The sequence below is a fragment of the Streptomyces sp. NPDC057877 genome, assembly GCF_042796855.1.
GTDB lineage: Bacteria > Actinomycetota > Actinomycetes > Streptomycetales > Streptomycetaceae > Streptomyces.
In genome coordinates, this window is sequence record NZ_JBHVMS010000003.1 from 620,997 (window position 1) to 676,723 (window position 55,727).

The window sequence follows — 55,727 nt, forward strand, 5'->3', positions numbered from 1 at the left end:
ACCGCGACGGTGCTGCTGGTGGCGGTGACCGCGCTGGCCACCTGGTACGCGGGGCAGAAGCTGCGGACCCTGAAGCTCGCCGGGGAGGAGTAATCCGGTGGCGGCCCGGCGTTGTCGAGCGGCACAGTGGTGGTGTTCACGACGCCGGGCCGGACCGGTGCGGTGTTCCCGATGTCTGGGAGAGGAGCGGGGCGTTGTCGATGCACGACAGTACGTCCGGCTCCCTTCAGGGCAGCCCGCGGTGGGCTCCGGAGTAGTCACCTCCCTCCGTTGAGCCCGCTCCGCATGGGGAGCTGCCCGGGGCGGTCGCTTCGAGCACGCGGGGGCGTTGCGCTCGCGTGGACCGCCCTTCCCAGCCGTCGCCTCTTGGGGGAGGCGACCTGTGCCGGGGCGGGCCACGGGCGGGTGCGGAGGCACCTCGTAGCGCCGAGGTGCGCACCCCCCGGGGCCGCCCCGGCGCAGTGGGGCGTCAGCGACCGCTCGGCGGCTGTGCCGACAACAGCCGCTCCACCACGACCGCGATCCCGTCCTCCTCATGGGAGGACGTCACCTCGTCCGCCACCGCCCGCAGTTCCTCGTGGGCGTTGGCCATGGCCACCCCGTGGGCGGACCAGGCGAACATGGGGATGTCGTTGGGCATGTCGCCGAAGGCGATGGTGTCGGCGGCCTTGACGCCGAGGCGGCGGGCCGCGAGGGACAGGCCGGTGGCCTTCGAGAGGCCGAGGGGGAGGAGTTCGACGATGCCCTCGCCCGCCATGGTGACGGTGACGAAGCCGCCCGCGACGCGGTCCGCGGCCTTGGCCAGCTCGTCGTCGGTGAGGGTCGGGTGCTGGATGTAGAGCTTGTTCAGGGGGGCGGCCCACAGGTCCGCCGCGTCCGTGAAGGGGATGGCGGGGAGGTGGCCCGAGACCGCGTAGCCGGGCCCCACCAGCACATCGCCGTCCAGACCGTCGCGGCTCGCCGCCAGGAACAGCGGGCCGACCTCCGCCTCGATCTTGGCGAGCGCCACCCCGGCGAGCTGCCGGTCGAGCGTGACGGAGGTCAGCAGGCGGTGCTCACCGGCGTGGTAGACCTGCGCGCCCTGGCCGCACACGGCGAGGCCCTCGTAGCCGAGGTCGTCGAGGATGTGCCGGGTCCAGGGCACCGCGCGTCCGGTGACGACGATGTGCGCGGCGCCCACCGCGGTGGCCGCGGCGAGCGCGTCACGGGTGCGCCGGGACACCGACTCGTCGGAGCGCAGCAGCGTCCCGTCGAGGTCGGTGGCGATCAGCTGGTACGGGAAGTTCCCGGCGGAACCGGCGGCGCTCACTTGGCCACCGGCTCCAGGACCTCCCGGCCCCCGAGGTACGGCCGCAGCACCTCCGGCACCCGCACGGAGCCGTCGGCCTGCTGGTGGTTCTCCAGGATGGCGACGATCGTGCGGGGAACGGCGCACAGCGTGCCGTTGAGCGTGGCGAGCGGACGCACCTTCTTGTCCTCACGGACCCGGATGGACAGCCGGCGCGCCTGGAACTCGGTGCAGTCCGAGGTCGAGGTCAGCTCGCGGTACTTGCCCTGCGTCGGGATCCACGCCTCGCAGTCGAACTTGCGCGAGGCCGAGGAGCCCAGGTCGCCCGAGGCCACGTCGATGACCCGGAACGGCAGCTCAAGGGAGGTCAGCCACTGCTTCTCCCAGTCGAGCAGGCGCTGGTGCTCGGCCTGCGAGTCCTCGGGAGCGACGTACGAGAACATCTCGACCTTGTCGAACTGGTGCACGCGGAAGATGCCCCGGGTGTCCTTGCCGTGCGAACCGGCCTCGCGGCGGAAGCAGGGCGAGAAGCCCGCGTAGCGCAGCGGGAGGCGGTCGGCGTCGATGATCTCGTCCATGTGGTAGCCCGCGAGCGCCACCTCGGAGGTGCCGACCAGGTACAGGTCGTCCTTGTCGAGGTGGTAGACGTCCTGCGAGGCCTGGCCGAGGAAGCCGGTGCCGCCCATGGCCTGCGGCCGGACCAGCGCCGGAGTCAGCATGGGCGTGAAGCCCGCCGCGGTGGCCTGCGCGATCGCGGCGTTCACCAGGGCCAGCTCCAGCAGCGCGCCGACACCGGTGAGGAAGTAGAAGCGCGAGCCCGAGACCTTGGCGCCGCGCTCGACGTCGATGGCGCCGAGCAGCTGGCCCAGCTCCAGGTGGTCCTTGGGCGCGAAGCCCTCGGCGTCGAAGTCGCGGATGGTGCCGTGCGTCTCCAGCGTGGCGAAGTCCTCCTCGCCGCCCACGGGGACGTCGGGGTGGACGAGGTTGCCGAGCTGGAGCAGCAACTGCTGGGTCTCGGCGTCGGCGGCGTCACGGTCGGCGTCGGCGGCCTTGACGTCGGCGGCGAGCTGGCTCGCCTTCTTCAGCAGCTCCGCCTTCTCGTCCCCGGCGGCCTTGGGGATCAGCTTGCCGAGCGCCTTCTGCTCGGCGCGCAGCTCGTCGAAGCGGACGCCGGACGACCTGCGCCGCTCGTCGGCAGACAGGAGGGAGTCGACGAGCGCGACGTCCTCTCCACGGGCGCGCTGGGAGGCGCGCACACGGTCGGGGTCCTCACGGAGCAGGCGAAGGTCAATCACGCGGACAAGGCTACCGGTGCGGGATGAGGGCCCACGACTCACTATTCCAGGATGCGGCTTATGTTCAGTTCTGGGAGAATTGCCGACCTTGGTCAATAGGAAGTGTCCCATTCCCCGAGACGGGTCCGTCAACGAGCGCGCTGTTGACTGGATTCCCTTGTGGAGAACGGGACTTGGCGCTATCGGACGGCCCCGTTGTCCACAGCTCCACACGCGTCCCCAGGAGTTATCCACAGGCTGTGTGGAAGATCTGTGGATGCCGGAATTGATCACTCCACTCTTCGTGATCAAGCCTCGGGTTTCTCGGCGCAAACCCCTTTTACCCCCACTTTCGAGTGGAAAGAGGTCCCCCCAAAGGATTGATCAAAGGAAAAGAGTGGACGAAGGGTGACCTGCGCGGCGAGAGGCGCCAGGGTGGTCCGTAGGGCGATTTGTCGACTGACTCATGCTTCGCTGTCGACTTGTCCCCAGGTCGAGAAGCGGACCTGTGGATAACTTCTGTGGATAACGAAGATATGCAGGTAGGACCGGCCGAATCGGCGGTCCTGGCTAGAAACGGCCGTCCTGGCAGCGCGCCACCCAGTCGGCCGCCGACACGAACGCCTCGTCCGTCGTCCCCGGCAGCGGAGCCCGTACGTCCGCCACCGCCACGTCCGCACGCGGGTACGAACCGAGGAACCGCACCTCCCGGCAGATCCGCTTCAGCCCGCGCAGCGCGTCGGCGACCCTGCGGTCCGAGATATGGCCCTCGGCGTCGATGCAGAAGCAGTAGTTGCCGATACCGGCGCCGGTGGGCCGGGACTGGAGCAGCATCAGGTTGATGCCCCGGGTGGCGAACTCACCCAGCAGATCGCGCAGCCCACCGGGGTGGTCGTCGCGCTGCCACAGCACCACGGACGTCTTGTCCGCGCCGGTCGGCGCGGCGGGCCGGGCGGGCCTGCCCACCAGGACGAACCTGGTCTGCGCGTTCTCGGCGTCGTGGATGTTGGTCTCCAGGGGCGCCAGGCCGTACCGCGCGGCGGCGAACTCACCCGCGAAGGCGGCGTCGTAGCGGCCCTCCTGCACCAGGCGGGCGCCGTCCGCGTTCGAGGCGGCCGACTCCCAGGTGACGTCCGGCAGGTTCGCCTTGAGCCAGTTGCGCACCTGCGGCTGCGCGGCCGGGTGCGCGGTGACCGTCTTGATGTCCGACAGCTTGGTGCCGGGCCGGGCCAGCAGCGCGAAGGTGATCGACAGCAGCACCTCGCGGTAGATCATCAGCGGGCTGCCCGCCACCAGCTCGTCGAGCGTGGTGGTGATCCCGCCCTCGACGGAGTTCTCGATCGGCACGAACGCGGCCTCGGCCTCGCCGCCCCGCACCGCGTCCAGCGCGGACTGCACGGACACATACGGGATCAGCTCCCGGGTCGCCGCCTCGGGAAGCGTCCGCAGGGCGACTTCGGTGAAGGTGCCCTCGGGACCGAGATACGCATAGCTCGCTGGCATGACCTCACCCTAATGGGGCCACCGGCCCCGCACCGCCGGGAACCGACCCGGTGCTCACCCCTCCAGCAACGCCTGCCCCACGTACTCGCCCTCGGCCGCCCCACCCGGCACCGCGAACAGCCCGCTGGCCTCGTGCCGGATGAACGGCGACAGCGCGTCCCCCCGGTCGAGCTTGCGCTGCACCGGCACGAAACCGCGCAGCGGATCGGCCTGCCAGCAGACGAACAGCAGCCCGGCGTCGGGCACCCCGTCCGCGTCGATGCCGTCATGGAAGGAGAACGGCCGCCGCAGCATCGCCGCACCGCCGTTCTGGTCGGGCCGCGTGATCCGCGCGTGCGCGTTGATCGGCACCACCAGGCCGCCCTCGGCGTCGGTCTTCTCCAGGTCCATCTCGGTGGTCTCACCGCCCCCGGACAGTGGCGCCCCATCGGCCTTGCGGCGCCCGATGACGTCCTCCTGCGCCGTGACCGACAGCTTCTCCCAGTCGTCGAGGAGCATGCGGATACGGCGTACGACGGCATAGGAGCCGTTCGCCATCCACGCGGGCTCCCCGCTGCCGGGGACGAAGATCCGCTGATCGAAGTCGGGCTCGCTCGGCTTCGGATTGCGCGTGCCGTCGACCTGGCCCATCAGATTGCGTGCCGTCATCGGGTGCGCCGTGGCCCCCGGCGACCGGTTGAAGCCGTTCATCTGCCAGCGGACCCGGGCCGCGCTGCCCGCGTCCTTCTGCAGGGCGCGCAGCGCGTGAAAGGCCACCAGGGCGTCGTCCGCGCCGATCTGCACCCACAGGTCGCCGTCGCCGCGCGCCTTGTCGAGCTGGTCGGACGAGAAGTCGGGCAGCGGATCGAGGGCGACCGGCCGCTGCTTCTCCAGACCGGTCCGCGCGAAGAAGCTGTGCCCGAACCCGAAGGTGACGGTGAGCGACGACGGCCCGGCGTCGGTGGCCACATCCGTGTCGTCCTGCGCCGCCGGTTCGCCCGCCATCAGCCGCCGGGCCGTCTCCGACCAGCGGCGCAGCAGCGCGGCGGCCTCCTTGCGGCCCGCACCGGGCGCCAGATCGAAGGCGACGAGATGGCCGCGGGCCTGCGTCGGGGAGGTGATGCCGGGCTGATGTTTCCCGTGAAACATCGCCTGCCCGGCACCCAGCGAGGTCAGCGGGGTGGCCTCGGCGGGCCGCGCGGCATACCCCGCGGCCCCGCCCGCCGCACCGAGCACCAGCCCGCTGGCACCCGCCGTACCGAGGAGCCGCCGCCGGGAGATGTCCCGCCCGGTACTGCCGCTGTCCGAAGGGGCCCTCTGGTCCAGGGGGACCCGGGCCTCCGGAATGGACTGGTCAGCCATGTCGATGTTCAGCCGATCTGCGCGTTCTTGGAGACGGTCACCTGGTCGATGTCGGAGGTCCGCACGGTCACGGCGACCTCCCAGTCGCCCGCCATCGGAATCTGCACTCCGCTCGCCGACCAGTGTCCGGTGGTGATGTGGTCCGGGACGACGGGCAGCGGCCCGAGGTCCTTGGACTCCAGGGTGAAGGCGACCTTCACCTCGGGGATGTCGAAGGCGCGGCCGTTGGGCCGCTCCACATAGACGTGCATGTCGTTGCCGCCGACCCGCGCGGGGTCGATGTCGAGGCGTACGACGCCCTTGCCGTCCGCCCCGCCCGTGTCGAAGGGGATCTCCAGGGTCAGCGCCCCGGTGTCGGAGTCCGGAGCGGAGGCGGCCGAGGTGGCGGCCTTGGCCTCCTCCACCGTGCGCCCGGGCTCGGCGGCCGTCAGCACGGTGGTCACGGCCAGCAGGACGACCGCGACACTCGCCTCGGCCAGCACCGAGCGGCGCAGCCCGGAGCGGAGCGGATCGGCGTCCCGCAGCCGCTTGCGCCGCGCGGCGTCCACGGCGGCCCGCTGCCGGGCGAGCTGAGCGGCGCGCCGCTCGTCACCATCGGAAGCGGCGCCCTTGGCGCCCTGGTCGGAGTGGCTCTCGTCCGCCCGGCCCTCGGACACGGCGGCGACCGGCTCCGGCTCCCGCACGACGTCCACCCCAGGGGTGACCGTCGTCTCCCCCAACCGCCTGGTCCACCGCCGAGAGATCCACGCCACCCCCACCAGCAGTGTCACCAGCCCCAGCTTCACCAGCAGCCACTGCCCGTACCGCGTCCCGGTGAGGGCCGACCAGTAACCGACCTGCCGCCAGGCCTGATAGGTACCGGTCGCCACCAGCGTCAGCACGCTGTAGAAGGCGACGTTCGAGAAGCGCCGTACGGCCGACGCGTCGACGGGAGTGTCCGCGGGCGCCCGGAACAGGGAGACCAGCAGGGTGCTCAGCCCGCCGAGCCAGGCGGCGACGGCCAGCAGGTGCACGATGTCGACGGGCATCGCGATCCCCGGCTGGAGCCCGCTGGAGGCGTGCTCGGCCATGGCCCAGCTCGCGGCCAGCCCGGCGGCGACGACCGTCCCGCCGACGGCGAGCCCGAAGGTGAGGTCCCGCTTCTCCTCGTCCTCCCTCGCATCGGGCTGTCGGCGCGCAGCGCCGTCGTTCAGGGTGGTGGGGGACGACGGGCGGGCGTACGCCCCGAACAGCACGGCGATGAACAGCGCCGCCGCCGCGAGGAGCAGCAGCCGCGAGACCAGCGCGGCGCCGGTCTTGGTCTGCAGGACCTCGCCGAGCAGGTCCAGATCGAAGATGTCGCCGACCTCGCCGGACCGGGTGTACGAGCCGCGCAGCAGCAACAGCGACAGGGTCGCCGCGGTCAGCGCGACCCACCCGGAGACGACGAGCCGCTGCACGGCCCGCACCCCCGAACCGCGCGGCCAGCAGGCCACCACGAAGGCGGCACCGCCCGCGAGCACGATGAACCCGGCATACGACACATAGCGCCCGAACCCGTACAGCCAGCCGACGACCCCGCCGCCCGCCGTCGCCCCGGACACCGACACGGAGGTCGCGGAGGGGGCGCCGATGGAGAAGGTGAAGGCGCCGGAGACGGGATGGCTGTCGGCGGAGACCACCTGGTAGGCGACGGTGTACGTCCCGTCGGGCAGCCCCGGGAGCAGCCGCACGGAGTACGTCGTCCCGCCGATGCCGCCCGCCTCGCCGCTGTCGGCCCGCTCACCCTTGGGGCCGAGGACGCGCAGCGAGTCGTCGGACAGGGAGACCGGTTCGGAGAAGGTGAGCGCGATCTGGGCCGGAGCCTTCTCGACCACCGACCCCTGCCGGGGATCGCTGCCGGTCAGCGCGGCATGCGCGGAGGCCGGTGCGGCGCTGGCGAACAGCACGCCGACGACGGCCAGGAGCAGCAGCACCAGGGGCCGGACGCGCGGGGCGACGGTCGCTGTCAAGGTGGTCCCTCCCTCAGTTCCCCGAAGCGGGGCGGTACGTCATCGACTTGACCGGCATCTCGACGGTGACGGCGTCGGCCTGGGCGAAGTGCAGCACCAGCGACACCGTCTCGCCTTCCTTCGGCTTGCGCTTGAGTCGCTCGAACATCAGATGGTTTCCGCCGCTCTCCAGTACGAGCTTCCCGTGTGCGGGCACATCCAGCCCATCCACCTCACGCATCGACTGACCCTCGGTCTCGTGGACGGTGACCTCGCCCGCGATGTCGCTGGTGACGGACTCGAGGGTGTCGTCGGTGCCGCCGTCGTTGGAGACGGTCAGGAAACCGGCCGCCATGTCGGAGACCGGCTGCGGCATGTAGGCGCCGCCGACGGACAGCCCGGCGCCCGCCTCGCCGGAGCCGCAGCCCGCGAGGGTGAGCGCCAGCGCCCCGGCGGTGAGGACGGCGACCGCCCCGCCCCGCGGTCGGCTCACGGGTTCTGTCCCTTGATGAGCCTGGGCAGGTCGGCGGTGTAGTCGTCGACGGTGGCGTCCTCGCCGTAGAGCACGTACCCGGCGTCCGTCTTCGGCGAGAAGGCGATGACCTGGGTGCCGTGCATGGAGACGACCTTGCCGTCCTTGTCCTTCTCCGGCGGGTCGATGGTGATGCCGACGGTACGGGCACCGGCCTGGATGGTGTCGAAGTCACCGGTCAGCCCGACGACCTGCGAGTCGATGCCCTTGAGCCACTTGCCGAGGGCCTCCGGGGTGTCCCGCTCCGGGTCGGTCGTGACGAACACGATCCGCAGCTCGTCCTGCTCCGCCTTGGACAGCTGCTTCTTGGCCACGGCGATGTTGCTCATGGTCAGCGGGCAGACGTCAGGGCAGTTGGTGTACCCGAAGTAGATCAGCGTCGGCTTGCCCGCGGTCTCCTTGCGGAGGTCGTACGCGTCGCCGTTGGTGTCGGTCAGCACGAGGTCCGGCTTCTCGAACGGCTTGTCGAGCACGGTGGCGGCCTTCTCGGTGCCGGACTCCTCCGACACCACGGAGACCGGCGAGCCGCCGTCGTCGTCACCGCTGCCGCAGGCGGACAGGGTCAGGGAGGCGGCAGCGAGGAGCGCGGCCGCGGCGAACGTCTTCTTGCGCATAGAAAAATGTCCCAGATGTGATGGCTCCGGCACGCGCCGGGGTCGTACGAGGGGCACGGACCGGCCCCGCGCACGCCCCCGGCGCGCACCGCTGATCAGGTCGGCCGTCAGGCCTCGCTGCCGCGCCGACGGCCCGCGAGCACGCCGTACGCGACGCCCGCCGCACCGACGACGATCCCGGCGATGCCGAGGACGCGCGCGGTGGTGTCGGTGCTGTCGGAGTCACCGGAGTCGGCGGTGGAGTTGGCGGAGGTGGCCGACGCGTCGTCGGAGGCGCCCTCGGCGTCCCCGGCCTTGTCCTCGGTCTTGTCCTCGGCCTCGTCCTCGGACCCGGAGGCCCCGTGGTGGTCGTCCTCGGCGGCGGACAGTTCGAGCACCGGAGCCGGGTGCTCCGGCTCCTCCGCGCCCTCCTGCGGCACCTCGATCCAGCGGACGACCTCGTCGTTGTCGTACGTCTGGACGGCCTTGAAGACCAGTTCGTCGGCGTCCTCGGGCAGGGCGCCCACGGAGACCGGGAACTTCTGGAAGAAGCCGGGCTCGACGCCCTTGCCGGTGGCGGTCCAGGTGATCTTCGAGACGGCCTCGGTGACCTTGTTGCCGTGCACCTCGAGCGGCTTGTCCAGCGTGGACTTGGTGACCTTGGCCTCCCAGCCCGGAACCGGCGCGGGCATCGCGGAGGACAGCGGGTGGTCGGCCGGGAGGGTGACCTCCAGCTTGATGGTCGAGGCGTTGTCGCGCTCGTTGGGGACCTTGAAGTTCACGGTCGCGTACCCGCCCTTGGCGGCCGTGCCCTCCGGCTGCACGCTGACGTGCGCGAGGGCGGGCGAGGACAGGACGACGACGGCCGAGGCGGCGACGGCACCGACGGCGGCGATACGGGATGCCTTCATGGCGATCATGAGGATGAGCACTCCACTTCGAGACTTTGAGGACTCGGGACTTCGAGGACTCGGGACTCCGAGCCTTCGAGACTTCGAGGACTCGGGTTTCCGAGCCTTCGGGACTTCGAGCCTTCGGGACTTCGGCTGAGATTCCGGCGAGGAGAGGAGTACGCGCGCGTGCCACACGACGCGCGTACTCCCGCCCGGACCCTCAGGAAGGGAGTGCGGGTGGTCGCGTGGTGTCAGGCGGCGAGCGTGAACGCGGCGACGGGCGGCCCCCGCCGGATCACCGAGTGCTCAAGCGCGGTGGTACGGGGCTCAGGTGGCGCGTCCGAGGCGGCGCACGGGACGCGCGGTCCCGTCGACGGGACGGTGGGCAGCCCGGCGTACAGGGCGCGCGCCAGCGCCAGCGCCCCACGCAGGGAGCGGATGAGCACGCCCTGCGCCGACAGTTCGACGAGGCGCCGCAGGGCGAGGTCCCCGTGGCGCAGCAGCCATCCGGCGGCGATCGCGGCGAGGACGTGCCCCAGCAGCATCGGCAGGGACGGCAGCAGTGAGGCGAACGAGTCCGAGGCGGTGGAGAGCGCGTCCGCCGGATGATGACTGGCCCCGGCGCCCGAGGACCCCGAGGCGGCCGGAGCGACCCGCGCCTCGACCAGGATCCGGTGGGCCTGCGTAGGGCTCAGCGCCGCCGCGGTCGTCCCGCACACCAGCCGCGCGGCCTGCTCGACCAGCGAGGCGTCGCCGAGAGGGGCCGCCCCCGACGTCGTACCGGACGTCGTACCGGACGTCGTACCGGAGGCCGCCCGCGCGGCACCGGCGTGCTGCCCGAGCCCGAACAGCGTGTGCAGCACGATCTGCCCCACCGCGAGCAGCCCCGCGATCCCCGGCAGGGAACGCTCCCGCCCGGCCAGCGGCGCCGCCACGACGAGCGCCCCCAGGAACCCGGCGACCAGCGTCCACCACGGCAGCGACACACAGGAGGCGATCGCGTGAGAGGCCCCGGACAGCACGACACAGACCGCGGCGAACACCGCGGCCCGCAGGAGCCGGACCTCGCGTCCGGAGTGCGCCGTGCGCGCGTGGGGGGCAGTCATGGCCGGGTCATCATCGCACTGGCCCCACCGCCGCCACATGGCAGGTCCACAAGATGCCGTACGAACCGGAAGATCACCGTCTGGTGTGGCTGGTGACCGTGGGCCCGAGTGGTCCCCCCTGCCCCCACATACACCGCTTCCCACCCTCGCCACATCGCCCATATGGGCGGCATCACGTCAAATCCACGCTTACGCGGGAGCCGCCGCGGCAATACGTAACGGTATGTCGAGCCGCGGCCAGGAGGCTGGAGCATGAGCATCTGGTGGTCACTCCATCTGCGCCGCGACGCCGCGAGCGTGCCGCTGGCCCGCCGCCTCCTCCTCGGCACGATGGAGACCGCGGGCGTCGACCCCGACATCTCCTACGACCTCTCCGTGGCCCTCACCGAGGCCTGCGCCAACGCCGTCGAGCACGGCGGCGACGGCACGCCGGGCGGCCCGTCGGAGGCGTACCGCGTCACCGCGTACCTGGACGGCGAGAAGTGCCGTATCGAGGTGGCCGACGCGGGGCCGGGGTTCGCCCCGGTCGCCGGACGCCAGCCGTTCCGGCTCCCCGCGCGCCCCGACGCCGAACACGGCCGGGGCCTCTGTCTGATCAGGGAACTCGCCGACCACGTCCACATCGGCCTGGGCCCGGGCCGGGGCGGCACGGTGGTGAGCTTCGACAAGATCCTCAAGTGGCGCGAGAACGCCCCAATCGCCCCGCTGGTGACGGCTTCCTGACGGCTTGTTGACGGCTTCCTGACGGCAGGGAAAGGGCCGGGTGCCATGACTTGCTCACCCGGCCCTCACCGCCGTACCCGAAGACCGTTGGCTCAGCCCTTCAGGGCCGCCATCCACGCCTCGACCTCGTCGGAGCGGCGCGGCAGTCCGGCCGACAGGTTCCGGTTGCCGTCCTCCGTGACGAGGATGTCGTCCTCGATGCGGACGCCGATGCCGCGGTACTCCTCCGGCACGGTCAGGTCGTCGGCCTGGAAGTACAGACCGGGCTCGACCGTCAGGCACATGCCGGGCTCCAGCACCCCGTCGACGTACGTCTCGGTGCGGGCGGCGGCGCAGTCGTGGACGTCCATGCCGAGCATGTGTCCGGTGCCGTGCAGGGTCCAGCGGCGCTGGAGGCCCAGCTCCAGGACGCGCTCGACCGGTCCCTCGACCAGACCCCACTCGACGAGCTTCTCGGCGAGCACGCGCTGCGAGGCGTCGTGGAAGTCGCGGTACTTGGCGCCCGGCTTGACGGCCGCGATACCGGCCTCCTGGGCCTCGTACACGGCGTCGTAGATCTTCTTCTGGACCTCGCTGTAGCGGCCGTTGATCGGCAGCGTGCGCGTGACGTCGGCGGTGTAGTACGTGTGCGTCTCCACGCCCGCGTCGAGCAGCAGCAGGTCGCCGGAGCGGACCGGGCCGTCGTTGCGGACCCAGTGGAGGGTGCAGGCGTGCGGACCGGCGGCGCAGATGGAGCCGTAGCCGACGTCGTTGCCCTCGACGCGCGCGCGGAGGAAGAAGGTGCCCTCGATGTAGCGCTCGCTGGTGGCCTCGGCCTTGTCGAGGACCTTCACGACGTCCTCGAAGCCGCGCACGGTGGAGTCGACGGCCTTCTGGAGTTCGCCGATCTCGAACTCGTCCTTGACCAGGCGCGCCTCGGAGAGGAAGACCCGCAGCTCCTCGTCGCGTTCGGCGGTGACCTTGTCGGTCAGCGCGGCCTCGATCCCGGCGTCGTACCCGCGCAGGACGCGCACCGGGCCGGTGGCCTCGCGCAGCTTGTCGGCCAGCTGGCGCACGTCGGAGGCGGGGATGCCGTACAGCTTCTCGGCCTCGGTGAGGGAGTGGCGGCGGCCGACCCACAGCTCGCCCTGGCCGTCGAGCCAGAACTCGCCGTTCTCGCGGTCGGAGCGCGGCAGGAGGTAGATCGTCGCGTCGTGGCCGTCGGCCTTCGGCTCCATGACGAGGACGCCGTCCTCGGTCTGGTTGCCGGTGAGGTAGGCGTACTCGACGGAGGCGCGGAAGGGGTACTCCGTGTCGTTCGAGCGGGTCTTCAGGTTGCCCGCGGGGATCACCAGACGGTCACCGGGGAAGCGCGCGGAGAGCGCGGCGCGCCGGGCGGCGGTCTCGGCGGCCTGGGCGACCGGCTCCAGGCCGTGCAGCTCGGTGTCGGCCCAGCCGGACTTCATGCTCTCGGCCAGCTCGTCCGACACGCCCGGGTACAGGCCGTTCTTGCGCTGCTTGATGGGCTCCTCGGACTCGGTTTCCGAGGTCTCCGGGGTCACCGGGTTCCGCTCGTCCGCCACGGTCATCCTCCTAGATACGGCACTGGACCCCGTCCATCGTACGTTCGCACGTCCGCACGGAAGGGGGCCCAGGGCCGTAGGACCTGTTACCGGCTCACCGGCCGGGGAGACGGCCCGGCGAGCTGTCACCGGCTCATCGGCCGGGGAGACGGCCCGGCGATCTGATGTTCGACCGGGCGCACCGGCCGCACCGGCCGCACCGGGCGCACCGGCGGCACCGGCCGCACCCTCCGCCACCCGGCGCCGCTACTCGAACCGCACCGCCAGCAGCACCACGTCCTCCGCGCTGTCCGCCGTGTCCAGCCCGTCCGGCAGGACCGTGCGCAGGACGTGGTCGGCGACCGCCTCGGGGTCGCGGCGGGTCGCGCGGGGGAGGGCGGCCGCCGCGGCGTGGAGGCGGGCGAAGGCGCGGTCGACGGGCTCGCCGGTGCGCTGCAGGAGGCCGTCGGTGTAGAGCAGAACCGTCTCTCCTGGTGCCGCCTGGACTTCCACGCTGGGCGCCTCCCAGCAGGCGAGCATGCCGAGCGGCGCGGAGACGGAGGTCTCCACGTACGCGGTGCGCCGCTCCCCGATCAGCAGCGGCGGGCTGTGTCCGGCCCCCGCCAGGGTGATCCGCTGCAGCGCGGGCTCGCAGTAGGCGAACAGCGCGGTGGCCGGGCGGGCGGGCTCGGTCAGCCGCAACAGCAGCTCCAGGTCGGACAGGACGGCGACCGGGTCCTCGCCCTCCATCACGGCGTACGCGCGCAGGGAGGCCCGCAGCCGCCCCGCCGCCGCGACCGCGCTGGGCCCCGTCCCGGTGACGGACCCGACGGTGAGACCGAGCGCCGCGTCCGGCAGCGGCAGCGCGTCGTACCAGTCGCCGCCCCCGCGCGGGCTGGTGCGGTGCCGCACGGCCAGCTCGACGCCGGAGACCCGCGGCAGTCGGGACGGCAGCAGTTCCTCGGCCATCGTCGCCATGCACGCGCGCGTGCGCTCGACCTCGAGCAGCCGCGCGAGGTGCTCGGTGGCGTAGCGGGTGTACAGCCCGACCAGGTGGCGCTGGCGTTCGACCGGCTCGGCGGGCTCGTCGTACAGCCAGACGACGGCGCCCAGTCGTCCGGCCGTCTCGGTGGACAGCGGGCGCGTGTAGCTCGCGGCGAAGCCGAGGCGCGCGGCCACGTCGCGGTGGCGCGGATGCAGCCCCTGCTCGGCGAAGAGGTCGGCGCGGACGACCTCGGCGACGCCGCCCGGCAGTCCGGCCCGGGTGTCGAGCAGCGTGCCGTGCGGCAGGGCCGCGCGCGGGACGGTTTCCAGATGGCCGAGATCGGACCGCGTGAGCCCCAGGCCGACGGTGGTGGCGGGGCCGAGACCGTCGCCCGGTTCCAGGACGACGAGGCCGCGGCGGGCGCCCACGAGGGCGGCTCCGGCGCGCAGCAGCTCCGTCAGGGCGTCGGGGAGTGTGGTCGTCAGGACGAGGCGTTCGGTGAGTTCGTGCAGCGTGGTGAGGTCGGAGACCCAGCCCGCGAGGCGGTCCTGGAGGAGGGCGCCGGGGTCGGTGAGGACCGCGGGGGCGTCCGGGGCGGCGGGTGCGGGCGCGACAGTGTGTGCGGGTGCGGGAACCGTTGAATCGATTCCGGCCACTTTCGGAGGGTGCGGGGCGTTCATGGTGTACGGCTTTCCGACCGGTGCGTATTGCTCAAAAGCATCGCAAACCCCCATGTCAATCTGCGCCGCTGGCAGTGTCTCCACATGTACACGCACTCGTGAGGGGATGTCCAGCATTGTCCTGCTGGGATTGCTGGTGTCAATGGGCCCAGTGGGGTTGAAGGGGGTCTTCTCGCGGTCTTCGCTCGACTCCTTGCGAAAAAGCAAAATTGGCTTAAAACTGACTCGGGCAACGGCTTATTGAGGTCGACTGGCCTTGCTCGACGGAGCGTCACAGCGGTCGTGATGGGTACGTACTCGGTGAAGGCCAGGGGTGGTTGGGAACCACCCGGGAACCTGGCGACGGACCCGGGCGTCCTATCCACCGACGACCGTGCCCCATCCTCCCGTGGCGGAGGCGGAGAGAAATACGCGGGACGGCAAAACGCCAGACTTCGCCACCCCCACGCCACGCCCATGCTTTTGATAGACGCAGTATGGACGCAACGGCCGCGGACGCAGCCGACGCTCGGCCCAGAGGGGTTCCCCGTGCCCAACGCCGGGGTGTGATGCGCCAACAGGTACGCACAGTGAAGTGATCGACACATGGTGTGATGTGGACCACGGTGTTGCCAGGCGTGCAACGGAAAGGAACGAGCGCTCATGCGCGAGATCCTCGGAAGGCTCGGAAGGCGACGCAGGCTCCTGTCCCGGCGTGACGACAGGGGGCCTGAGCTGCTCAGCGCGGCCGTGACCTTCGCGACGGAGTGGCAGTGGCCCGTACTCCCGGGCGTGGCGGCCGACCCTCAGGGCCGGGCCCGCTGCGGCTGCCCCGACCCGGAGTGCACGGTGCCCGGCGCCCATCCCTTCGATCCCGGCCTGCTCGCGGCCACCACCGACGAACGCATGGTGCGCTGGTGGTGGAGCAACCGGCCCACGGCCCCGATCATCCTCGCCACCGGGGGCACCGCCCCCTGTGCCGTCAGCCTCCCCGCCGCCGCGGCGGCCCGCGCCCTCACCGCGCTGGACCGCTCCGGTATGCGGCTCGGCCCGGTCGTCGCCTCGCCCACCCGCTGGGCGGTGCTCGTCAGGCCGTACACCATGGAGCAGTTGGGCGAGCTGCTCTACGCCAAGGACTTCGTGCCCGGCTCCCTGCGCTTCCACGGCGAGGGCGGCTACATCGCGCTGCCGCCCTCCGAGACCGGCCAGGGCGCCATCCGCTGGGAGCGCGCGCCGCTGCCCGGCTCCGCCTCGCCGTGGGTGCCCGATGTGGAGGCGGTGGTGGACGCCGTGGTCGAGGCGCTCACTCGTACGGGTGTGAGCGCGCCCGAGATCTAGGGGTGTCCGGCGCGCGGGCGACCGGGCGCCCCCGCCGCCTCGTTATCTTCCAGCCCATGAACGTCCGTCTGCTCGCCCTCGCGGCCGTCGTCGCCTGCGTGGTGGCACTGCCCCTGGCCATGGCGTCCGCGGGACCGGTGGGCGACCGGGGGCATCCGGCCGCGCGGCCGGGCCATGTCACCGTCCGGCCGGACCACACGGTGGTACGGCCGTATGAAGCCGAGGCCCAAGTCGCGGGTGGCGGCGGCGCCGAACGCGGTGCTGGCGGCGGCGCCGAACGCGGTGCTGGCGCTGACGCCGAACGCGGTGCTGACGCCGACGCCGACGCCGACGCCAAGGGCGCCGGGTCTGCGGACCCCGCGGACCCCGCGGACCCCGCCACCTCCCCGCTGACCCTCGGCCTCGGTCTGGCCACCGCCGCCCGCTGCGGGCCGGAACTCACCTCCCCCGAGGGCATCGAGGCGCAGACCTGTGTCCTGATGCAGGGCGAGGACGCCTGGGGGCGGACCTACTACCGCAACGCGACCGGCGGCGCCCTGGACGCCGTACTGACCCTCATGGGCCCGGACGGCCGTACGGTGCAGATGCGCTGCGGGGTGGGGGCCGAGGACGGACCCGGCACCTGTGACACGCCCCCGGACCGGGGACCGGGCCAACCCGGCGACTACTCGGCCGTGGCGGAGTTCGCGGCGCGTGACGGACGGGGGCCGCTGTTGCTGCGTTCCGGAAGCAATTCCACCAACTCCGAACACCTCGTCAACTCCACTGCCTCTACGGGGAGTTGACACGTGGCAGCATTCTGTGAGCGCGGCCCGGCATGGAAAGACCCGGTTGCTGGCGACGGGGGATGCACCAGCAACCGGGCTACTGGAACGGTAACAAGAGATCGGCAGTTAGCAAATTCGATCTCGGTTTTTGCTCGGCTATTTGGACACCGACTGGCTTGTCACTGAGGCAAGTTGCCAAGGGAGTCAGTCATTCCGGACGGTTTTCGTCACCGCCGGTCCGGCTGACCGGTCGGTCAGCCGGACGTCGTGCCTCCGCTGTGCGTCAGCTGAGCGTGACCTGCCGGTTGGTCAGGCCGCCGCGCGCGCGGCGCTCCTCCGCGGTGAGCGGGGCGTCCGTGGCGAGGGCGGTGGCGAGCCGCTCGGCGAACTCGGCGGCGGGCTTCTCGACGTCGTCCGCGGTGACACCGCTCGGCAGGTCCCAGACCGGCACGGTCAGGCCGTGCGCCCGGAAGGAGCCCACCAGGCGGGTGCCCTCACCGAGGCTGGAGCGACCCGCCGCGTGCAGCCGCGCGAGGGCGTCCAGAAGTCGCTCCTCGGCGTGCGGCATGACCCAGCGCAGGTGGTTCTTGTCCGGGGTCTCGCACCAGTAGGCGGCGTCCACGCCCTGGAGCCGGACGGTCGGGATGGCCGCGGCGTTGGCCCGCTCCAGCGAGGCGGCCACATCCGGAGTGGCGTTCTCCGGATCCGGCACCCAGAACTCGAAGCCCGGGTGCACAACTGGCTCGAACGCGCCTTCCGGGTCGAGCAGGTCCTGGAGCCGCGGACCGTCGGCGGGGGCGCGTCGGCCCTGGACCGGAGTGCCGGGTTCGGCCTCCAGCGCGCGCCGGAGCGTGTCGGCCAGGTCGCGGCTGATGTCACCCGACGCCGTGTCGTTCTGCAGGCCCAGCAGGACCGAGCCGTCGTCGCGGCGCAGGGCGGGCCAGGCCATCGGCAGGACGGTGGCGAGCGTGACCGACGGGACGCCCTCGGGGAGGCCGTCCTTGAGGGTGAGCGCGACGGTGGCGGCCGGTACCAGTTCGCGCAGGGCGACCCAGTCGCACTCGCCCGGCAGCCCTTCGAACGGGCGCTGCACCAGCTCGGTCTCGGCCTGCGCGGCGGCCCGGCCGTGACAGGCCTTGTAACGCCGTCCACTGCCACACGGGCAGGGCTCACGGGCGCCGACAACCGGGATCTCTCCATCCGTGAGCTGCGGGCGCTTGGCCTTCGTCTGGGGTCGCTTCTTGGCCATGGTGGGTGTCTCCCGGAAACGGCTCGTCTCGTACGGCGGGAGCCTAGCCGTTCGCGCCATGGGGGGCGGGACACTGTGGATGACGGTGGGCGTCGGTGGACGGCGGCCCGCGTCGGTCCGAGGGCTCGCAATGAGCCCGCCGACAGGGTCGGCCCGGCAGCCGAGGCCGTCGGACCAGCCCAAGCCGCCGGACGGGCAGCCCAGGCCCCCGGACGGGCAGCCCAGCCCCCTGGACCGGCAACCGAGGCTCCCGGACCGGTAACCGAGGCCCCCGGACCAGCAACCGAGGCCGTTGGCTCAGCTCAACCCAACGCATCAGTCCAGATCGTCGAACGCGTCCGCGAAGTCCAGATCCGGCATGGCCGATATCGGCGGCGCGGTGATACGCGTGGCGAAGTCGTCCCGGCGTCGCCCGGCGTCGGGATCGTGTACGTCCTCGTGGACGATGACCCAGACCGTGACCTCGCCGCGGGCGTCGTCCCGTACGCCCCAGTCGTCGGCGAGTGCCGTGATGATGTTCAGCCCCCGGCCGCCGTGCGCGGTGACCGACGGGGTCGCCGGGGCCGGACGGGTCGGGCCGCCGCCGTCCGTGACCTCGACGACGAGCCGTCCGCTCGGGTCGACACGCCACGCGGCGCGGACGTCACCGTCGCCGGAGAGGGCGCCACCCAGGGGCCGCCCGTGCTTGCAGGCGTTGCTCAGCAGTTCGGAAAGGATCAGTACGGCGTCGTCGATGACCGATTCCGCCACACCACCGTTCCGCAGCTGAGCCCGCATCCGATGTCTTGCTTCCCCCACGCCCGCAGGGCCATGGGGTACGGCCATGCTCGACGACGTGGGCACCTCCTGTGCCACCACCAACGCCACCCCCGAGACCTCCTTCGCCCCACGCCACGGAGTGGATGCCCCATTGGCCTGTACCGGAAACCGGCCAATCCCCTTCCGGTGACGCATTCGCAACGATCGAATACGGAACGAACGCGCCGGAGCACTCCTCGTAATGGACATCGTCATGGACACACGTCGACGGGTGTTCGCTCCGTATACACGGGCCGGGCGCCGGACGGGTTCAGCGGCCGAGGCGGCGCAGCACCTCGCGCGGGCGGTTGGTGATGATGGCGTCGATGCCCAGGTCAGCGCAGAGATCGACGTCCTCGGGCTCGTTCACCGTCCAGACGTGCACCTGGTGCCCGGCGCGCTTCAGCCGCTCCACGTACACCGGGTGGTTGCGCACCAGCCGGATCGAGGGGCCCGCGATCCCGACGCCGTCCGGCAGACGGCCGTCGCGCAGCCGCGGTGTGACGAATTGCATGAGGTAGACCGTCGGCAGCGTCGGCGACGCGGCCCGCACCCGGTACAGGGAACGCGCCGAGAAGCTCATCACGCGCACCGGCGACTCGGCGGCCGAGGGCGGCGCGTCCAGTCCGAACCGCTTCAGGAGCAGCAGCAGCCGCTCCTCGACCTGACCGGCCCACCGCGTGGGGTGCTTGGTCTCGATGGCCAGCTCCACCGGACGCCCGGCGTCGGCGACGAGTTCGAGCAGCCGTTCCAGGGTGAGGACGGAGGTCTCGGCCGGGTCCTCCGGGCGGTGCTCCCAGTCGGGCTCCTCGTCCCGGCCACGCCAGGCGTCGCGGTTCTTCCAGGAGCCGAAGTCCAGGGCGGCCAGGTCCGCGAGTTCCAGGGCGGAGACGGCTCCGCGGCCGTTGGACGTACGGTTGACGCGGCGGTCGTGGACGCAGACGAGATGGCCGTCCGCGGTCAGCCGTACATCGCACTCCAGGACGTCGGCGCCGTCCTCGATGGCCTTCTTGTAGGCGGCGAGGGTGTGCTCGGGGGCCTCTTCGGAGGCGCCGCGGTGGGCGACGACTTGAATCCGGTGCTGCCGTGCGTGGGTCACCGCGTCATGGTGCCACCGGCACGGGGTAGGCGTCGGGGCGGGTGGTCGGCGGAGGCGTTGGCGCGGGCCTCTGAGGTTGGCCACCGACGTCGGCCACCGACGTCGGCCGCTGACGTTGCAGTTGACGTTGCAGCTGACCGAATACCCTGCAGATGCACATTCTTGCTCGAAAATGTCTTATATAAAGGATGGCCGTGAACCCACAGGGACCGCTTACGGTGCCCTGATGGCCTGTGGGAAAAGCTGACGGCATACAAGAACACACATGGCCACCTAGCCGTGGATCGAGGAGAAAAGCTGTGAGCACCGAGAACGAGGGCACTGAGGTACCCCCGGCCCCGTCTGCACCCCCCGTGCCGGTGGACACTCCCGCAGCCTCCCCGCAGGCAGGCTCCGCCCCCGACGCCAACTGGCCGCCGCCCCCCGCGCCCTACCCCGCGGCGGCGCCCCAGCAGGCGGACGACGCGACGCAGCCGGCGATGGACGGCACCCAGCCCGCGATAGGCGCGATGGGCGAGACCCAGCCGACGACCGGTACCGATGCCACCCAGCCGGTCTGGGGCGCGCCCTACCAACAGCCCCCGGCCCCCGCCGCACCGAAGCCGCCCCGCAGCGGGCGCGGCGGACTGATGGCCGCGGTCCTGGTGGCCGCGCTGGTCGCGGGCGGCCTGGGCGGCGGACTCGGCTACACCCTCGCCCAGAACGACGACGACACCAGCTCGACGACGGTCTCCGCCCCCGACAGCGGCGGCGACTTCAAGCGCGACCCGGGCACCATCGCGGCCGTCACCGCCAAGGCGCTGCCCAGCACGGTCACCATCGAGGCGGAGAGCAGCAACGGCGAGGGCGGCACCGGCACCGGCTTCGTCTTCGACACCGAGGGCCACATCGTCACCAACAACCACGTGGTGGCGGACGCCGTCGACGGCGGCAAGGTCTCGGCCACCTTCCCGGACGGCAAGAAGTACGACGCCGAGGTGGTCGGCAACGCCCAGGGCTACGACGTGGCGGTCATCAAGCTGGAGAACGCCCCGTCGAACCTGAAGCCGCTGACGCTGGGCGACTCGGACAAGGTGGCGGTCGGCGACTCGACGATCGCGATCGGCGCCCCGTTCGGCCTCTCCAACACGGTCACCACGGGCATCATCAGCGCCAAGAACCGCCCGGTCGCCTCCAGCGACGGCTCCGGCAGCCAGGCGTCGTACATGAGCGCCCTCCAGACCGACGCCTCCATCAACCCCGGCAACTCCGGCGGCCCGCTGCTGGACGCCAAGGGCAACGTGATCGGCATCAACTCCGCGATCCAGTCCAGCGGCAACGGCGGCTTCGGCACCGGCCAGTCCGGCTCCATCGGCCTGGGCTTCGCGATCCCGATCAACCAGGCCGAGTACGTCGCCCAGGAACTGATCGAGACCGGCAAGCCGGTGTACGCCCGGATCGGCGCCTCGGTCTCCCTGGAGGACACCACGGACGGCGCGAAGATCACCGACACGGGCGCGGGAGGCTCCGAGCCGGTGGAGCCGGGTGGCCCCGCCGACCGGGCGGGCCTGAAGCCCGGCGACGTGATCACCAAGCTGGACGACCGGGTCATCGACTCCGGCCCGACCCTGATCGGCGAGATCTGGACCCACAAGCCGGGCGACAAGGTCACGCTCACCTATGAGCGCAACGGCAAGACGAACACCGTGGAGGTCACTCTGGACTCGCGCGTGGGCGACAGCTGACGACACTGATTCGGGGGCCCGGGGCGGGCCCCCGATGCGTGTGTCACTCAGCTGGTGACGGCGGCGACCTCGGACGCCCCCGACTCGGTGCCGTCGGCGTACCGCACCGTGACGCGGTAGTACACGGTCGTACCGGACGGCTGGGCGAGGTCCCACCAGGAGCGGCTGTCCGCGGGCTCGGTGCCGACCAGGTCGAACACCCCGGTCTGCGGGTTCCAGCGCCGGACGGCGAAGCCGGAAACGGCACTTCCGTTCTCGTTGCGGTCGCTGGACAGGGCCCAGTGGAGGTCCCGGTGCGGCCCGGCACTCAGATAGGTGAGCGGAGCGCCGGTCGCGGGCGGCGCGCTCGGCCGCAGATCCAGCTCGACGACATCGACGACGCTCGCGCCGGTCTCGACGCTGAGCTGGTTGCCGTACTGGTCGACCGCGATGACGCCGTAGCGCACCCGCTCGCCGTCGGCGGGCACGGAGTCGTGGAAGGACGTCTCGGTGATCCGCCACGGCTTGAAGTCCGCGGGATGCGGCACGGGCGCGTAGCTCCACTCCCCGTCCCCGTCGGGAGTACCGCGCAACACGAGGTAGTGGTCGAGCCCGGCCCCGCTCGCGTCCCAGGCCAGCGAGACACCGTTCTCCTCGGCCACCGCCGCAAGCCCGCTGACCGCTGCGGGAGCGGTGGTGTTCCCCACGACATCTACGGCGACCTCGGCGGACGGCTGCCCTCCGTTCCCCTCGTGGTCGACGGCGATCACGGAGTAGTAGTACGTCACACCGGGCGGCGGCGCGGCATCGGTGAAGGACGTCCCCCACACGCGCTGGCCGACGAGACTCCCCGTGACCCCTCCGACACGCGGCTTGGTCGACCGGTAGACGGCGTACCCCGCGAAGTCGTCGCTGCTGACGGTGGAGGCGTCCCAGGCGAGGGTGACCCCGGCCTCGCTCTCCTCGGCCCGCAGACCGTGGGCGGTGTTCACCGGCCCGGTGAGGTCGTCGCTGTAGTACATCGCCGCCCCGGAGGCCACCGACTCGTTGCCGTGGGTGTCGACGGCGGTGACGACGTAGTAGTACACGTCACCGGTCTGCGGCAGCGGCGATTGGTGGTAGCTGCTCGTCAGCCGCTCGCCGGTCAGCCGGTTCCCCTCGCTGAGGGCGACCGGCGAGGAGGTGGAGCGGTACACGTGGTACCCGGCGAGGTCGGGTTCGGTGTTGCCGTCCCAGTAGAGGGTGACCTTCTCCGGGCTGCCCATGGCCCAGTTGTCCTCGACGCCCTTGGGGGCGGCGGGGGCGGTGCGGTCGACGGTGGTGACGGGCAGATCGGCGGTACCGGCGGAGACGTTCCCGGCCCGGTCGTAGGCGCGGACCTCGTAGTAGTACACGTTCCCGTCCTTTGGGACGGTGGTGTCGGTGTACGAGGTGGAGGTGGTCGTCGCGAGCGGCTGCGCGGGGTACGACGTGCCCTTGAGCCGCCGGTACACCTTGTACCCGGCGAGGTCCATCTCCTTGTTCTTCGCCCAGCTGACCTTGGTGGCCGCGGTGGTGGTGCTGTAGCTGACGCTCGTCCCCGTCGGGGTGAGGGGCTTGACCTTGTCCACGGTCGCCGAGGTGCGGGGGGTGTAGTCGAACTTGACGTTGGCGGCGCCGGTCCAGTTGACGAAGTCGACACGGAGGCTGTGCTTGCCCGGCGGGATGGTCACGTTGACCGTCGTTGACACGGTCGTAGCGACGTTCTTCCACAGATCGACCTTGCGGACGCCGTCGACGTACACCCGGATGCCGTCACGGGAGGAGGCGGTGAACTTGAACGGCCCCCCGGAACCGAAGTCCCGCGTCATGGCCCACCGCACCCCGAAGTAGTTGGCGGGCATCCCCTTGTACCCGGGCGCCCCCGTCCCCCAGTCCTGGTCGATCACCGAGTCACAGTCGGTGCCCTTGGGGGTCCCGGAGAAGGTGGTGTTCGCATAGAACGTCCGCTTGAACACGGGCGATACGCAGGTCACGGCGGCGGACGCGGGTCCGGCGGCGGCGAGCAGGCCGCCCGCGGTGGCTAGCACGACGGTGGCGGCGGTCGCGACGGTGGCCGCCGCGGTGCGTCTGGGTCGGTTCATGGATTCCTGTCGGTGCTGATCGGCGACGGCGTCCGGTTGCCACCGTCGCCGATCAGGACTCGCCAGCATGCCGACAGGTTGTACGCCCACCTCGACCATTCCGCTTCCCCCCTCCCATCCCACCCCCCGAATCCACCCGCCACGCCCCCGCCCTCGCCCGGTACTCTGTACCCGCCCCGCCCCTGGTGGGCCGGGCGCGGGTGGGTTGCCCGAGCGGCCTAAGGGAACGGTCTTGAAAACCGTCGTGGCGCGAGTCACCGTGGGTTCAAATCCCACACCCACCGCATCCGCAGGTCAGAGACTTGCAGGTCAGAAGGGGTGCCACTCTCCGGAGCGGCACCCCTTCGGCAGGATCGTGTCTCACCTTGCTCCGGCCGTGTCCCACTGCTGACCAGCGCGTGCGGCCAACCTGCGGCCAAGAATTATGGCGCCTCGACCCCGTCGGCTAGGGCGGCGTAGGTGAGGTGCACTGAGCGATCGTCAAGTTACGAGTGCCTTCCCTGCTCTTACTGGTCAGGGGGCCCTCATCGGTTGCGGAAGCACCTCATCGAGGCTATACAGCTGACAAATGCTCCGAAACCTCGTAGGATCTCCTGTATGCCTGAACGTCCAATCCAGCAGCCTCATCTCTCGGACAGCATCGACGTCGTAGACGAAGCGCTTAGCGAGGTGGTCCCCAGCAGGATTCCCTCAACTTCCCCCTTCCATCAGCCTCGGCAACTGACCGAAGCTGAGCGAGAGCGTTTCAGGAAGATGTCTCGTGATTCGCGGGAGGCTCGGCGTTCGGCACTGGCAGGTGAGGGCCCGGCACCTTTGCACGAGATCAATCGCCCGAACTTGAATCCAATTGACCTAATGCCGCAACGGCAGGCGGAGGGTAAAACGTCCCTGTCCTTGTTCAGTGGCGGTGGTGGTTTGGATCTCGGGGTGGAGCGTGCAGGTTTCGAACACAAAGCATCGTTCGAAATTATGCAAGAAGCGGGTGACACCCTACGGAAAGCGCGAAGCGAGTGGGACGTTTACAGCGGGGCGGACGGCGACGTTCGCGATGTGGACTTTAAGCGTTGGCGCGGAGATATTGATCTCTTGCACGGAGGTCCTCCCTGCCAGCCCTTCTCTAATGCGGGTCGACAGCGTGGCCACCTTGATGAGCGTGACATGTGGCCGCAATTCGTGCGAGCAGTCAAGGAGATCCGTCCAACCGCATTTATAGGTGAGAATGTTCCGGCTCTGGCTAGTCCGAAGTTCTCCCAATATGTATCCGAAAGTATTATCGAGCCGCTTTCGGGGAGTTACCACATTCAGCGAGTGATCCTGCAAGCCAGTGACTTCGGCGTGCCGCAAGTTCGAAAGCGAGTATTTTTTGTCGGTTTTCGTTTGAAGCGGATGGCGAATGCGTGGGTCCAGCCTCAACCCACGCACTACTGGGGAGAGCAGAACCTTACTGGTGTCGAGAAGCGATGCATGGGCTTGCGGGAAGCACTAGGGCTGCCTGACCTGGGCTTCGACGACTTGTCGCCTACTATCCGGAGCAGCCTCACAGGGCCGCGTCACACCACCTCAATTCTCAACAGCGTTGCCGCACAACGGAAGTTTGACAGCTTGCAAGTTTGGCCCAACGGTGTAGCTGCTGATCGCCCATCCGCCCGGGCGTTCGTCGCCAAGAACGGCCACTTCCGGCTCTCGGTGCCCGATGTGGCGCTTATCCAAGGGTTCCCAGAAGATTGGCCGTTCGTTGGCGCGACCTACATGGCGCTAGGTCAGATCGGTAACGCCGTACCTCCGCCCTTGGCCTATGCGGTGGCCTCATCCGTAATGGATGTGCTGGAGAAGTAAGTGCGTACCAGCTCCCGAAGAGTGGCCGCTGGTTCAGAGGAAATCTTCGGGAGCTTCTCAACATAACTCATGGGGATATGAGGATTGTTGAGAGTGGCGCCACGGGCCATGACGTAGCGACAGCGTGCCCTCATTATGTCGACCATACGAATCAGGGAGTATCCGGCGCCATCGGAGCCGGATACGTCCATTTCAGCGGCGTATCTTTCTGCGGTCCATTGGCTTTTCATAATCCACTTGGCCTCTTGGCGAGTGTAGAATTTTTTCTCGCCCAGCAGCTCGATCACTGCTGCTTCGTTGATGCCGGATGTGGCGTGCTCAATCAGTGAGAGATCCGGGCGGACATACTCGCTCTTACTGGAAATCCACTCCACCATGGCGTCCGGGGAGGCATAATATGCGTGGAGGAGTTTCTCCCCTTTCGTGTCGTATACGCCGAAAAGCCAATGAATGTTCACCCACTTGGCGAAATGGCCCGGACCCAGGTCTCGGACGGTCGAAATGCCTTTACCGGTAGTCGATTTGAGTTCGAATGGCACCTTTTTTCCATCGATCACCAGATATGCGTCGATGTCGGACCTTTTGCGATCTCCCGGCACCTCCAGATTGAATCGATCGACCATTTGGATTTCGCGCTTATCGTCTTGCACGGCCATGTGCTGCATAATGGCATAAATTTCGGAAGCCTTGCGAGCAATCCGACCAAGTGGGCGGCCCGCTATGGCTTGCTGGCAGCACTGCATTGGCCAAAGGCATGAGGGCGGGTTGGAGGGGCGAGACGCGGCGCCCCCCCAACCCGTGGACTTGTGACCAGCCCGGGCCCTGCGGCTTACCCCTCGTGCTCGGCCAGCCCTTTTTCGATCAGGGCGTTCATCCTCTCCTCTTCCCCGTCCAGCACCTTGGCGTAGTAGCGCTGGAGTACCGCGACGCTCTGCCCGGCGCGACGGGCCGTCTCGGCAAGGCTGACCCCGGAACGGAGCCAGAAGGAGACGCAGGCGTGCCGTAGGTCGTACGGTATGGCCGCGAGCGGAGAGGCGACCTGCGCGGGAGTGAGCGCCTTACGCCGGGCTTCCTTCCACACGGCGCCGTACTCCTGCGACCGGACCGGCCCACCGCGGACCGCGCTGAACAGCCGACCGTCAGCCGTCGTCCCGAACGCCTTCAGGTGCTCGCGCAGGATGGCGACCAGTACCGGCGGGATGGGCACCGGCCGCACCGCCCGGCGGGCCCGGTGCTTCAGTTGCCGTTCTTCGTACGGCTTGCCGTCGTCGGTCCACGCGGAACCCACCTGCGGCCGTGCCCCGGCGAGCATGAGCCGACCCCACCCCTTGTCGGGTAGGTCGCACTGGTCGGCGCTGAGCATGGAGACCTCTTCGGGCCGCATCGCGGCGTAGTAGATGCATGCGAAGAAGGCGACCAGGTGGTGACCCCGTTCCCCTTGCGCCCGTACTGCGTCCAGCAGCGCTCCCGCTTGGGCGGGCGTGGCGACGCTGCGCACGTCCAGTTCCTCGACGGCTTTGGGCGTCTCCCAATGGACCCGAAGGAGGGGGTTGCCCGGCAGTAGCTCATGTTCCACGGCCAGGCGCAGGCAGTTGCTCAGCACCGCGCGGCGGCGCCGGAAGGTGTTGGCGGCGGCAGGCTTTCCGTCTTGGCGCTTGGCCAGCTGCTCCAGGACGATTCGGATGCGCTTGGCGCTGTCCAGGTCGACCACGGCGGGCGAATGCCGCTCCACCCACGCGAGCGCCCTCGCTTCCTCTTCCGGCGGCTCCTGATCGTGGCGGCCCGCGTTGAATCCCCACTGGTAGAGGGCCCGCCGTAAAAGGGCGGTCGCTGGACGTCCTTTGCCGCTCGGACAGAGCGCCATCGTGGCGATGGTCAGGCTTTCTGCGATGCTCGCGCGGTGCTTGGCGGCGGCGGTCGGCCACTTCCGGGCGGCGTGCGTACGGGCGTGGGCGTACCAGGTCGTGCGGTTGCGCTCACGTACTTCCGAGACGGGGAGTCCGGTCTCCGTGTCGAACGGTTCGCCCTTGCGGGTCGCGGTGAGCAACTCTGCCCGGCGGGCGTCAGCGAGGGTCTTGGTGGCGAACCTCTCCTGGTATTCCTCCCCGCCCACCAGCCACCTCAGTTGGAAGGGTGCGGCTTTGCTCGCGCGCTTACGAACGCTCCAGATGCGCACGTCGTAGCTGTGCATTGCTCTCCTCAACAGAAGAGGGGCCCCGCCGCCTGGCAGGACCCCTCTGGAAGTGGTGGTCGGGCTCAGGCGCGCATCTCACAGTCCGCCCACCACGCGTCCAGGTCGCTGCGACGGCAACGAATCTGGCCGTTGGGGAGCTTGATGAGCTTCGGCGCCTTGCCGCGAGCGCGCAGGCGATAGAAGGCGGCCCGGCTCATGTCGATCTCTTCGAGGACTTCGGGCAGCTTGAGCATCTTGGGGCGGGCCATCAATGACTCCTCAACAGTCAAGGCTCTATCGATCTCGGGGGGCCGTGTCTGTCCGAGGTTCGGATTTCTGCGTCACCTGCGTCATGTGCGTCACTTAGACCGTTGACCTGCGGTTTTGGGGTGACGCAGGAACCCGGGGGTGCGTCACTGGTGACGCAGACCTCCGTCACGGGGTGACGCAGGTGACGCGGGGTGACGCAGCCGGGGGCCGTCTGCGTCACTGTTGTTTCACCAGGTCACGGGCCGTTTACGGCGCGTGGGTGACGCAGGTGACGCAGCGTCTCTCTACTTCGGACAGAGAGAGGGTGGTGTCCGTTGCAGCGCGCGGCTCAGTACGCGAAGAAGGAGCCGCTTCGCGGCGCGACCGTTGCAGGGCGGCGCAGCCGCCGAACAGCAAGAGGAGCACCGGCGCCCGGGTGCTCTTCTTGCCTGTGCTTCAGCGAGGGCGGGCCGGTCAGAAGGCCGCTGCCTGCTCTTGGAAGGGCGGCGGGGCGGGAGGGCGCGCGAGTTCGATGTAGCGGGCTGTGTTGCTGCGTCCCCAGTCGATGAGGACGCCGCGGGCGGCAAGGGTGGGCTGAAGCCGCTTGAGGCGGTCCGAGAGGACTTTGCCGGTGGTGGGCCAGCCTTTGGGCAGGGGGCGGCAGTCCTCGCCGCTGTAGAGACCGGTGAGGCAGTACAGCCATTCCGCGGACGTCATGCGTTGTTCCGCCCCCGACTCCAGGCTCGCCGCGTACTTCAGCACGGTCTGCGCGAGCAGGTCGCCTTCGATGACGTCGTCATTGAGGTCATCCAGGCTGGCCCGGTACGCGGCCAGGGCTCCCAGTCCGGTGGCGGCATCGAGCTGTGCGCACAGGTGGGCGAAGTCGGCCATGCGCAGGTCGGAGGGGATGTCCGCCTGAGCCGCCCGAACCTGAACGGTCAGATCGAGCAGGGAGCCGAGGATCACGGGCAGCACTTCCGCGTATTCCGCCCACAGCTCTGCTTCGGTGCGACGGACCTTGGGCCGCTCCAACCGCAGCGGCAGGAGCCGTTCGGCAAGGTCGGGTCGGATCACTCCCACGTCGATACCGGTCAGGAGCAGGGGGCGGCGGTAGCAGACCCGGAAGACGTCCCCGTCGGTGAACAGGGCCCGCTTGACATCCTCGGCGCCGGTGACGATGCGGCACATCGCGTCGGACAGGTCCGGGGTCATGTGGGAGAGGTTGTCCAGCGCGGTGACCCAGCCCGCGGCCACCGCCGCGATCAGGTTTTCCTCATCCTTCGGGGCCCGGCGCAGGTCGCCGCTCATGCCCTCGATGATCCGGACCAGCATCCGCCCGCCGGTGGACTTCCCCGCGCCCTGGGGGCCGGTGAGGAACGGCGCGGGCACGGGCACGGACGGACCGAGACAGCCGATCAGCCAGGCGATGGCCAGGCACTCGGTCTCCGCGGTGGCGAAGTTGCACAGCCTCAGCAAGAGATCGATGCCCTTGCCGTTGGTGTCCTTGACCGGCAGGGGGAGTTCGCCGGTGAGCTGGGTACGCCGCCAGCACACCTCACGCGGGTCAGGGATGGCGATATCCCACCCGGTGGGGTGGATGCGCACCGACCGCCCGTCGTTGCGGCCCAGGTCGAGCCACGTGGCCCCGTCGCGTCCGGGGGCAACCCGGATGTGGACGCGTTCCACGTCCTCGGTCAGCGCGAGCGCTTCGATCAAGTCCAGTGCTTCCTTAAGGGCGGTTCCGTTGAACACGCCTACTCCGTCGCGGAAGAGGCCCACCATGAGTTCCTGCCGGTGGCTTCCGGTGGTGCCCTGGGAGCGGATGGGGCGGGCCACGGGGTGGCCGATCCGCTGCGCGTACACGGTCCCGTCAGCCGTGCGGAAGTACCGGAAATGTTGCTGCGCGTAGTCGGTGATGACCTCGCGGGCCGGGGTCTTGTCGTCCTCGGCCATGGTCACAGCCCCAACCGGGTGCGGGCGTTGGTCCACGCGTCGGCGCAGTGCCGGGGCGACTCCCCCTTGACCTGCGCGGCGGCGAACAGCCGTTGCACGTGGGCGTCGGTGAGGCACCCGCACCGGCCGTGGGTGGAGAGCACGGCGAGGAACGTGCGGTAGACGGTCGCATGGATGGCTTCACGGGCACCGCTGATGCGCTGTTCGGCCATGGCGATCCCGCATTCCAGGTAGGTGGGCGTGCGGTGGCGGCACTCCCCGCCCCCGACCGGCGCGGGCGCGCTCACGCCGTACGCGGCGGGCCGGACCGTAACGGGTTCCTTCACGGCCAGTGCGTGCACCGCGTCCGGCAGGGAGGCCATGGTGCCGGTTCCGGGGCCGAGGTAGCGGGCGTAGGACATGGTCGACTTGATGTCGACGCCGGGACGGACCGCGTTGTGTGACGTCATGGCGCCCCGGTAGATCCAGTGCTCACCGCGTGTCGTGGCCACGGTCCGGGTGACGGGCAGCGTGGCGCGGGCCCAGGCGACCGTGTCCGGGTCGTCTAGGTCGACCACGGTCAGGTCGGCGGCGCCGGGGTGGTAGGCGACGCAGACGGCCCGCCGCCACGCGGCCGACCAAGGCGGGGAGGTGAGGACGTGCGGGTCGGTGGTGGCGGCGGCCCAGGCGTGGCAGACGCCGGGGCACCGGCAGAGCCCGGGGGATTTCATGTTGGGGCGCCCGCCGCACGCGTTGTCCTTGCACGCGGGGCAGTTGCCAAACGGCACCTTGCCCCGACGCAGGGGCAGCACCGGGATGCCGTCCGCCGCGAGGCTCAAAGCAGTGCGCAACGGGTGGAGCGTCGCGGTCATGCCGCATCCCTCCCTTCGAGGGCGAGGAACTGGGTGGCGATCCACTGGGTGTAGGCGGGGGGTACGGCCTTGCGGGCTTCGAGGTTGGTCATCCAGGTGCAGCCCATGGCGTCCGCATACGCCCGCTCGCCCTTGTGCTCAAAGGCCAGCAGACCTTTGCGGTGCCAGCAGGGCGGGACCAGGTCCCCGCCGCCGCCCCACGAGGTTTCGAAGACGCGGTGGCGTCGGACGGGGAGGGCGAACTGGGTGCCGCACAGCAGGTAGTCGGGGCGCAGCAGTCCGGCGGTGGCGGTCTCGGGGACGTTTTCGATGACCCACGGGCGCCCGGTGGCCTGCATGACCTCCCGGCCGGGGCCGATCAGGTCGGGGTGGTCGTCGGGGTTGCCGCGCCACCTGGTCACGGTGGCGTAGCGCTCGCACGGCCAGGAGCCGTGGACCAAGTCGAAGGTGTGGCCCTGGTCGGCGCAGTAGTCCAGCCCGTCGGCTTGGATGAAGGGGAAGGGGTAGTTGGGCTGGGGGCGGATATCGACGCCGACGACGTCGAACCCGGCGAGGTAGTAGCCCATGGCCAGGCCCCCTGCCCCGCAGCACAGGTCCAGCAGGCGCGGCCGGTGGCCGCGCACTCGCCGCAAGGGGACGGGATGCGTCATGCTGGGAGACCTCCAACGAGTCTGCTGAGGACGGTTGGACAAGGGCGACCCCGCGTTCTTTGGCGAGAGGTGAGGGTCGCCCTTGGCGTAGCTAGCTGTGGAAGTGGTTGCGCTTGAACGTGGCGCGGCGGATGTTGACCGTGGTCCCGCCGCTGTCGTGGCGGCTCGCGCTGAAGATCTGGACGGCGATCCAGCCACCGAAGATCACGGCGGCGAGGATGATGAGCTGGGTGATCAGCGCGGTGAGTGCGGCGATGAACGAGGTGAGCAGGAGCAGTCCGCCGGACACGGCGAGGAAGCCGACTCCTCCGAGGGCGATGTTCACCGCGGCGCGGGAGACGGGCGGTTTCGTGGTCGCCGGTACGGGGAGCGGGGCGGGCGCGGGGTTGAGGGTGTAGCCGGTGACGACCTGGCCGTTGGGCAGCACGATCGACTGCACCGCCGGGGGCGTGCTGGGCTGCACCGGCACCAGCGGCGCCGGGACGGGCGGGTGCACGTTGATCGGCTGGGGGTGGTGGATTTCGACGTGCGCGGGTCGTTCGGAGTGACCCATGCGGGTTCCTTCCGGGACAGCCGCGGGCCCGTGCGTGAGGGTGCGTGCGCGGGCCCGCGGGTGGGTGTGACGTGACGGTGGTGGGGGTGTGACGGGCCGCTGTGATGGCGCGTCACACCCGCGCCTGCCTAGGGGTTTGGGTGTGACGGGCCCGTCACATGTGACGGGTGTCAGGCGGCCGTGAGGGCGGGGACGATGCGCCACCGGCCGGTGGTGTTCGTCGGCTGCAACCGGCCCTCCAACGCGGCTTCCTTGAGCCGCTTGGACACCCACGAGCGGGACAGGCTGTGCTGGTCGCACCAGTCCATGAAGTCCTTCGGACCGACGACCATGTGCCCCTGCTCCTCGAACTCCGTCAGCGCCTGCTCGAACAGACGGCGGGCTTCCTCGGGGGTGGGCTTGTGACCGGGCTCCTGCCCGAAGATCGGGGCGTCGTCGCCCGGTTCGTCGTCGGGGAGGTCGGCTTCGGGGTCGATGTGGTCGTCCTCGGGGTCGACCAGCGGACCGTATCCGGTGTCGTCCATGTCGTCCTCCTCGACGGCGGTCCGGTGCCCGCTGGTGTCGTCGCCGGGGGCGGGGCGGCCGGTGTAGGCGCGGCCCGCGACGCTGGACGCGGCGCCCGCGGTGATGGGGTCGGCGGTGGCACCGTTGCGCTGCGCCCATGCCGCCAGGACTTCCATGCGGGAGACGGACCGGTGGGTGAACGCCCGTGTCCGGCCCGGCGAGGGGTAGCGCGCCTCGTCGATGCCGGGGCTGACCACGTAGCAGTAGCCGGGGCGCCGGTTGCCCCACGCGCCGGGGTGGGCGCCCGCGTCGATGACAGCTTCCGGCAGCGAAAATCCCTCGTCGCGCGGGTCGCAGCCGAGAGCGATCACGGACGGCAGGGACGCGCGGGTACTGGTCGACATCTGGTCGTACGACGGCCGCTGAAGCGACACGACCAGCGAGACACCAGCGGAACGGGCTTCCTGCGAGATCCCGGTGAACACGTCGTCCCCGAGGTCCCTCAGAGTGCTGGCGGCCTCTTCCATCCACGCGACCAGGAACGGCATCCCCTCACAGCCGCACGCCCGTCCGTCCGGGCGACAGGTGTGGGCGGTGCTGGTCTGCCGCTCGGCGCACTCGGGGAGCCACTGGCGGTAGGAGTGCTTGCCCAGCCACGCAGTACGGGCCGGGATCGCGGCCTTGATGGCTTCGACCATGACCTCGGTCGGGGCGCCGCCTTCAGCGGCCCAGTCGATGCCCGGCAGCAGGGGGCGGAAGTCCTGGAACATCTTCGGGTCGGACAGCCACAGCAGCACATCCCGACGGGAAAGGATCTCTGTCTGGAGGTTCAGCGCGGCGTCGCCCTTGCCGGAACCGGTGCCCCCGGCGATCAGGACGTGCGTGGAGTTTCGCTTGGCTTCCGGGTCGCCGGGCAGCCACAGCAGCAGCGGGGAGCCGTCGTCGTAGCGGCCGATCACCAGCGGTTCCGCGATCGAGCCGCCCAGGTTCGACGGGCCCTCCCACTCCACGAACTCAGCCAGCATGTCCTCTGGCACGATCACCAGCTCCCCGCGCCGCGACGACCCCGGATCGGGGATGTAGCGGACGGCGGAGGTCGGCAGGTCCAGCGCGGACGCGATCCGGGCCAGGGCTTTGGTGACGTCGTCGTTGGTCTGCTCGCCCGGCTCCAGCGCGAGCGGCGCGGTGACCCGGTTGGGCTCCACCTTCGCCTGCCCGATCTGCGCGCGGGCCAAGCCGACCTTGGCCAGCAGTCCCTTGTCGGAACTCTCGCCGGTCGGTTCGGGGTTGCGGCGCAGGACCATGCGCACGTTCCACGACAGCGCCGCGGCCGGGCCGCCCATCAGGTACAGGTCGTCCAGCGGCCCGGCGGCGGGGCCCGCCAGGCAGGCCCCGGTCAGCCAGGCAGAGCCCGCGGCCACGGTGATAGCGGAGTGCAGGCGGCGAGAGTAGCTGGTCGACCGGCCCATGAACCAGGTGGCGCCGGTCAGCACCACCGAGCCGAGGGTCAGACCGACGCCCGCGGCGGTGCTGTCCTGCCACCGCAGGCTCCCCAGCCATCCGGCCGCGCCGACCCCTGCCACACCGAGCCACGGCGGCAGGTGCGGCTTGGCCCGGTGCAGCAGGTAGGCGCCGAGACCGGAGGCGTTGGAGGCGCCCTGAAGCTGGATCTCGTGCAGTTCGTCAGCGTTGCGTTCGACCATGACCGAGTCTCCTTACTGCTGGGCCCAGTTCATGACCGGCTGTTGCGGCTTGCGGGCGCGGTGACGGACGCGGTTGATCTCTTCCTCGAACTCCTGCTGGAAGGTGGAGTAGGTGGCCGCGGCGTTCTTCGCGGCGTCGCGCAGCGCGTCCGCGGACCGCTGCATCTTGCGGGCCACCTTCCGCGCCCGGATGCGGGAGCCGAACGCCCGCCCCTCCGGGTCCGGAACAGCGCTCAGTACGCCCTTGAGGATCTCGGCGCCCATGGCGACCTCGATGGACAGCGTCACAGCCGCCGCCCGCAGGGTGTTGCAGTAGTTCCGCACCTGCGCCGGGGAGGTGAACTCCGGCGAGGGCAGCAGCGCTTCGGCGTGTGGACGGCTGCCACCGGCCCGTGCCGCGTTCTTGGTGTTGTTGACGGTGACGTTGATCGGCGGCACCAGCGAGCCGCCGAGCGCGCCGACGAAGCCGCCCGCAGCCGCCCCGGCGCTGGCGAACTTGCCGGTCTTGGGGTCGTTCACCGGCCCACGCGGACGCTGGCCGTTACTGTTCTGCACCATCTCAGGTGTCCTTTCCGGGTCAGCGGGTGCGGCGGACGACGGACCATGCGCTCTGCACGGCGATCAGGGTGAGCAGCCACACCAGCTCCAGCGGGCCCGCCAGCGGACCGAACCCGGCGGCCAGCGCCACCCAAGCCGCGGCGAGGGTGGCGAGCACCGTCAGGCCGATACGCCAGGCCAGCGCGGACCGCCGGGCCGGGCGGCGCAGCTGCACGAGCGTGAACCATGCCGCGGGCGCCACGGCCAGCGGCGCGAGCACCAGGGCGGACCACCAGCCCAGCACGTGCAGCAGCGCGGTCACGGCCAGCGCCAGCACGGCGATACCGGTCGGGGCGAGGGCGCGGCGGTGGTCCCACAGCATCAGCGCCAGACCGGACAGCACCTGCCGGGTCAGGGAAGGGCGTTCGGGGACCACGATCACGAACGGGTCCAAGCGGCGTCGGCCCCGCTGGCGGGGCAGGCGGACGGTGTGGACACCCGCGGCCGTCCTCACGGCGCGGGTGCGGGTACGGCTGGACACAGCAGACCTCCCAGGTCTGAGTGAAAGAAAGGGGGGAATGTCAGGCGGCGGCGCACTGGTGGTCAGCGGTCAGGCAGTAGCCGCACACGCCGTACGAGCGCGGGATGCAGTAGCCGACGTCCAGTCGGCAGCAGGGGCAGGTACGGCGGGCGAGCATCGCCAGCGCCAAAGCCCCCCACTTGCGGGACGTCATCGGCCGGACCGGCACAGCGCGGTCAACGCGGTACAGGTAGGCGACACGGACCGTCCCGGTGCGCCGGTTGATCAGCATGAGCTGCGCGGCGATCGGCTGACCTCCCGGACGCAGGCCACGGGCCCGTAACTGGCGGCGGGTGGCCAGACCATCCGGGGCCAGGCGCCACGGGTACGTCGGCACGCCGTACCGGGCACCCGTGGGATCGAAGCAGTCGCTGAAGGCGGTCGGCATCACTGACCACCCACAGCCACCAGGTGCGGCCGGTCACCGTCGCCAGCGTCGCGCAGTTCCTGATAACGGGTGGAGACCCAGCCGACTGACCACCCGCACAACTCGGCAGCGGCCCGCACCGGCAGACCCGAAGCGAACGCGGCCGTCACGATGCGGCGGGCTTCGTCCTCGGGCAGCTTGGTGTGTGCCGGGCCGCGCTCCAGCAGAGCGGCGCGTTCACGAGCTGCCCGTTCGGCGCGCTCCCGCTCGTCGGCTTCCGCCTGCTGGCGGGCCTGCTGTTCACGCTGGAGCCGCTCCTGCTCACGCTGTTCACGCTCGCGTTCACGGCGTTCACGAGCCTCCCGCTCGGCGGCTTCCGCGCGCTGCTGGGCTTCGCGCTCCTCACGCCGCTGCCGTTCCTCGCGCTCCGCTTGCTCGCGGGCCATGCGGGCTTCGTGTTCACGCTGTTCACGCGCCAGCATCGCGGCGTGCTCGCGCTCCTCCCGGACCGCCGCGCGGGCCTGCTCGGCACGCTCGCGTGCGACCTGCTCGCGCCGCTCCCGCGCCGATTCCTGCTCGGCTTGCAGCGCGGCCACCGCGCGGGCGATGGCGCGTCGGTAGGCCAGGCTGGTCTCCGCTGTGACGATCAGCAGCAGCGGCGCCACCGCGTGGACAGCCACGCCCACCGGGTCTTTCTTCAGCGCGGAATCGGCCGTGTTGAGGGCGAGGGTCATCAGGCCCGTCATCCAGCGCAGCACGACGGGCCAGCGTCCGCCGTGCCCACCGAGGCGGGCCAGTACGTCATCCAGCTTGACCACGATGACGACCGCGGCGTCCACCACCAGGGGCAGGATCGGTGCCGTCCAGTCCCACTCATCAGCCGTGTGCGCGGCCATCAACGGCGTCACGGTGAGGATCGAGTAGAGCATCGCCCCGCACACGATCAGCCATGTCCCGGACGACAGAGCACGCTCCGCTGAACGCGTCTGAACACTGTTCATGCCGCACCCCCGAGCGTGTTCGGCACGGGCATGTACGCCCGGCGGAACCCGTTGGAGTCGGCCGTGTAGATGAACGCCTCACAGCGCCACTCGGAGGCGGACGCCGGGCGTTCACGCGCGGGCACCCACGGCGTCCCGGCGGGCACGCCGTGCGTGGCCGTGTCGGCGTAGGCGTCCACACGGGAGGCGTAGATGGTGTGCGGCTCGCCGTAGTGCATGAGCACCGTCAGCGTCTCGCCCTCCACCGGCTCACGCCTCAGTTCCTCACGCAGGCGGCTGATCTCGATCTCGTTCAGCAGGAGTTCCTGCTGCGCGGCGGACAGTTCGTCCATGGCGTGCGAGAACATCTCACCCACCTCAGAGGCGGCACTCTCTGCACGCTGCGCGCGGTCGAGGGCGGCGCGGGCGTCGTCCTCCAGCCGGGCAAGGCGGGCCTGAGTGACGATGCGGATCACGCCACACCCCCAACTGGAACCGGGGCGCTGACCTGCGCGTAGCCCGTCAGGCAGACCACCGCGCCCGCGTAGTCGACGCTCGCCCGCAGGACGCGGGTACGGCCGTCGCTCTGCTCGCGGTAGGTCACGGCGTCCGGGGCGACCCCCAGGGCTTCGCGCCACGCCTCGAAACCCGGCAGGTCGTCGTAGAACGACAGCTCCAGCCGCTCCGGGTAGATGGTGGACACCTGCACCGACGGTGCCGACAGGTGCCCGAAGTCCGCCGCCAGCATCCGCAGGGCTCGCAGCGGCAGGGCCATCTCATCCAGCCTCAGCGTGTCCGTCATGCCGCACCGCCGGGAAGGCGCGCACCGGCCGTCGTCTGGTTGAGCAGGGCGACGCGAGCGGCCAGCGCACGGTGACGGGCCCGGCGGATGCGCCGTTCATCGAACTTGGTCGGGACCCGGTCAAGGGTCGCGATGTGCGCGTCCAACAGGTCGACGTCCGCCAGGATGACAGGCATCTCCTGCTCGATCGCGTCCAGCTCCGCGTTCGTCGGCTCGGTGAAGTCCGGGAACGCCGTAACGGCGTCCTGAGGTGTGACAACGTGGTTCATGGGTCGCAGTTCCTTCCAGAGAGGAACGGCCCGAATGCGGCTCCCGGGTGGCACCCCGGGAGCCGCTTGCCGTTGGAGCGGTACATCCGGCTCCCCGCACCCCCGCCCGTACGCCCTCGCCTCACGGCGGGACGGACGGGCGAGAGAGGCAGCCGACCGCAGCACCGAGCGCCGCGGACCGAAGTGGACCGGTCTTACAGGTCAGGCACCGCGCGGCCGGTCCGTTCGCGGCGGGTGCCTTGGTATGTCGTCGGCTCACAACCGACCTCCCACGCTCATAGGGACGTGAGGCGCGGCTCCATGCCGCACGGTCCGCCTTTTCGACTCGGGGAGGCGGGGCCCACCTATGCAGTTGTCAAGGAACGACCAGCTCAGGGCCCACGCGCGAACGTGAGCGATCCCGAATCGACCAGCCACCGAGGGAAGCCCAAAGAGGAGCCACCTCGCTTCGCTGTCCTAGGACTGCAAGCGGCCTGAGATGAGAATGCATCGCAGTCCTAGGACTGTCAATAGTCCTAGGACTGTGTGCTTCACTGGGACCTGTCGAGAGGAGTTCCGCGTGGCAGCGAAAGCGCCAAAGTGGCGGGAACTGGCGGATCGGTATGCCGAGCAGATCAGGGCTGGCCACATCGAGCCCGGCAAGCAGCTTCCGCAGATCAGGGAGCTAGTAGAGGCAGGCGAGGGCTCCAAGGAGACGGTGCACCGGGCCTACAAGGCACTGGAAGCCGAAGGGCTCGTGACCATGACCCGTGGGCACGGCACCGTCGTACGCCCAAAAGCGCCACTGAAGCGGTTGGGCACCGAGCGGTACGACAAGGCCAAGTGGCGGGACGGCGACGAAGTCGCGTTCATCGCGGACCGGGTGGCGTCCGGCCGCTCGTACCGGCGGAATGAGCAGACGCAGACGGTCAGCCGGGTGAAGGCGCCCGCCGCCGTGGCCGCTGCGCATGGCCTGCCCGAGGGAGCCGACGTGTACGCGCGGGCCCGGCTGATCAAGGAAGGCAACCAGCCGACCCACACCCTCACCAGCTACTACCGGTCCGAACACGTCGAAGGGACCCGCATCGTTGACCCCACGCCGGGGCCCGCTGGACGGGGCGGCGGATTCCGCGTCCTATACGACGCCGGATACGAGATCGACAACATGACGGAGGAACTGTTCGCACGGGTGCCCACGGCTGAAGAGGCTCAGCTACTCCAGCTCTCGCCGGGTGAGTGGGTGGTGGAATTGCACCGAACCACTCGCACGGCGGACGGGACCGTGGTGGAGTTCGCCATCGGTGTGCACGCCGCGACGCGCTTCGCGTGGTCGTACGACTTCAAGGTGCCCGACTCAGCGAAGACGGAGGGGGAGAGCAAGTGATCTCGGCTCAGGCGTGGGCGGACGCTCAGCGGCTGTGGGACTTCCAGCAGATGGGGCACGAGCCGCGCCCCTGCTCCGTCGCCATCGGCCTCGGCAGTCACGACCTGGGCGTGGCCGACACGACAGCGGACCTCTACCACCGGGGCATGGCCCCGGTCATCGTCTTCACGGGAGCGACCAGCCGCACGACACGTGAGCGGATGCCCCGCGGGGAAGCCGAGCACTACCGCGAGCGCGCGATCGAGCTGGGCGTTCCCGAGCAGGCCATCCTTGTCGAGCCGAACGCGCGCAACACGGGCGAGAACATCCGCTTCTCCCGCGCCCTGCTGGAGGAACGGCAGGTGCCCGTGTCGTCCGTCCTGCTGGTCAGCAAGCCCTATGAGGAACGGCGCGCGTACGCGACCGCCCGCAAGCTGTGGCCCGACGTCGAATGGGTCTGCGCGTCCACGCCCATGACGCTGGCCGACTACGTCGACTCGATCGCAGACGCCCGGCTCGTCCTAGACATGCTGGTCGGTGCCCAGCAACGGCTCATGATCTATCCCCAGCAGGGATTCATGATCGAGCAGGAGATTCCCGACGGCGTCAAGGCCGCTTACGAGCGGCTGCGGGAGTACGGATTCACGAGCCGACTTGCTCCGGAAACCGCAGATTCGCCCTAAAGCAGCTCCAACCCAAAGCCGCCCCGAGAATGGCAGCCGTGTCGGGGCGCTCTGTCACTGGAACGGGCTAACGTACTCCCGTGGCTCAGTACATCGATAACCCTGCCGGGCGGCTGCACAAGTTCCTGCTGGACCTGCATGCAACCCACCCAAATGATCAACAGCAGAAGCAGAAGCAGGCCTGGCTAGCCGTTGTTGAGATGGTCGGCAACGATCTCGGGGTGGCCGGAGAAGTTCAGATCATCGGCGCCGTTGCGACTCTCCCCAGGCAGATCCGAGAGGCGGTGTCGCAGCTCGCCGTAGATGACGAGCGCAAGGAGCACTTGCTTCTGCATCTGGACGAGGTGGAGCGAGGCATTGACCACCTGCTGGGTCGACAGACGCTCTGGCACACGTTTATCTGCTTCGCGACCAACGGAGAGGTGCCCCGCTCCGCAGCGATCAGCGCTCTGTCGCATTGCTCGTATGAGCTGCATCAGGCGATGCCTGAGACAGTCGTCTCAGACGAAGACTTGGCGCGCATCATCGATATGGTCAACGGGTTGATCAATGAGGTGCATGGAGCGAAGCTCCCTGAAGCGGTGAAACGCGCCATGCTTAACCACCTTATGGCTCTGCTGCAAGCCGCCCACAATGTGCGTATCGCGGGGACTCAGCCTCTGGACGATGCCCTGTTCGCGCTGACCGGCTCGCTCGGGCGGACGACGTCCCCGGAGGAGCTTGAGCGGGCCGGTTTGTGGGAGAGACTGAAGAGTGCTCTGCAGACCTTTGATCTCATGTTGTCGACCAGTCAAAGTGCTGGCCAGATTGGCCAGGCCATTGCGGGCATCCTGACCGGTTGAAGAGGGCGTGTGGCCATCCTGTGGCCAACTTGATCACGCCGAAGCCGTAAGCAGCGGGAGATGCGCAGGTCAATAGCCCCTTTATGCGGTTACACTTGACGGTCTTGAAAACCGTCGTGGCGCGAGTCACCGTGGGTTCAAATCCCACACCCACCGCCCAGCGGAACGGCCCCTGACCAGGTATGGCGGTCAGGGGCCGTAGTCGTGCCCGCTGTCTGGTGGGTTCGCTGACGCAGGTCTGCGGAGTTCGGTGGTTCGCTGATGTCGAGAAGGGGGCGTCGGCTTCGTCCCAGGGGTAGCAGTGGCCGGTACCGGGCGCGTGAGGGAGAAGGAGACGTCGGCATGGCGATTCAGCGGATGGACAACGTGGGCATTGTCGTCGAGGACATGGATGCCGCGGTCGCGTTCTTCGTGGAACTCGGTATGGAGCTGGAGTGGAGGGGGGAGGTCGCGGGGCTGTTCGCGGATCAGTGCACGGGGCTAGACGGTGTGCGCTGTGACGTCGCGATGCTCCGGACGCCGGACGGGCACAGTCGGCTGGAGCTGGCGAAGTACCGCAGTCCCGCGGTGATCAGTGCCGGGCCGCGTAATCGTCCGCACAACGTACTCGGGACGCACCGGGTCATGTTTGCCGTGGATGACATCGAGGAGACCGTTGCCCGACTGCGCCCGCATGGGGGCGAACTCGTCGGGGAGATCGCGCGGTTCGAGGACAGTTATCTGCTCTGCTACCTGCGGGGGCCGGAGGGCGTCATCGTTGGCTTGGCCGAGCAGTTGGGGTGAGGAGGGGGCCGGGGTGTGGGTCAGCGTTTCAGGGCCCGGTAGTGCTTGAGCAGGGCGGTGACCTTGGTGTGGTTCGCCTCGCCGTTCAGTTCCGTGAGGAGATCGTCCGGGCAGAGTTCGTAGAGGTCGCCCCACCAGCCGCGCCGCTTGTTGTCCCAGATGCGGTAACCCCCGGGCACGCCTCTCGCTACGTACTGTCGTCGGCTCATGTCGCTCATTACACGGGCCGGGGATTCGGGGAGTCCATCGAGTAATTCCTCGGGTGGTCCAGGGGGCAGTCCGTCGACGTCACTCGTGCCGCCGTCTTGTGCTGCGTCCGCGCAGGGTGGGACGTAGCGTCCCTGTTGTGTGCATTTTTCCCCGAGGGCGTCGGCTGATCGGCGGTGTGGTGGTCGGTGGGGTGCTGTTGCTTGCCGGGTGTGGCGGAGGTGATGGTGCCCTTGGGGAGTTCTATGAGCAGGAGGTGGACTGGGCGGGGTGTCCCGAGGGTGAGGTGTCGGGGGCGTCGCGGTTCGAGTGTGCGACGGTCGTCGTGCCGTTGGACTACGGCGAGCCGGGCGGGGAGACGATCAAGCTGGCGCTCAATCGGCTGCCCGCGGGTGATCAGGGTCGGCGGATCGGGGCGCTGTTGACCAATCCCGGTGGGCCGGGGGTGTCCGGGCTGCAGTACGTGTACCAGACCGCCCCCGAACAGCTCAGCGCTGAGCTGCGGGGCCGTTACGACATCGTCGGGCTGGATCCGCGCGGGGTCGGCAAGTCCAGTCCGGTGCGGTGCATGACGAACGCGCGGCTCGCACGCCTGCAGCGGAGCGGGGCCGATCCGGTCAAGGTGGCCGAGGCGTTCGCGGAGAGCTGTGCGGAGAAGTCGGGCCGCCTCCTGCCGTTCGTGGGGACCGACAACGCCGCCCGTGACCTCGACGTCGTCCGTGCCGCGCTCGGTGCGGACAAGCTCGACTACCTCGGGTTCTCGTACGGCACCGAACTCGGCCAGTACTACGCCGAGCAGTTCCCCCGACGGGTCGGCCGGATGGCGCTGGACTCGGTCGTCAATCCGACGACCACCCGGGACTTCGCCGCCCGGGCGGTCGCGTTCGAGACCACGTTGGGGGTCTTCGTCCAGTCCTGCATTGATCAGGGGGACTGTCCGATGGGTACGCGGCGCGGCACCGTGCTGGAGGAGATCGGAGATCTCGTTGCGCGAGCGCGGTCCAAGCCGTTGTCGGCGGGGAGGGCCAATCCGCCCGTCAGCTCCAGCGTTCTGGTGCAGGGTATGTATCAGGCCATGTATCAGCAGGACACGTGGCCCGCGCTTGCCAAGGCCCTGGCCGGTGGCTTCGACGGCGACGGGGAGCGGCTGGGCGCCTTCTTCCAGGACGGTGGGGACGACGATGGCGTCACCATCGGGGCCAATATCGCTGTGGAGTGCCTTCAGTACCGTCCCGAAGACCGCACCCCCGAGGCGGTCAGGGCCGCCATCGCCGAGGCCGGGCGGGACGCGCCCCTGTTCGGCAAGGAGTTGGCCGCGCGTGTCCTGTGGGGGTGCGCCAAGTGGCCGACGCCTTCCATCCCCCAGGCCGGTCGCGCCATGACGGCCCAGGGCGCGCCCGAGATCCTGCTGGTCAACAACCTCAACGATCCCGCCACCCCGGTCAGTGGCGCCCGCGCCGTCGAAGGCCAGCTCGACAAGGCCACCCTCGCCACCAACGCCTCCGGCGGCCACCTCTTCTACCCCCAGGGGCCCTGCACCCGGCGGGTCGTCGACGACTTCCTGGTACGGGGCAAGCTCCCGGCCAAGAGCCAGGCCTGCGACGACTGAAGCGGGTCAGGGACGGCCGTGGCCCGTCAGGCGGGCCGCTGAGGCGATGGTCGCCCGGGCCTCGCGCTCCGTGAGGCCGGTGCCGAGGGCCGCTTCGATCAGGGACGGGAGCAGGTCGGGGGCGAGGCCGTTCTCGTAGGCGCGGCAGGCCGCCCAGAAGAGACGGGTGTTGCGCTGGCCCTCGTGGGCGGCGAGGACGAAGTGGACCAGGCCCTGGCCGTGGGGTGTGCCCCCCGGCTGGATGGTCGTCGTCGGGCGGGGTGGCGGGAGGAGCAGACGGAGCAGGGTCGCGGGGCAGGGGGCCGGGGGGAAGCGGGCCGTGCCGGGGGCCGTGGTGTAGGTGCCGTGGTCGGTACGGGAGCCGGGGCCGACCAGGTAGCCGCCCGCGCCGCGGATGTCGATGCCGGGGGCGAGGCGGCCCGCCGAGTTGGGGACCGCGACGTCCGGTGGGCCGGTCAGCCAGAGGTGGCGGCCTCCGCTGGGGGTCAGGACGACCACCGTGGGCGGGATCGTGAACAGGTGGCGCAGCGCCAGTTCGCGCAGGGCCGCCGAGGAGTCCGTGCCCGACTTGGTGTCCAGGTCGATGCCGATCAGGTGGTGCGGGGGCAGACCGCAGGCGATGCCGTAGCCGGTCGCCCAGGGCGCGGCGGCGAACAGTTCGCGGATCCGGCGTGGGTCGGTGGTGGCGTCGTACACCCCGTGCCCGAAGCGGCCGCACTCGCCGTGGCAGGGCGGGGCGGTCGGGTCGTCGCGGTGGGGGGAGCGTAGAGCCGGGAGCTTGGTGCGGGACAGGGGGATGACGGCCAGGCCGCGTTCGGCGGCGGACAGGGCGTGGGCTAGGGCCAGGGTGGTGGCCTGCCGGTCGGTGGTGGCCATGGAAATAGTTTCGTACGCGTGTTCGAAGAAGGGAAGGGGGATTGGGGCGTTCGTGGGCGCGACTCGCCGGAGCGGGGAGGTTGGCCGGAAACGTGCCGGAACGCTTCATCCCTTGTGGCGCTTGGGGTGGCGCTGCCCGTACTGCCCTGGCCTGTGAAGTGAAGTGGCGAAAGGGGTTTATCGACTTGTCATCACGCTTGGGGGCGAATCGGGGGGTCCGGGGTGGTTCGCCGGGGATTCGGTGGGCAACTCTGATCTCGCGACGTCGTGCTTCACCACACCGAGGTGGTCGGCCAACTGCCCTGGTAACAGCTCTACTTCACGCATCCGCGGTCAAACAGACCGCCTGGCGCACTGGGTTCTGGGAGGAACACAACATGGCAAGCATCCGTACCGCCCGCGTCATCGCCGCTGTCTCCGCCCTGCCGCTCGCCGCCGCCCTCTTCTCCGGCGCCGCGACCGCTGACAACGGCTCCTTCGCGGACAACGGATCGAGTGCGGCCGTCACCAACGCCTTCGCCGGTGTCCTCGGCAGTGGTGTCGGCGGCGACAACAGTGGCAACTCGTCCACCACCCAGCAGCAGGCGACCGGCTCCGGTGCCTCGAACCAGAGCAACACCGCCCAGGTCGACGGTTCCGCGTTCACGGCCGTCAACCAGGGCAACGACAACACCGCCGTCAGCTTCACCCCGCTGTGGTGGTGATGCGGTGAACTGAACTCCCTGGTGGGGTGTGCTTCTTGGGGTAACAAGGTCAGCCTGCGCGGCGGTGCTTCGGCGCCGCCGCGCAGGCGTTCGTGAGGCCCGGCCTGCGGGCACCCGCCTTGACAGGGGTCTGTATCTGACGGACAGTCAGATGTGTGTCCTACGACCCTCTCGCCGCGCGTCTGAAGGCCTACGAAGGGCAGCCCGCCACCGTCGCCGGGGTCGGCAGGGATCCCGTCAACCTGCCCATGATCCGGCACTGGTGCGAGGCCATCGGTGACACCAATCCCGCTTACCGCGGGCCTGACGCCGTCGCGCCGCCCGCCATGCTTCAGGTGTGGATCATGGGTGGTCTCTCCGGTCACTCCGATCTCTCCGGCCACTCTGATCTCTCCGGTCTCCCCAGTTACTCCGGCCACTCTGATCTCTCCGGTCTCCCCAGTTACTCCGGTCTCTCCGGTCTCTCCGGTCTTCCCGGTCACTCCGGCGACTCGAACGGTTCCGGTTCCGGCCGCGGTCCCCGTAGCCCCGCCTACGACGACCTCCTCGCCCTCCTCGACGCCGCTGGCTGCACCTCCGTCGTCGCCACCGACTGCGAGCAGGAGTATCTGCGCCCTCTGCGCCCCGGCGACGAGATCACCTTCGACTCGGTCATCGAGTCCGTGTCGGAACGGAAAGCGACCCGCCTCGGCACCGGTTACTTCGTCACCACGCGGACCGACATCCGCAGCGGGAACGGCCACGGGAACGGCCACGGCCACGGCCACGGGCACGGCCACGGTAGTGAAGTCGTCGGTACTCACCGCTTCCGCATCCTCAAATACGCGCCCCGCCCCTCCCCACCCGCGAGCCCCCGCCCCCGCTCCCGTCCCCGCCCCGTCATCAACCGCGACAACCAGGGCTTCTGGGACGGCGTACGACAGCACCGCCTGCTCATCCAGCGCTGCACCGCCTGCCGGACCCTGCGGTTCCCCTGGCTGCCGGGGTGCAACGACTGCGGTGGCCTCGACTGGGACACCGTGGCCGCGGCCGGTGACGGCACCGTGTACTCGTACGTCGTCCTCCACCATCCGCCCTTCCCGGCCTTCGACCCGCCGTACGCCGTCGTGCTCGTCGAACTCGCAGAAGGTGTGCGGATGGTGAGCAACGTGGTCGGGGTGCCGTACGACAAGGTGCGGATCGGGATGCCGGTGCGGGTGGTGTTCCGGGAGTACGAGGAGGGGCTGGTGTTGCCGGTGTGCGAGGAGGTGGTCACCTCATGACGTCCCAGGAGGGCATGACACCCGGTAGCGAACTCGCCCCCCTCACCATTCCCGTCACCCGTACCCTCATCGTCGCCGGAGCCCTCGCCTCCCGCGACTACCAGGCCGTGCACCACGACCCCGAGGCGGCGCGGCAGAGTGGTACGCCGGATGTCTTCATGAACATCCTGACCACCAATGGGCTGGTGGCGCGGTACGTCACCGACCGGCTGGGGGCGGGTGCGGTGCTCCGCAAGGTGGCGATCAGGCTCGGCGCCCCCAACCACCCCGGCGACACGCTCGTCCTCACCGGCGTCGTCGCGGAGGTCGACGGGGACACGGCCGTGGTGCGGGTCACCGGTGAGAACCGCATCGGCAGGCACGTCACCGGCACGGTGACCGTCACCCTCGGAGGACCACCGGCATGAGCGGCCTCGCGAGCACCGCCGTCGTCGGCATCGGCGCCACCGACTTCTCCAAGGACTCCGGGCGCAGTGAGCTGTCGCTGGCCGTCGAGGCCGTGCGCGCGGCGCTCGACGACGCCGGGCTGGCACCGGCGGACGTCGACGGCATGGTGACCTTCACCATGGACACCAGCCCCGAGATCACCGTCGCTCAGGCGGCGGGGATCGGTGAGCTGTCCTTCTTCTCACGGGTGCACTACGGCGGTGGCGCGGCCTGCGCCACCGTGCAGCAGGCGGCGCTCGCGGTGGCGGCGGGGATGGCGGAGGTGGTCGTCTGCTACCGGGCGTTCAATGAACGTTCGGGGCGCCGCTTCGGTTCCGGCGTCCGGCACCGGGAGCCGTCGGCGGAGGGCGTGGCGCTCGGCTGGGTGATGCCGTTCGGGCTGCTCACCCCGGCCTCCTGGGTGGCGATGGCGGCCCAGCGGTACCTGCACCGCTACGGGCTGACCCCGGAGGCGGCGTTCGGGCCGGTCGCGGTCAATGCGCGCCGGTACGCGGCCACCAACCCGGCGGCCTACTTCCACGGCCGCCCGATCACCCTCGCCGACCACGCCGCCTCCCGCTGGATCGCCGAACCGCTGCGGCTGCTGGACTGCTGCCAGGAGACCGACGGCGGCCAGGCCCTCGTCGTCACCTCGGTGGAACGGGCCCGCGCGCTGCGCCGACCGCCCGCCGTGATCGCGGCCGCGGCCCAGGGGGCGGGACGGGCGCAGGAGCAGATGACCAGCTTCTACCGCGACGACCTGACCGGGCTGCCGGAGACGGCCGTGGTCGCCCGGCAGCTCTGGCGCACCGCCCGCCTCACGCCCGCCGACATCGACGTGGGCATCCTCTACGACCACTTCACCCCGTTCGTGCTGATGCAACTGGAGGAGTACGGCTTCTGCGGGCGCGGCGAGGCGGCGGGGTACGTCGCCGAGGCCGGGCTGCCGCTGAACACGCACGGCGGTCAGCTCGGGGAGGCGTATCTGCACGGCATGAACGGCATCGCGGAGGGGGTACGGCAGATTCGCGGCACCTCCGTGAACCAGGTCCCCGGGGCCGGGCGGGTGCTGGTGACGGCCGGGGCGGGGGTGCCGACGTCGGGGCTCGTCCTTACGGATGACGGGTGAGGGGCTCCTGAGGGCACCTGAGAGCTTTTGAGAGCCCTTGAGAGCCCTTGAGAGCCCTTGAGAGCCCCGAAGGGCTGTAGGGGACTGCCCACCCCCGGCCCGATACCGGGACCAAGCCCCGGCCCGATACCGGGACCAAGCCCCGGCCCGATACCGGGACCAAGCCCCGGCCCAACACCGGGATCACCCCCCGGCCCAATACCGGGACCGCCCCCCCGCCAATCCCCAGCTACCTAAGGGCTCCCTCAGGGATCCCCCAGGAGTCGACCCGTAGTACCCGTCCCCCTCCAGTCCACCTACAGGAGGTGCAGCCAGCACCACCACTACAACCTGAGGGGGACTCGTCTTCAGGACCTCCGGCCGATCCGCCCGCGTGGGTCTCGCTCCTAGCGTTGAGCCATGACCACACCCGTCTGCACCAGCGCTTCGGAGGCCGCCCCTGCGGCGAGGCAGACCCCTTCCACGATCCCCGTCGGCCACTCGACCCCGCACGCCTACGCGTCGTACCCGTCCTTCTCCTCCTACGTCCGCGCCCGCCAGCCCGTGCTCCTGCGCACCGCCCGCTCGCTGACCGCGAACCCGTGCGACGCCGAGGACCTGCTCCAGACCGCGCTGGCCAAGACGTACGTCGCCTGGGAGCGCATCGAGGACCACCGTGCGCTCGACGGCTATGTGCGCCGCGCGCTGCTCAACACCCGCACCTCCCAGTGGCGCAAGCGCAAGGTCGACGAGTTCGCCTGCGACGAACTGCCCGAGCCGGAGCCGGTCCCCGGCACGGCGGGCGACCCGGCCGAGCGGCAGGCGCTGCACGACGCGATGTGGCGGGCGATCATGCGGCTGCCCGCGCGACAGCGCGCCATGGTAGTTCTCAGGTACTACGAGGACCTCAGCGAGGCCCAGACGGCCGAAGTGCTCGATGTCTCCGTGGGCACGGTGAAGTCAGCCGTGTCGAGGGCGCTCGGCAAGCTTCGTGACGATCCTGAGCTGGGGTTTGTTCGATCCTGAGCCGACCTGCTCGCTAATGGTCCGTAACGTGACCTGATCGATCAGCCCCGGACTAGTGACATACCGCGCGGTATGCGCGCAGAATCAGCGCAACCCATTACTGCCGCGTAGGAAACGGTGCCGGGCAGGCGCCCGGATCCGCGCAGGCGGTCGCGTAGGCAATGTCGCCCGGGAGGAACGCCGTGCTGAGCACCATGCAGGATGTACCGCTGCTGATCTCGAGGATCCTGACCCATGGGTCGACGATCCACGGCACATCGCAGGTGACCACCTGGACAGGTGAGGGCGAACCACACCGCCGCAGCTTCGCCGAGATCGGCACCCGTTCCGCACAGCTCGCGCACGCCCTGCGCGACGACCTGGGGGTGGCTCCCGACGACCGGGTGGCGACCCTGGCCTGGAACAACGCCGAGCACGTCGAGGCCTACTTCGCGATCCCCTCCATGGGCGCGGTCCTGCACACCCTCAACCTCCGGCTGCCCCCCGAGCAGCTCGCCTGGATCGTCAACCACGCGGCCGACCGCGTCGTCATCGCCAACGGCACCCTGCTCCCCCTCCTCGCGCCCCTCCTGCCGCACCTCAAGACCGTCGAGCACGTCGTCGTCTTCGGCGTCGGCGACCGCGCGCCGCTGGCCGAGGCCGCGGCCCAAAACCAGGTCCAGGTGCACGAGTACGAGGACCTGATCGCGGGCAAGCCGACCACGTACGACTGGCCGGAGCTGGACGAACGCCAGGCCGCCGCCATGTGCTACACCTCCGGCACCACCGGCGACCCCAAGGGCGTGGTCTACAGCCACCGCTCCATCTACCTGCACTCCATGCAGGTCAACATGGCCCAGTCGATGGGCCTGACCGACCAGGACACCTCGCTCGTGGTCGTCCCCCAGTTCCACGTCAACGCCTGGGGTCTGCCGCACGCCACCTTCATGACCGGCGTGAACATGCTGATGCCGGATCGTTTCCTCCAGCCCGCGCCGCTCGCCGAGATGATCGAGAGCGAGAAGCCGACGCACGCCGCCGCCGTCCCCACCATCTGGCAGGGCCTGCTCGCCGAGCTGACCGCCAAGCCGCGTGACGTCTCCTCCCTCGGCCAGGTCACCATCGGCGGCTCCGCCTGCCCGCCCTCCCTCATGGAGGCGTTCGACCAGCTGGGCATGCGGGTCTGCCACGCCTGGGGCATGACGGAGACCTCCCCGCTCGGCACGATCGCCCGGCCGCCCGCCCACGCGGTCGGCACCGACGAGGAGTTCGGCTACCGTCTCACCCAGGGCCGCTTCCCGGCGAGCGTCGAGGCCCGCCTCACCGGCCCCGGCGGCGAACGCCTCCCCTGGGACGGCGAGTCGGCGGGCGAGCTGGAGGTCCGCGGACCCTGGATCGCGGGCGCCTACTACAACGGCCCCGACGCCGAAGCCCTGCGCCCCGCCGACAAGTTCAGCGAGGACGGCTGGCTGAAGACGGGCGACGTCGGCACCATCTCCCCCGACGGCTTCCTCACCCTCACCGACCGCGCCAAGGACGTCATCAAGTCCGGCGGCGAGTGGATCTCCTCGGTCGAGCTGGAGAACGCGCTGATGGCCCACCCCGAGGTCGCCGAGGCCGCCGTCGTCGCCGTCCCCGACGAGAAGTGGGGCGAGCGCCCGCTGGCCACGGTCGTCCTCAAGGAGGGCTCCAGCGCCGACTTCGAGACCCTGCGCACCTTCCTCACCGAGCAGGGCAAGATCGCCAAGTGGCAGCTTCCGGAGCGCTGGACGGTCATCGAGTCCGTGCCGAAGACCAGCGTGGGCAAGTTCGACAAGAAGGTGCTGCGCAGGCAGTACGCGCAGGGCGAGCTGGACGTCACCCGGCTCGGCTGACGCACGCGGCCTGACGATGAGCTGAGCCTCCGTTCCCGCAGCGGAGGCTCAGCCGTTCCCGTACCGGAGGCTCGGCCGTTCCCGTACCGGAGGTTCGGCCGTTCCCCGTACCGGAGGTTCGGCCGTTCCCCGCCGGGACCGGCTCTGCCGCTCCCGGCGCGTCAGCAGGCGTCGGCCCTACGGCCGTTCGATCTCCTCGGCCACCACCGCACTCAGCTTCTTCAATATCCGCTGCTTACGCTCCCACGCGGCATCGAGCACGGCCTTGTGCTCCTTGATGATGTCCCGCTGATGACCGAACTCGACTGCCGACCGCGTTTCGATGTAGCCGGTCTTCTCTTTGCACTTGACATCGGCCTCGGCCGCGCGGATCTCCGCCTTGGAGGGCGCGGGGAAGAACGGGGTCGGACTTTCCCCGGACGTCTTCTGCGTCCGCCAGGTGCGGTCGTCCACGGCCGCGAGCGGGTCCGCATAACTCATGCCGGACTTCTTCATGCAGTCGCTCCACCGCCGGTTCAGTTCCGTGACCCTGGGGTCCTTCCCGGTGGTGGCCGAAGCCTTCCAGAACAGATCCTGTACGGTCATCATGTCCTCGTTGAGCCGGTCCGCCTCCGCTTTCCGACGGGCCTCTCCACTGCACCCACCCTCGGGCAGCCCGGGCGGCAGAACGACATTTTCACCACCCTTTTCCTCGCCCTTTTCCCCACCCTTTCCATCGCCCTTTCCATTCCCTTCCTCTTCGGGACCGGAATAGACTGAGCGCGCCGCCGCGGTGATGGATTTCTCCTTGGCGTCGTACTCACGCCGGAAGGCGATGGCTTCCGCCTTGCTGACTCCGTCGGGCAGTGGCGGCTTGTAGCCGTACACGCGCACCGACTCCAGATCGGTGACCCCGTACTTCCGGGCGTTGTCCGGAATGCCGGGCGTCGGCTTGTACTCGGGCCAGCTCTGGTCGTATTTCGCCATACAGCGATTGACCAGGATGCTGATGGCGAGGTCGACGGTCTGGCGTTCCTTGGAGTCCGTCTTGAACTTGTCCAGGGGGAATGTCTTGGGGGCGTGGGCAAAAGAGCTGCCGGTGGCCTGCGCGTTGTCGTCCTGCCTGGCCGGTGGCTCCTGCTGTCCGGTGCAGGCCGTGGCGAAAAGCGAGATACCGGCCGCCATGAGGGCGGAGGCGTACAGTGCCGCGTTTTGCCTCTTTTGCACGCTCTGACCTTTTCGTTTTCGGGTTTCGGCTGGTGACTTCCGGCTGTTGACTTCCGACTGCGACGATGATCATATGCTGTCGGCAGTCTCTGCCCGACACCGCCTCAGAAAGGGGCCAAGTGAAGAGGAAACGCGGCGCTCTCGCGATTGCACTGTTGACCGCCACCTCCCTTTTCGGATCGATGGCTTCCGCGCAGGCCGCCAGTTATGACGGCTCCTGCGACTACGACGAAGCCTGCCTTTACCGGAACCTGGACTACACGGGTGGCGTGTACGACACCCTGTTCAGCAAGACGTCGTACACGGGCACGTACTACGGCACCACGGTCGCCGTGGACAACACCGTTAGCTCTGCCAGGAACAAGGACCCGAACAACAACCTGTGGCTGTACCAGTACAACAACTGGGCGGGCGACAGCTGGGGACTTCCGGCCGGTGCCTCCACCAATTTCAGCGGCAGCTTCGAGAACAAGCCTTCGTCGCACTGCTGGAGCGGAGCGACGGCGGGTTGCCCGGCAGGATGACGCGGGGCTCCTCGCATCATCACGGAAGGGCGTCGTAAAGCGCCCAGGTGGTGAAAGAACTCGTCCCCGGTCGCATTCGCCGACCGGGGACGCATTCTTTCATTCAGAGAATCCCCGCTGTCCTGTTCGCGCGATGAGCGATGCGCGATGCGCGATGCGCGATGCGCGATGCGCGTTGGCGGAACAGGCGGAACAGGCGGAACAGGCGAGACAGGCGGAACCGGCGGAACCGGCGGAACCGGCGGAACGGGCGGAACGGGAGCCCTGCTCACCGCCCCCTCCCCCCGAAGGCGCTGCCACCCCACCCCACCACCAACCACACCCCCGCCACCGCGCACACCCCGCCCCAGCCCCAGTGGCCGAAGGCGGGGCCCGCGGCGGCCGAGGCGAGGGCGCCACCGGCGAAACCGGAGACGACGTAGGCCGTGTTGGCGGTGGCCGGGGTGGAGGTGGTGGTCAGGGCGAGGGTCTGGTTGGCCACGTGCGAGGCGACCAGCGCGGCGTGCACGGCGACCGCCGCCAGGACCAGCGCCCACAGGGCCCGGCCACCCGCCCAGAACAGTGGCACGGAGGCGGCGGCCACCAGATACGCCGACCGCACGACCTTCGCCGCGCCGAACCGGTCCACCAGCCCGCCCGCCAGCGGCGCCACCGCGCTCGCGGTGAGCCCGAAGAGGCCGAAGAGACCGGCGGTCGCGGTGGACAGGTGGTACGGCGCCCCGGTCAGCAGCAGCGCGAGCGAGGTCCACACCGCGCTCCACGCCCCGAACATCCCGGCCTGCCGCAGACTCGCCCGCCACAGGTCGGGTGAGTGCCGCACGAGCCCGGGCAGCGCGGCGATCCCGGCGAACACCCCGCCGGTACGGGGACGCCGAGCCGTCGGCAGCACGGCGGCGGTCACCGCCCCGAGCGCCAGGGTCAGCACGGCCGCCCCCGCGAACACCCACCGCCAGCCGAAGGCCTGCCCGGCCAGTCCGCCGAGCACGCGGGCGGCGACGATGCCGGTGAACAGGCCCGCGATGACGGCGGCGACATGCCGGGCGCGCCGGGCGGCGGGGGCGCGTTCGGCGACCAGCGGCACGAGGAGCTGCGGGATGACGGTCGCGGCCGAGGTGACGAACACCGCGACGGCGAGTGCACCGGTGCCGGGCGCGGCGGCACTGGCGGCCAGCGCGACCGTGGTGACCAGCGTCAGCGCGCCGACCAGGCGACGCCGGTTGACGCCGTCACCGAGCGGGGCGAAGAACAGCAGCCCGACCGCGTAGCCGAGCTGGGCGACGGAGGCGATCCAGGCCACGGCGGACGGGGTCGAGCCGAAGTCGCGCGCGATGAGGGTGAGCAGCGGGGCGGCGAGATAGATGTTGGCGGCCGTGACGGCGCTGCACACGGCGATCAGGATGAGGAAGAGGGTGGTGCGGGGTGTGGCGGTGGCGGTGGCCATGCTGGGGCCCGCCGTAGTGGGGCTCTTGGTCGTCGCTCGCATGAGTAACCATTTAGTTGGTACGGCTGTGGGCTGCCGAGTCTGCGCTTGAGGATCGCTCTTGTCAACCAAACCGTTGGTTACTTCCCTGTGTTCCCTGCCCTACCCTGTCCCCCATGGCAGTAAGGGACCCCGAGGCCACCAAGGCCCGGATCTTCCAGGCGGCGATCGACGAGTTCGCCCGGCACGGCATCGCGGGCGCGCGGATCGACCGCATCGCGGGCACGGCGAAGGCCAACAAGCAGCTGATCTACGCCTACTTCGGCAACAAGGCCGAGCTGTTCACCCAGGTGCTCGACAAGTGCATGCTCGACCTCGCCGTCTCCGTCCCCGTCGACCCCGACGACATCGAGGGCTGGCTGGACCGGCTGATGGACTACCACGCCGCCCACCCCGAACTCCTGCGCCTGCTTTTCTGGGAGGGCCTGGAGTACGGCACCACCGAACTGCCCGACGAGACCGAACGCCAGGAGCACTACGCCCGTAAGGTCGCCACCCTCCAGGACGGCCAGGACCGCGGCGTCGTCAGCGCCGCCATCCCGGCCCGCGACCTGCTGTTCCTGCTGGTCGCGATGGCCAACTGGGCGGCCGTCGTCCCCCAGATGAAACGCGTCCTGGTGGGCGCGGAGGACAGCGACGGCGACCGGCTGCGCGCCTCGATCAAGGAGGCGGCGAGGCGGCTGACGGCGCTCTGAGGAGCGTCTGTTGGTTGGTGCGTCTGTTGGTGTGCCAGTTGGTGCGTCTTGGTGCGTCTTGGTGCGTCAGTTGGTACCGATCCGCGCCAGCAGCTCCACGATCCGGGCCTGCACCTCCGCGCTGGTGGACCGCTCCGCGAGGAACAGCACCGTCTCACCGGACGCCAGCCGCGGCAGGTCGGCCTGGTCGACGGCGGCGGTGTAGACGACCAGCGGGGTGCGGTTGAGCTGCCCGTTCGCGCGCAGCCAGTCGATGATCCCGGCGAACCCGGGCTGTCGCCGGTGCACCTGCATCAGGTCCATCACCACGAGGTTCGGCCGGAACTGCCCGGCGAGCGTCACCGCGTCCGCGTCGCTCGCGGCCCGCGCCACCTGCATCCCGCGCCGCTCCAGCGTCGCCGTCAGCGCCAGCGCGATCTCCGCGTGCTCCTCGATGAGCAGCACCCGCGGCGGGTGCTGCTCACTGTCCCGGGGGGCCAGCGCCTTCAGCAGGACGGCGGGATCGGCGCCGTACGCAGCCTCGCGCGTCGCCTGTCCGAGCCCCGCCGTGACCATCACCGGCACCTCGGCGGCCACCGCGGCCTGCCGCAGCGACTGGAGGGCCGTACGCGTGATGGGCCCGGTCAGCGGGTCGACGAACAGCGCGGCCGGGAACGCCGCGATCTGCGCGTCCACCTCCTCGCGCGAGTGCACGATCACCGGCCGGTAGCCGCGGTCGCTCAGCGCCTGCTGCGTGCTGACGTCCGGCGCGGGCCACACCAGCAGCCGCCGCGGGTTGTCCAGCGGCTCCGGGGGCAGCTCGTCGTCCACCGGCAGCGGTCGCGGCGGATCCGCCACCTCGACGGCGCCGCCCGGCCCGTCCAGCGGTTCGGGCCCCTCGGCGGCGTTCTTGTCCGGTGCGCCTATCGCGTACGACCGTCCGATCCCCTCGGACGCCTGCGCGGGCACGGGCGCGGGCCGCTGGGACGGGGCAGGGGTCGGCTCGGCCGTCGTCGGATGCGGACGGGCGCCCTGCTCGGGACGCTCCGTGCCGCGCCCGGCGGCGGGATCCGGCGGCGTACCCAGCTTGCGGCGGCGCCCGGAGCCGCCCGGCTGATGCGGGGGAGGCGTACCGACCGCGCCACCGGCGGGCTGCTGCTGCACCTGCGCCGCCTGCCGCGTGAACGGCACTCCCTGCCCCAGCGTGCGCACGCTGATCGCGCGCCCCTGCGTGGAGTTCGGGTCCACGGGAGCCGCCTCCGCGACCGGCGCCGCGGCCTCGGCGGGCAGGGGCTGCGCCACCCGGGGCTGGGCGGGGGCGTTCTCCGGGGGGAGCGGCGTGCCGGGAGCGGGCGTCGACGTCGCGGCGGGGGCCGGGGGTACGGCCGTAGGGGCGTCGGCCACCGCGGGGAGCGGCTGCGCGGGGACGACCGGAGCGTCCGGTTCCGCCCCTGCCCGCCGACGGCGCCCGGTGGGCGCGCTGGTGGGATGCGGCTGGGGCGGCGTGTGGTCGTCGCTCTGGTCATGGGGTACGGCGTCATGGCGCCCGTCGTCCGCCGCGGCACCGGCGCCGTCGGCCACCGCCACGGGGCCGGGGATTTGGGCGGGTACCGGCGCGGGGCCGGGGACC

The 55,727-nt window shown here is 70.1% G+C and carries 54 protein-coding genes and 1 tRNA gene (2 of these 55 cut by a window edge); 20 read left to right on the top strand and 35 right to left on the bottom strand.

Features of this window, described 5'->3' with window-relative positions:
• A protein-coding gene (locus ACFVQG_RS10605; RefSeq protein ID WP_383379234.1) for an ABC transporter permease crosses the window boundary here: on the top strand, nt 1–93 show its end. It extends 627 nt beyond the left edge of the window; the window shows 93 of its 720 coding nt (coding positions 628–720); its start codon lies off the left edge, out of view; the stop codon is at nt 91–93.
• A gap of 376 nt (nt 94–469) precedes the next feature.
• Here the strand turns inward: ACFVQG_RS10605 and ACFVQG_RS10610 are convergent, their stop codons facing one another.
• From ACFVQG_RS10610 to ACFVQG_RS10650, 9 genes are all read right to left on the bottom strand, one after another.
• Nucleotides 470–1,309, bottom strand: a complete 840-nt coding sequence (locus ACFVQG_RS10610; protein WP_383379237.1) for an HAD family hydrolase — start codon at nt 1,307–1,309, stop codon at nt 470–472.
• A complete protein-coding gene (gene serS / locus ACFVQG_RS10615; RefSeq protein ID WP_383379241.1) occupies nt 1,306–2,583 on the bottom strand; it encodes a serine--tRNA ligase in 1,278 nt (425 codons plus the stop codon). The genes ACFVQG_RS10610 and serS overlap by 4 nt, the downstream gene beginning before the upstream one ends.
• A 549-nt stretch (nt 2,584–3,132) precedes the next feature.
• Nucleotides 3,133–4,065 carry a prephenate dehydratase gene (gene pheA / locus ACFVQG_RS10620; RefSeq protein WP_383379244.1) on the bottom strand — a complete coding sequence of 311 codons (933 nt, stop codon included), beginning with the start codon at nt 4,063–4,065 and terminating at the stop codon, nt 3,133–3,135.
• A 54-nt stretch (nt 4,066–4,119) separates the two neighbouring features.
• The gene (efeB, locus tag ACFVQG_RS10625) at nt 4,120–5,406 is read right to left on the bottom strand and encodes an iron uptake transporter deferrochelatase/peroxidase subunit (RefSeq protein ID WP_383379247.1); all 1,287 of its coding nucleotides are present in this window, start codon (nt 5,404–5,406) and stop codon (nt 4,120–4,122) included.
• Between the two features lie 8 nt (nt 5,407–5,414).
• Nucleotides 5,415–7,397 carry a copper resistance CopC/CopD family protein gene (locus ACFVQG_RS10630; protein ID WP_383379250.1) on the bottom strand — a complete coding sequence of 661 codons (1,983 nt, stop codon included), beginning with the start codon at nt 7,395–7,397 and terminating at the stop codon, nt 5,415–5,417.
• A 13-nt stretch (nt 7,398–7,410) separates the two neighbouring features.
• Nucleotides 7,411–7,869 (bottom strand): copper chaperone PCu(A)C, encoded by a 459-nt coding sequence (locus ACFVQG_RS10635; RefSeq protein WP_383379253.1) that lies wholly within the window; start codon nt 7,867–7,869, stop codon nt 7,411–7,413.
• Nucleotides 7,866–8,522 (bottom strand): SCO family protein, encoded by a 657-nt coding sequence (locus ACFVQG_RS10640; RefSeq protein ID WP_383379256.1) that lies wholly within the window; start codon nt 8,520–8,522, stop codon nt 7,866–7,868. Before ACFVQG_RS10640 ends, ACFVQG_RS10635 begins: the two co-directional genes overlap by 4 nt.
• A gap of 107 nt (nt 8,523–8,629) precedes the next feature.
• The gene (locus ACFVQG_RS10645; protein ID WP_383379777.1) at nt 8,630–9,412 is read right to left on the bottom strand and encodes a YcnI family protein; all 783 of its coding nucleotides are present in this window, start codon (nt 9,410–9,412) and stop codon (nt 8,630–8,632) included.
• A 233-nt stretch (nt 9,413–9,645) separates the two neighbouring features.
• A complete protein-coding gene (locus ACFVQG_RS10650; protein ID WP_383379259.1) occupies nt 9,646–10,500 on the bottom strand; it encodes a hypothetical protein in 855 nt (284 codons plus the stop codon).
• Nucleotides 10,501–10,752: 252 nt separating this feature from the next.
• Between ACFVQG_RS10650 and ACFVQG_RS10655 the strand changes: the two genes are divergently transcribed.
• Nucleotides 10,753–11,223 (top strand): ATP-binding protein, encoded by a 471-nt coding sequence (locus tag ACFVQG_RS10655; protein ID WP_383379262.1) that lies wholly within the window; start codon nt 10,753–10,755, stop codon nt 11,221–11,223.
• A gap of 92 nt (nt 11,224–11,315) precedes the next feature.
• Here ACFVQG_RS10655 and ACFVQG_RS10660 read toward each other — a convergent pair whose 3' ends face one another.
• On the bottom strand, nt 11,316–12,791 hold the full coding sequence (locus ACFVQG_RS10660; RefSeq protein WP_383379265.1) for an aminopeptidase P family protein: 1,476 nt from the start codon (nt 12,789–12,791) through the stop codon (nt 11,316–11,318).
• A 240-nt stretch (nt 12,792–13,031) separates the two neighbouring features.
• Entirely contained in the window at nt 13,032–14,546 is a 1,515-nt protein-coding gene (locus ACFVQG_RS10665; protein WP_383379268.1) for a PP2C family protein-serine/threonine phosphatase, read from the bottom strand.
• Between the two features lie 525 nt (nt 14,547–15,071).
• Here ACFVQG_RS10665 and ACFVQG_RS10670 point away from each other — a divergent pair.
• Nucleotides 15,072–15,746: a bifunctional DNA primase/polymerase gene (locus tag ACFVQG_RS10670; protein ID WP_383379271.1), complete on the top strand. Its 675-nt coding sequence runs from the start codon at nt 15,072–15,074 to the stop codon at nt 15,744–15,746.
• 56 nt (nt 15,747–15,802) lie between these two features.
• A complete protein-coding gene (locus ACFVQG_RS10675; RefSeq protein WP_383379276.1) occupies nt 15,803–16,531 on the top strand; it encodes a hypothetical protein in 729 nt (242 codons plus the stop codon).
• 265 nt (nt 16,532–16,796) lie between these two features.
• Here ACFVQG_RS10675 and ACFVQG_RS10680 read toward each other — a convergent pair whose 3' ends face one another.
• The 3 genes from ACFVQG_RS10680 to ACFVQG_RS10690 all read right to left on the bottom strand — a co-directional run bounded on the left by ACFVQG_RS10680 (nt 16,797) and on the right by ACFVQG_RS10690 (nt 19,659).
• Nucleotides 16,797–17,762, bottom strand: a complete 966-nt coding sequence (locus ACFVQG_RS10680) for a DUF5926 family protein (protein ID WP_383379279.1) — start codon at nt 17,760–17,762, stop codon at nt 16,797–16,799.
• Nucleotides 17,763–18,077: 315 nt separating this feature from the next.
• Nucleotides 18,078–18,716, bottom strand: coding sequence for an ATP-binding protein (locus tag ACFVQG_RS10685; RefSeq protein ID WP_383379282.1), 639 nt, complete (start codon nt 18,714–18,716; stop codon nt 18,078–18,080).
• A 115-nt stretch (nt 18,717–18,831) separates the two neighbouring features.
• Nucleotides 18,832–19,659 carry a glycerophosphodiester phosphodiesterase gene (locus ACFVQG_RS10690; RefSeq protein ID WP_383379285.1) on the bottom strand — a complete coding sequence of 276 codons (828 nt, stop codon included), beginning with the start codon at nt 19,657–19,659 and terminating at the stop codon, nt 18,832–18,834.
• 299 nt (nt 19,660–19,958) lie between these two features.
• On the opposite strand from ACFVQG_RS10690, the gene ACFVQG_RS10695 reads away from it, so the two are divergent.
• The gene (locus tag ACFVQG_RS10695; RefSeq protein WP_383379288.1) at nt 19,959–21,383 is read left to right on the top strand and encodes a S1C family serine protease; all 1,425 of its coding nucleotides are present in this window, start codon (nt 19,959–19,961) and stop codon (nt 21,381–21,383) included.
• Between the two features lie 47 nt (nt 21,384–21,430).
• Here ACFVQG_RS10695 and ACFVQG_RS10700 read toward each other — a convergent pair whose 3' ends face one another.
• Nucleotides 21,431–23,485, bottom strand: coding sequence for a PA14 domain-containing protein (locus ACFVQG_RS10700; protein ID WP_383379291.1), 2,055 nt, complete (start codon nt 23,483–23,485; stop codon nt 21,431–21,433).
• A 199-nt stretch (nt 23,486–23,684) separates the two neighbouring features.
• On the opposite strand from ACFVQG_RS10700, the gene ACFVQG_RS10705 reads away from it, so the two are divergent.
• Nucleotides 23,685–23,769: transfer RNA gene (locus ACFVQG_RS10705), tRNA-Ser, on the top strand.
• A gap of 313 nt (nt 23,770–24,082) precedes the next feature.
• A complete protein-coding gene (locus ACFVQG_RS10710; RefSeq protein WP_383379294.1) occupies nt 24,083–25,321 on the top strand; it encodes a DNA cytosine methyltransferase in 1,239 nt (412 codons plus the stop codon).
• Here the strand turns inward: ACFVQG_RS10710 and ACFVQG_RS10715 are convergent.
• The 15 genes from ACFVQG_RS10715 to ACFVQG_RS10785 all read right to left on the bottom strand — a co-directional run bounded on the left by ACFVQG_RS10715 (nt 25,279) and on the right by ACFVQG_RS10785 (nt 37,492).
• Nucleotides 25,279–25,977: a hypothetical protein gene (locus ACFVQG_RS10715; RefSeq protein WP_383379301.1), complete on the bottom strand. Its 699-nt coding sequence runs from the start codon at nt 25,975–25,977 to the stop codon at nt 25,279–25,281. The two genes, ACFVQG_RS10710 and ACFVQG_RS10715, sit on opposite strands and share 43 nt — an antisense overlap.
• 173 nt (nt 25,978–26,150) lie before the next feature.
• Nucleotides 26,151–27,512 (bottom strand): tyrosine-type recombinase/integrase, encoded by a 1,362-nt coding sequence (locus ACFVQG_RS10720; RefSeq protein WP_383379305.1) that lies wholly within the window; start codon nt 27,510–27,512, stop codon nt 26,151–26,153.
• Between the two features lie 65 nt (nt 27,513–27,577).
• Entirely contained in the window at nt 27,578–27,763 is a 186-nt protein-coding gene (locus tag ACFVQG_RS10725) for a helix-turn-helix transcriptional regulator (RefSeq protein WP_383379308.1), read from the bottom strand.
• Nucleotides 27,764–28,217: 454 nt separating this feature from the next.
• Complete coding sequence (locus ACFVQG_RS10730; protein ID WP_383379312.1) at nt 28,218–29,696, bottom strand: ATP-binding protein; 1,479 nt, start codon at nt 29,694–29,696, stop codon at nt 28,218–28,220.
• Between the two features lie 2 nt (nt 29,697–29,698).
• Nucleotides 29,699–30,547: a bifunctional DNA primase/polymerase gene (locus tag ACFVQG_RS10735; RefSeq protein WP_383379315.1), complete on the bottom strand. Its 849-nt coding sequence runs from the start codon at nt 30,545–30,547 to the stop codon at nt 29,699–29,701.
• Complete coding sequence (locus tag ACFVQG_RS10740) at nt 30,544–31,197, bottom strand: DNA cytosine methyltransferase (protein WP_383379318.1); 654 nt, start codon at nt 31,195–31,197, stop codon at nt 30,544–30,546. The genes ACFVQG_RS10735 and ACFVQG_RS10740 overlap by 4 nt, the downstream gene beginning before the upstream one ends.
• Before the next feature lie 91 nt (nt 31,198–31,288).
• Entirely contained in the window at nt 31,289–31,750 is a 462-nt protein-coding gene (locus ACFVQG_RS10745; RefSeq protein WP_383379322.1) for a hypothetical protein, read from the bottom strand.
• A gap of 170 nt (nt 31,751–31,920) precedes the next feature.
• Entirely contained in the window at nt 31,921–33,957 is a 2,037-nt protein-coding gene (gene traB / locus ACFVQG_RS10750) for a plasmid transfer protein TraB (RefSeq protein ID WP_383379325.1), read from the bottom strand.
• Between the two features lie 12 nt (nt 33,958–33,969).
• Nucleotides 33,970–34,515 (bottom strand): plasmid transfer protein TraA, encoded by a 546-nt coding sequence (traA, locus tag ACFVQG_RS10755; RefSeq protein WP_383379328.1) that lies wholly within the window; start codon nt 34,513–34,515, stop codon nt 33,970–33,972.
• Between the two features lie 19 nt (nt 34,516–34,534).
• Complete coding sequence (locus tag ACFVQG_RS10760) at nt 34,535–35,035, bottom strand: hypothetical protein (RefSeq protein WP_383379331.1); 501 nt, start codon at nt 35,033–35,035, stop codon at nt 34,535–34,537.
• A 40-nt stretch (nt 35,036–35,075) separates the two neighbouring features.
• On the bottom strand, nt 35,076–35,462 hold the full coding sequence (locus ACFVQG_RS10765; protein ID WP_383379334.1) for an RRQRL motif-containing zinc-binding protein: 387 nt from the start codon (nt 35,460–35,462) through the stop codon (nt 35,076–35,078).
• Nucleotides 35,462–36,442, bottom strand: coding sequence for a DUF2637 domain-containing protein (locus ACFVQG_RS10770; RefSeq protein WP_383379337.1), 981 nt, complete (start codon nt 36,440–36,442; stop codon nt 35,462–35,464). Before ACFVQG_RS10770 ends, ACFVQG_RS10765 begins: the two co-directional genes overlap by 1 nt.
• Nucleotides 36,439–36,897 (bottom strand): hypothetical protein, encoded by a 459-nt coding sequence (locus ACFVQG_RS10775; protein WP_383379340.1) that lies wholly within the window; start codon nt 36,895–36,897, stop codon nt 36,439–36,441. Before ACFVQG_RS10775 ends, ACFVQG_RS10770 begins: the two co-directional genes overlap by 4 nt.
• Nucleotides 36,894–37,223, bottom strand: coding sequence for a hypothetical protein (locus tag ACFVQG_RS10780; RefSeq protein ID WP_383379343.1), 330 nt, complete (start codon nt 37,221–37,223; stop codon nt 36,894–36,896). Before ACFVQG_RS10780 ends, ACFVQG_RS10775 begins: the two co-directional genes overlap by 4 nt.
• On the bottom strand, nt 37,220–37,492 hold the full coding sequence (locus tag ACFVQG_RS10785) for a DUF6284 family protein (protein WP_383379346.1): 273 nt from the start codon (nt 37,490–37,492) through the stop codon (nt 37,220–37,222). The genes ACFVQG_RS10780 and ACFVQG_RS10785 overlap by 4 nt, the downstream gene beginning before the upstream one ends.
• Before the next feature lie 559 nt (nt 37,493–38,051).
• Here ACFVQG_RS10785 and ACFVQG_RS10790 point away from each other — a divergent pair.
• The 4 genes from ACFVQG_RS10790 (at nt 38,052) to ACFVQG_RS10805 (ending at nt 41,142) form a co-directional block, all read left to right on the top strand.
• Nucleotides 38,052–38,855, top strand: coding sequence for a GntR family transcriptional regulator (locus ACFVQG_RS10790; RefSeq protein ID WP_383379349.1), 804 nt, complete (start codon nt 38,052–38,054; stop codon nt 38,853–38,855).
• On the top strand, nt 38,852–39,517 hold the full coding sequence (locus tag ACFVQG_RS10795; RefSeq protein WP_383379354.1) for a YdcF family protein: 666 nt from the start codon (nt 38,852–38,854) through the stop codon (nt 39,515–39,517). The genes ACFVQG_RS10790 and ACFVQG_RS10795 overlap by 4 nt, the downstream gene beginning before the upstream one ends.
• 80 nt (nt 39,518–39,597) lie before the next feature.
• Complete coding sequence (locus ACFVQG_RS10800; protein ID WP_383379357.1) at nt 39,598–40,359, top strand: hypothetical protein; 762 nt, start codon at nt 39,598–39,600, stop codon at nt 40,357–40,359.
• Nucleotides 40,360–40,701: 342 nt separating this feature from the next.
• On the top strand, nt 40,702–41,142 hold the full coding sequence (locus ACFVQG_RS10805) for a VOC family protein (protein WP_383379359.1): 441 nt from the start codon (nt 40,702–40,704) through the stop codon (nt 41,140–41,142).
• A gap of 20 nt (nt 41,143–41,162) precedes the next feature.
• On the opposite strand, the gene ACFVQG_RS10810 is transcribed toward ACFVQG_RS10805, so the two are convergent.
• Complete coding sequence (locus ACFVQG_RS10810) at nt 41,163–41,351, bottom strand: hypothetical protein (RefSeq protein ID WP_383379362.1); 189 nt, start codon at nt 41,349–41,351, stop codon at nt 41,163–41,165.
• A gap of 323 nt (nt 41,352–41,674) precedes the next feature.
• On the opposite strand from ACFVQG_RS10810, the gene ACFVQG_RS10815 reads away from it, so the two are divergent.
• Nucleotides 41,675–42,958, top strand: a complete 1,284-nt coding sequence (locus tag ACFVQG_RS10815; protein ID WP_383379365.1) for an alpha/beta hydrolase — start codon at nt 41,675–41,677, stop codon at nt 42,956–42,958.
• A 6-nt stretch (nt 42,959–42,964) separates the two neighbouring features.
• Here the strand turns inward: ACFVQG_RS10815 and ACFVQG_RS10820 are convergent, their stop codons facing one another.
• Nucleotides 42,965–43,834: a bifunctional DNA primase/polymerase gene (locus tag ACFVQG_RS10820; RefSeq protein ID WP_383379368.1), complete on the bottom strand. Its 870-nt coding sequence runs from the start codon at nt 43,832–43,834 to the stop codon at nt 42,965–42,967.
• A 377-nt stretch (nt 43,835–44,211) separates the two neighbouring features.
• Between ACFVQG_RS10820 and ACFVQG_RS10825 the strand changes: the two genes are divergently transcribed.
• The 6 genes from ACFVQG_RS10825 (at nt 44,212) to ACFVQG_RS10850 (ending at nt 50,213) form a co-directional block, all read left to right on the top strand.
• Complete coding sequence (locus ACFVQG_RS10825) at nt 44,212–44,538, top strand: hypothetical protein (protein ID WP_383379371.1); 327 nt, start codon at nt 44,212–44,214, stop codon at nt 44,536–44,538.
• 155 nt (nt 44,539–44,693) lie between these two features.
• Complete coding sequence (locus ACFVQG_RS10830) at nt 44,694–45,800, top strand: bifunctional MaoC family dehydratase N-terminal/OB-fold nucleic acid binding domain-containing protein (RefSeq protein WP_383379374.1); 1,107 nt, start codon at nt 44,694–44,696, stop codon at nt 45,798–45,800.
• A 14-nt stretch (nt 45,801–45,814) separates the two neighbouring features.
• Nucleotides 45,815–46,207, top strand: coding sequence for a MaoC/PaaZ C-terminal domain-containing protein (locus ACFVQG_RS10835; RefSeq protein WP_383379780.1), 393 nt, complete (start codon nt 45,815–45,817; stop codon nt 46,205–46,207).
• Complete coding sequence (locus tag ACFVQG_RS10840; RefSeq protein WP_383379377.1) at nt 46,204–47,355, top strand: lipid-transfer protein; 1,152 nt, start codon at nt 46,204–46,206, stop codon at nt 47,353–47,355. Before ACFVQG_RS10835 ends, ACFVQG_RS10840 begins: the two co-directional genes overlap by 4 nt.
• 399 nt (nt 47,356–47,754) lie before the next feature.
• Nucleotides 47,755–48,360 (top strand): SigE family RNA polymerase sigma factor, encoded by a 606-nt coding sequence (locus ACFVQG_RS10845; protein ID WP_383379380.1) that lies wholly within the window; start codon nt 47,755–47,757, stop codon nt 48,358–48,360.
• Nucleotides 48,361–48,521: 161 nt separating this feature from the next.
• Entirely contained in the window at nt 48,522–50,213 is a 1,692-nt protein-coding gene (locus ACFVQG_RS10850) for a long-chain fatty acid--CoA ligase (protein ID WP_383379383.1), read from the top strand.
• Nucleotides 50,214–50,390: 177 nt separating this feature from the next.
• Here ACFVQG_RS10850 and ACFVQG_RS10855 read toward each other — a convergent pair whose 3' ends face one another.
• The gene (locus tag ACFVQG_RS10855) at nt 50,391–51,377 is read right to left on the bottom strand and encodes a hypothetical protein (protein ID WP_383379386.1); all 987 of its coding nucleotides are present in this window, start codon (nt 51,375–51,377) and stop codon (nt 50,391–50,393) included.
• A gap of 224 nt (nt 51,378–51,601) precedes the next feature.
• Between ACFVQG_RS10855 and ACFVQG_RS10860 the strand changes: the two genes are divergently transcribed.
• Nucleotides 51,602–51,943 (top strand): peptidase inhibitor family I36 protein, encoded by a 342-nt coding sequence (locus tag ACFVQG_RS10860; RefSeq protein ID WP_383379389.1) that lies wholly within the window; start codon nt 51,602–51,604, stop codon nt 51,941–51,943.
• 268 nt (nt 51,944–52,211) lie between these two features.
• Here the strand turns inward: ACFVQG_RS10860 and ACFVQG_RS10865 are convergent, their stop codons facing one another.
• The gene (locus ACFVQG_RS10865; RefSeq protein WP_383379783.1) at nt 52,212–53,384 is read right to left on the bottom strand and encodes an MFS transporter; all 1,173 of its coding nucleotides are present in this window, start codon (nt 53,382–53,384) and stop codon (nt 52,212–52,214) included.
• Nucleotides 53,385–53,539: 155 nt separating this feature from the next.
• On the opposite strand from ACFVQG_RS10865, the gene ACFVQG_RS10870 reads away from it, so the two are divergent.
• Nucleotides 53,540–54,118 (top strand): TetR family transcriptional regulator, encoded by a 579-nt coding sequence (locus ACFVQG_RS10870; RefSeq protein WP_383379392.1) that lies wholly within the window; start codon nt 53,540–53,542, stop codon nt 54,116–54,118.
• Between the two features lie 66 nt (nt 54,119–54,184).
• Here ACFVQG_RS10870 and ACFVQG_RS10875 read toward each other — a convergent pair whose 3' ends face one another.
• Nucleotides 54,185–55,727: the 3' end of a PAS domain-containing protein gene (locus ACFVQG_RS10875; RefSeq protein WP_383379395.1), read on the bottom strand. The gene runs 2,591 nt beyond the window's last position; 1,543 of the gene's 4,134 nt are visible here — the last part of the coding sequence; the start codon falls outside the window, past its right edge — the gene reads right to left on this strand; it ends in the stop codon at nt 54,185–54,187.

Excerpts from the sequence above, each read along its gene's own strand:
- pheA (WP_383379244.1), bottom strand. The coding sequence starts at position 4,065 with ATGCCAGCGAGCTATGCGTATCTCGGTCCCGAGGGCACCTTCACCGAA.
- efeB (WP_383379247.1), bottom strand. The coding sequence starts at position 5,406 with ATGGCTGACCAGTCCATTCCGGAGGCCCGGGTCCCCCTGGACCAGAGG.
- ACFVQG_RS10640 (WP_383379256.1), bottom strand. The coding sequence starts at position 8,522 with ATGCGCAAGAAGACGTTCGCCGCGGCCGCGCTCCTCGCTGCCGCCTCC.
- ACFVQG_RS10645 (WP_383379777.1), bottom strand. The coding sequence starts at position 9,412 with ATGAAGGCATCCCGTATCGCCGCCGTCGGTGCCGTCGCCGCCTCGGCC.
- ACFVQG_RS10650 (WP_383379259.1), bottom strand. The coding sequence starts at position 10,500 with ATGACTGCCCCCCACGCGCGCACGGCGCACTCCGGACGCGAGGTCCGG.
- ACFVQG_RS10655 (WP_383379262.1), top strand. The coding sequence starts at position 10,753 with ATGAGCATCTGGTGGTCACTCCATCTGCGCCGCGACGCCGCGAGCGTG.
- ACFVQG_RS10660 (WP_383379265.1), bottom strand. The coding sequence starts at position 12,791 with ATGACCGTGGCGGACGAGCGGAACCCGGTGACCCCGGAGACCTCGGAA.
- ACFVQG_RS10665 (WP_383379268.1), bottom strand. The coding sequence starts at position 14,546 with ATGCTGGACATCCCCTCACGAGTGCGTGTACATGTGGAGACACTGCCA.
- ACFVQG_RS10670 (WP_383379271.1), top strand. The coding sequence starts at position 15,072 with ATGCGCGAGATCCTCGGAAGGCTCGGAAGGCGACGCAGGCTCCTGTCC.
- ACFVQG_RS10675 (WP_383379276.1), top strand. The coding sequence starts at position 15,803 with ATGAACGTCCGTCTGCTCGCCCTCGCGGCCGTCGTCGCCTGCGTGGTG.
- ACFVQG_RS10680 (WP_383379279.1), bottom strand. The coding sequence starts at position 17,762 with ATGGCCAAGAAGCGACCCCAGACGAAGGCCAAGCGCCCGCAGCTCACG.
- ACFVQG_RS10685 (WP_383379282.1), bottom strand. The coding sequence starts at position 18,716 with ATGCGTCACCGGAAGGGGATTGGCCGGTTTCCGGTACAGGCCAATGGG.
- ACFVQG_RS10700 (WP_383379291.1), bottom strand. The coding sequence starts at position 23,485 with ATGAACCGACCCAGACGCACCGCGGCGGCCACCGTCGCGACCGCCGCC.
- ACFVQG_RS10710 (WP_383379294.1), top strand. The coding sequence starts at position 24,083 with ATGCCTGAACGTCCAATCCAGCAGCCTCATCTCTCGGACAGCATCGAC.
- ACFVQG_RS10715 (WP_383379301.1), bottom strand. The coding sequence starts at position 25,977 with ATGGCCGTGCAAGACGATAAGCGCGAAATCCAAATGGTCGATCGATTC.
- ACFVQG_RS10720 (WP_383379305.1), bottom strand. The coding sequence starts at position 27,512 with ATGCACAGCTACGACGTGCGCATCTGGAGCGTTCGTAAGCGCGCGAGC.
- ACFVQG_RS10725 (WP_383379308.1), bottom strand. The coding sequence starts at position 27,763 with ATGGCCCGCCCCAAGATGCTCAAGCTGCCCGAAGTCCTCGAAGAGATC.
- ACFVQG_RS10730 (WP_383379312.1), bottom strand. The coding sequence starts at position 29,696 with ATGGCCGAGGACGACAAGACCCCGGCCCGCGAGGTCATCACCGACTAC.
- ACFVQG_RS10735 (WP_383379315.1), bottom strand. The coding sequence starts at position 30,547 with ATGACCGCGACGCTCCACCCGTTGCGCACTGCTTTGAGCCTCGCGGCG.
- ACFVQG_RS10740 (WP_383379318.1), bottom strand. The coding sequence starts at position 31,197 with ATGACGCATCCCGTCCCCTTGCGGCGAGTGCGCGGCCACCGGCCGCGC.
- ACFVQG_RS10745 (WP_383379322.1), bottom strand. The coding sequence starts at position 31,750 with ATGGGTCACTCCGAACGACCCGCGCACGTCGAAATCCACCACCCCCAG.
- traB (WP_383379325.1), bottom strand. The coding sequence starts at position 33,957 with ATGGTCGAACGCAACGCTGACGAACTGCACGAGATCCAGCTTCAGGGC.
- traA (WP_383379328.1), bottom strand. The coding sequence starts at position 34,515 with ATGGTGCAGAACAGTAACGGCCAGCGTCCGCGTGGGCCGGTGAACGAC.
- ACFVQG_RS10765 (WP_383379334.1), bottom strand. The coding sequence starts at position 35,462 with ATGCCGACCGCCTTCAGCGACTGCTTCGATCCCACGGGTGCCCGGTAC.
- ACFVQG_RS10770 (WP_383379337.1), bottom strand. The coding sequence starts at position 36,442 with ATGAACAGTGTTCAGACGCGTTCAGCGGAGCGTGCTCTGTCGTCCGGG.
- ACFVQG_RS10780 (WP_383379343.1), bottom strand. The coding sequence starts at position 37,223 with ATGACGGACACGCTGAGGCTGGATGAGATGGCCCTGCCGCTGCGAGCC.
- ACFVQG_RS10785 (WP_383379346.1), bottom strand. The coding sequence starts at position 37,492 with ATGAACCACGTTGTCACACCTCAGGACGCCGTTACGGCGTTCCCGGAC.
- ACFVQG_RS10805 (WP_383379359.1), top strand. The coding sequence starts at position 40,702 with ATGGCGATTCAGCGGATGGACAACGTGGGCATTGTCGTCGAGGACATG.
- ACFVQG_RS10810 (WP_383379362.1), bottom strand. The coding sequence starts at position 41,351 with ATGAGCCGACGACAGTACGTAGCGAGAGGCGTGCCCGGGGGTTACCGC.
- ACFVQG_RS10820 (WP_383379368.1), bottom strand. The coding sequence starts at position 43,834 with ATGGCCACCACCGACCGGCAGGCCACCACCCTGGCCCTAGCCCACGCC.
- ACFVQG_RS10825 (WP_383379371.1), top strand. The coding sequence starts at position 44,212 with ATGGCAAGCATCCGTACCGCCCGCGTCATCGCCGCTGTCTCCGCCCTG.
- ACFVQG_RS10835 (WP_383379780.1), top strand. The coding sequence starts at position 45,815 with ATGACACCCGGTAGCGAACTCGCCCCCCTCACCATTCCCGTCACCCGT.
- ACFVQG_RS10840 (WP_383379377.1), top strand. The coding sequence starts at position 46,204 with ATGAGCGGCCTCGCGAGCACCGCCGTCGTCGGCATCGGCGCCACCGAC.
- ACFVQG_RS10845 (WP_383379380.1), top strand. The coding sequence starts at position 47,755 with ATGACCACACCCGTCTGCACCAGCGCTTCGGAGGCCGCCCCTGCGGCG.
- ACFVQG_RS10850 (WP_383379383.1), top strand. The coding sequence starts at position 48,522 with ATGTCGCCCGGGAGGAACGCCGTGCTGAGCACCATGCAGGATGTACCG.
- ACFVQG_RS10855 (WP_383379386.1), bottom strand. The coding sequence starts at position 51,377 with ATGGCGGCCGGTATCTCGCTTTTCGCCACGGCCTGCACCGGACAGCAG.
- ACFVQG_RS10860 (WP_383379389.1), top strand. The coding sequence starts at position 51,602 with ATGGCTTCCGCGCAGGCCGCCAGTTATGACGGCTCCTGCGACTACGAC.
- ACFVQG_RS10865 (WP_383379783.1), bottom strand. The coding sequence starts at position 53,384 with ATGGCCACCGCCACCGCCACACCCCGCACCACCCTCTTCCTCATCCTG.
- ACFVQG_RS10870 (WP_383379392.1), top strand. The coding sequence starts at position 53,540 with ATGGCAGTAAGGGACCCCGAGGCCACCAAGGCCCGGATCTTCCAGGCG.